Raw genomic sequence first — 57,213 nt, forward strand, 5'->3', positions numbered from 1 at the left:
ATAGTCGCGCTTGGCGCAGAAGTGGCGCCGATCTTCAGGCCACCTTGTTCAAATCGTTGTAGCGCGTTTCCTTCAAGCAGAAAATCGCAATCAGGCTCAACGCCGCCGCCCCTGATACATACCCGCCGACCCAACTCAAACCGCCCATCGCCACCAGCTTCTGGGCAAAGAACGGTGCCGCCGAGGCCCCGACGATGCCGCCCAGGTTATACGCCGCCGATGCGCCGGTATAACGCACGTGGGTCGGAAACAGCTCCGGCAGCAATGCCCCCATCGGCGCGAAAGTAATCCCCATCAGAAACAGCTCAAGGCACAGGAACAGGGCGACGCCCGCGGTCGAGCCATGGCCCAGCAACGGCTCCATGGTGAAACCGGACAACAGCGCCAGCACCCCGCCCAGGATCAGCACCGGCTTGCGTCCGAAACGGTCGCTGGCCCAGGCCGCCAGTGGCGTGGCCGCGGCCATGAACAGCACGGCAAAACACAGCAGTCCCAGGAACGTCTCTCGACTGTAGCCAAGGTTGGCCACGCCATAACTCAGGGAAAACACCGCCGAGATATAGAACAGTGCGTAACACACCACCATCGCCAGCGAACCGAGCAGCACCGGCGCCCAATAGCGGCTGAACAGCTCGACCAGGGGCATTTTCACCCGTTCCTGGCGGGCCATGGCATTGGCGAAGATCGGCGTCTCCTCAAGCTTGAGTCGCACATACAGGCCGACCATCACCAGCGCGGCGCTGAGCAGGAACGGAATGCGCCAGCCCCAGGAGCGGAACTGTTCATCGCTCAAGGTCATGGCCAGGATCAGGAACAAGCCGTTCGCGGCGAGAAAGCCGATGGACGGGCCCAGTTGCGGAAACATGCCGAACCAGGCGCGCTTGCCTGCGGGGGCGTTCTCGGTTGCCAGCAACGCGGCCCCGCCCCATTCCCCGCCAAGCCCCAGGCCCTGGCCGAAGCGCAACAGGCACAAGAGGATCGGCGCCCAGGCGCCAATGGTCGCATAGCCGGGCAGCACGCCGATCAGAGTGGTGCACACGCCCATCAGCAGCAGCGAAGCGACCAGCGTCGATTTACGCCCGATGCGGTCACCGAAGTGGCCGAACAGGATCGAGCCCAGCGGGCGGGCGAGGAAGGCGATGCCGAAGGTCAGGAAGGCCGAGAGCATCTGCGCGGTGCTGTCGGTCTGGGGGAAAAATACCGGGCCGATCACCAGGGCGGCGGCGGTGGCATAGACGTAGAAGTCGTAGAACTCGATGGCCGTGCCGATAAAGCTGGCGGTCGCCACTCTCGAGGTCGAATTCAGCGGTTTGCTCGGCGTGGCAGTGTCAAAGGTGCTGCTGGAGGTCATTGCGGGCGTCCCTGAAAGTCTTGCGCGTGCGAATTATTAGTATTGAAGGCCCAGGGATAAGGGCTGGTTCCGGTGCGACAGGCTGTGAGTGTCGGCGGCGGATTCATGACAAGGCATTGCTGGCCGGAGGAGGCCAGGTGCGGGTAAGCGGGCGTTCCGGCGGGGCTGGATAAGCCCGCCCGATTATAGGAATGCGTCTATCGATCAAACAAGGGGGCAGGCTGTATCAAGGCGCAACCGGGACCGAACTGGTGTGCCAGACCAGCACCCGGCTGACCCGATTGTCCTCGGTCTCGAGGATTTCCAGGCGGTAGCGGCCGATCTTCAGGCACACGGCGCTCTCCGGGATGGTTTCCAGGGCTTCGGTCACCAAACCGTTGAGGGTTTTCGGGCCGTCGCTGGGCAGGTGCCAGCCCAGGCTCTTGTTCAGTTCGCGAATCGACGCGGCCCCTTCGATCACCAGCCGGCCATCGGGCTGGGGATGGATGTGCGGGTTGTCGAGGCTGTGTTCGCTTTCGAATTCGCCAACGATTTCTTCCAGGATATCTTCCAGGGTGACGATGCCCAGCACTTCGCCGTATTCGTCCACCACCATGCCCAGGCGCCGTTGCTGCTTGTGGAAATTCAGCAGTTGCAGTTGCAGCGGCGTGCTTTCCGGGACGAAGTACGGTTCGTGGCAGGCGGCGAGCAGGGCGGCTTTGGTGAGGTTGGCATCGAACAGCAGATTGAGGATCTGGCGGGTATTGATCACCGCCTCGACCTGGTTGATATCGTTGTGGAACACCGGCAGGCGGGTACGGCGGTTCTTCAGCAACTGCGCGGTGATTTCCTCGATGGAGTCGTCGAGGTTGATCCCGTCCACTTCGCTGCGCGGTACCAGGATGTCGTTGACCGTGATGTTGTCCAGCGCCTTGATACTCGACAGCGACGGGCTGCGTGGCGGGTGCTCCGGTTCATCTTCCGGATCGAGGGGCGGCTGGTCTTCATCGCTCTGCTTGACCGTGCCGGCCTTGCTGATAAAGGGCCGCAGCAGCAACTGGGCGATGCCGTTGAGCAGCCAGGCCACGGGGTAGAGGATCTTCAGCGGAATGCCCAGGAGGGCATTGCCGGTGGCCAGGATCGGTTCGGGATAACGGACGGCGAGCAGGCGCGGCAGGTAGTCGGCGAAGACCAGCAGCAACACCGTGGCGCCGAGGCAGGCCAGCCAGGGCCCATGCTGGCCCCACTCCAGGATTGACAGCAGGGTGCCGATGATCACGACCACGACCCGGCACAGGGTATTGCACAGGATCAGGCTGTCGCGGGGGAACTTCATCCTGGCGGTGGGTTTTTCACCCGTGCGTAAAGCCGGGCGCAGGGCGGCGATTTGTTGCTGCGCGACTTCAATGGCGGTAAACAGCGCCGACCAGAGAATCAGCAGGGCCAATACGGCGAGCATTGGCCCGGCGGGCAAGTTGTCCATGGTCTTGTGTGCCCGTCAGATGTGCAGGATGTATTCGCGGACCAGCTTGCTGCCGAAATAGGCCAGCATCAGCAGGCAGAAACCGGCCAGGGTCCAGCGGATCGCCTTGTGCCCGCGCCAGCCGAGACGATTGCGCCCCCACAGCAGCACGCTGAACACCACCCAGGCCAGACAGGCCAGCAGGGTCTTGTGCACCAGGTGCTGGGCGAACAGGTTCTCGACGAACAGCCAGCCGGAGATCAGCGACAGCGACAACAGGCTCCAGCCGGCCCAGAGGAAGCCGAACAGCAGGCTTTCCATGGTTTGCAGCGGCGGGAAGTTGCGGATCAGCCCGGAAGGATGCTTGTTTTTCAACTGACGGTCCTGCAGCAGCAGGAGCAGCGCCTGGAACACCGCGATGGTGAACATGCCGTAGGCCAGGATCGACAGCAGGATATGGGCGAGGATCCCCGGTTCCTCGTCGATGATCTGCACCGTGCCCGAGGGCGCGAACTGCGCCAGCAGCACCGTCAGCAGGCCCAGCGGAAACAGCAGGAGCAGCAGGTTTTCCACCGGAATGCGCGAGCAGGCCACCAGGGTCAGGGCGATCACGGCGACGGCGATCAGGCTGGCGGCGTTGAAAAAGTCCAGGCCCAGGCCGATCGGGGTCATCAGGTGGGTGAGCAGGCTCACCGCGTGGGCGATCACGGCGACTACGCCGAGCCCGACCAGCAGGCGTTTGTTCGCCTTGGCGCCCTGGCGCAGGCGGGTGCCCTGATAGAGGGTCGCAGCGGCGTAGATGAAGGCGGCGGCGAGGCTGGTCAGCAAACTGGGTGACAAAGGGAGCATAAGTCCTGTTAGGCAAGCCCGAAAGACGCTGAGTTTGGCATAGAACCCCCGGTCCACGAAAGACCGTGGCGCTAGTGGCGGCATGCAGTCTCCGCTATAATCCGCGACCTGCCCACGCCGCAGGCTCGCCAGGCGCTGTTTTTCCTTGTTCCGGCAGCCATCACTTCGGTCTCCATAAGGGCCTCAAAGGATCGCGCATGTTTGAAAACCTGACCGACCGTCTCTCGCAGACGCTGCGCCATGTCACCGGCAAGGCCAAGCTGACCGAGGACAACATCAAAGACACCCTGCGTGAAGTGCGCATGGCGTTGCTCGAAGCCGACGTCGCCCTGCCGGTGGTGAAGGACTTCGTCAATTCGGTCAAGGACCGCGCGGTCGGCACCGAGGTGTCGCGCAGCCTGACCCCGGGCCAGGCGTTCGTGAAGATCGTCCAGGCCGAACTCGAAAGCCTGATGGGCGCCGCCAACGAAGACCTCAACCTCAGCGCCGTGCCGCCTGCGGTGGTGTTGATGGCCGGTCTGCAGGGCGCGGGTAAAACCACCACCGTCGGCAAGCTGGCGCGCTTCCTTAAAGAGCGCAAGAAGAAAACCGTGATGGTGGTCTCGGCCGACGTTTACCGTCCGGCGGCCATCAAGCAGCTGGAAACCCTGGCTGGCGACATCGGCGTGACCTTCTTCCCGTCCGATCTGAGCCAGAAGCCGGTGGACATCGCCGAGGCGGCGATCAAGGAAGCCCGTCTCAAGTTCATCGACGTGGTCATCGTCGACACGGCGGGTCGTCTGCACATCGACGACGAGATGATGGCCGAGATCAAGCAACTGCACGCGGCGATCAAGCCCGTGGAGACGCTGTTCGTGGTCGACGCCATGACCGGCCAGGATGCCGCCAACACCGCCAAGGCGTTTGGCGATGCGCTGCCGCTGACCGGGGTGATCCTGACCAAGGTCGACGGCGACGCCCGTGGCGGTGCCGCACTGTCGGTACGGGCCATCACCGGCAAACCGATCAAATTTATCGGTATGGGCGAGAAGAGCGAAGCGCTCGAGCCCTTCCACCCGGAGCGGATTGCCTCGCGCATCCTCGGCATGGGCGACGTGCTCAGTCTGATCGAGAAGGCCGAGCAGACCCTCGACAAGGACAAAGCCGACAAACTGGCTAAAAAGCTGAAGAAAGGCAAAGGCTTCGACCTCGAAGACTTCCGCGACCAGCTGCAACAGATGAAGAACATGGGCGGCCTCGGTGGCCTGATGGACAAGCTGCCGAATATCGGCGGGGTCAATCTGGCGCAGATGGGCAATGCCCAGGGCGCGGCCGAGAAGCAGTTCAAGCAGATGGAAGCCATCATCAACTCCATGACCCCGGCCGAGCGCCGCGACCCTGAGCTGATCAGCGGTTCGCGCAAACGTCGGATCGCCATGGGCTCCGGTACCCAGGTGCAGGACATCGGACGCTTGATCAAGCAGCACAAGCAGATGCAGAAGATGATGAAGAAATTCTCCGCCAAAGGCGGTATGGCCAAGATGATGCGCGGCATGGGCGGTATGTTGCCCGGCGGCGGCATGCCGAAAATGTAAAAGATTCGCGTCGACCTGACGGTCGGCGCTACCCCCGCAGGGATGCGGGGGGTCGCCAGTAAACCCGCGTTCAGCGGGAGCTGACCTGCCGTTTTAACGACGGCTCTATGGCAAATCCAGATTGCACGGCGCCGGGCGCCGGAAAAAGTCATTTGCAAAAGTCCGTATATTCCTTAGAATATGCGGCCTTTCGGGCACCCATGCCCGCTGTGCATTTAGATTTGCAGCACCGACTACAGGAACGATGTTCACATGCTAACAATCCGTCTTGCCCTTGGCGGCTCCAAAAAGCGCCCGTTTTACCACCTGACCGTAACCGACAGCCGCAACGCTCGTGACGGTTCGCACAAAGAACAAGTGGGTTTCTTCAACCCGGTTGCTCGTGGTCAGGAAGTTCGTCTGTCCGTGAACCAAGAGCGCGTAGCCTACTGGCTGAGCGTTGGTGCACAACCTTCTGAGCGTGTTGCTCAGTTGCTGAAGGAAAACGCTAAGGTTGCGGCCTGAGCAATATGAACGCGACGCCGGCCTCTACCGATGATTTGATCGTTATCGGCAAGATCTATTCCGTTCATGGCGTTCGCGGCGAAGTGAAGGTTTATTCCTTTACTGATCCAATTAAAAACCTGTTGGACTACAAAACCTGGACGCTTCGGCGCGAAGGCAGCGTGAAACAGGTGGAGCTGGTCAGCGGACGCGGGAACGACAAGTTCCTGGTCGCAAAGCTCAAGGATCTCGATGATCGTGAAGAAGCGCGTCTTCTGGCCGGTTATGAGATCTGCGTGCCGCGCAACCTGTTCCCAGACCTGACCGACGGCGAGTACTACTGGTACCAGCTGGAAGGTCTCAAGGTCATCGACACCCTCGGACAACTGTTCGGGAAAATCGATCACCTGCTGGAGACTGGCTCGAATGATGTCATGGTGGTCAAGCCTTGCCCGGGCAGCCTGGATGATCGCGAGCGCCTGTTGCCCTATACCGAGCAATGCGTGTTGGCTGTCGACCTGGTCGCTGGCGAGATGAAGGTGGATTGGGACGCGGACTTCTAAGCGATGGCTAGCCTACGCGTAGAAGTGATCAGTTTGTTTCCCGAAATGTTTTCCGCCATCAGCGACTACGGCATCACCAGTCGTGCGGTGAAACAGGGGCTCTTGCAGCTGACCTGTTGGAATCCGCGGGACTACACGACGGATCGACATCACACTGTGGATGATCGCCCATTTGGCGGTGGTCCGGGCATGGTGATGAAGATCAAGCCCCTTGAGGACGCCCTGGTTCAGGCCAAGGCAGCGGCAGGGGAGGCGGCGAAGGTGATTTACCTGTCGCCCCAAGGCCGGCAGCTGAATCAGTTGGCGGTACGCGACCTGGCGAAAGAGGAAGCCTTGATCCTCATTGCAGGTCGTTATGAAGGCATTGACGAGCGCTTTATAGATGCTCATGTCGATGAAGAGTGGTCGATTGGGGACTATGTTCTTTCCGGTGGCGAGCTGCCGGCGATGGTCCTGATAGATGCGGTTACACGGCTGCTGCCCGGAGCTTTAGGGCATGCGGACTCCGCGGAGGAAGATTCCTTCACGGATGGTTTGCTGGATTGCCCGCACTACACCCGTCCGGAGGTGTATGCGGATCAGCGTGTTCCCGACGTGTTGCTCAGTGGCAACCACGCACATATCCGGCGTTGGCGTCTGAAGCAGTCCCTTGGCAGGACCTCGGAACGACGCGCCGATCTTCTGGAAAGCCGCTCGCTTTCTGGAGAAGAGAAGAAGCTGCTCGAGGAATACATCCGCGAGCGGGACGATAGTTAACAACGTATCGATGGTAGATCGAACGATTTACCTTAGGAGCACAGCATGACTAACAAAATCATTCTGCAACTCGAAGCCGAGCAGATGACCAAAGAGATCCCTACCTTTGCCCCGGGCGACACCATTGTCGTTCAGGTGAAAGTGAAGGAAGGCGACCGTTCGCGTCTGCAAGCGTTCGAAGGCGTGGTAATTGCCAAGCGTAACCGCGGTGTGAACAGCGCGTTCACCGTACGTAAAATCTCCAACGGTGTTGGCGTAGAGCGTACTTTCCAGACCTACAGCCCGCAAATCGACAGCATGGCTGTCAAGCGTCGCGGTGATGTACGTAAGGCCAAGCTGTACTACCTGCGCGACCTGTCGGGTAAAGCAGCTCGCATCAAGGAAAAACTGGCTTAAGTCCAGCTTCCGATGCAGAAAAAAGCAGCCTACGGGCTGCTTTTTTGCATTTCGGGTTTTGAAAAAGCCGCTTGCCGCTGTCACAGTTGGGTTGCAGTGAACACCTTGTAGGAGCTGGCTTGCCAGCGAGAGGCCCTTGAGACGTGCAGCGCCTATCCGGACGCCATCGCCGGCAAGCCAGCTCCCACAATGCTCATCTGCTTATCGCCTTTTGCTTTTCGAGCCCTTATGCCCGCCATCGATCACCCGCTTATCGACCAGTTTCTCGACGCCCTGTGGCTGGAAAAAGGTCTGTCCGACAATACCCGTGACGCTTATCGCAGCGATCTGGCGCTGTTCAACGGCTGGTTGCAGGAAAAAGGCCTGGAGCTGGCCAATGCCGGTCGCGAGCTGATCCTCGATCATCTGGCCTGGCGCCTGGAGCAGGCCTATAAACCGCGCTCCACCGCGCGCTTTCTCTCCGGTGTGCGCGGCTTCTATCGTTACCTGTTACGTGAAAAGCTGATTGCCGTCGACCCGACCTTGCAGGTCGAGATGCCGCAATTGGGCCGGCCATTGCCCAAATCCCTGTCGGAAGCCGATGTGGAAGCGCTGCTGGCCGCCCCGGATCTGAGCGAGGCCATCGGCCAGCGTGACCGGGCCATGCTCGAAGTGCTCTACGCCTGCGGGCTGCGGGTCACCGAACTGATCAGCCTGACCCTGGAACAGGTCAACTTGCGCCAGGGCGTGTTGCGGGTCATGGGCAAGGGCAGCAAGGAGCGGCTGGTACCCATGGGCGAAGAGGCGATTGTCTGGGTTGAACGTTATATGCGCGATGCTCGCATCGAACTGCTCGGCGGACGCCCCAGCGATGTGCTGTTTCCCAGCCAGCGCGGCGAGCAGATGACCCGCCAGACCTTCTGGCACCGGATCAAGCACCAGGCCAAGGTCGCCGGGATCGGTAAATCGTTGTCGCCGCACACCTTGCGTCATGCCTTCGCCACCCACCTGCTCAACCACGGCGCCGACCTGCGGGTGGTGCAGATGTTGCTCGGCCACAGCGACCTGTCGACCACGCAGATCTACACCCATGTGGCCCGTGCGCGGTTGCAGGATATGCATGCCAAACATCACCCGCGCGGCTAAGCTACACAGGGGTTCGGCCCCGCCGGGCTTATGTGATAGGCTCTATCGGTTTGCAAAGCGGGCGCTTGAAACCGATCAGTTTCCCCGCGGTCGTATCAGCCTCGGCCCCTTTGCCCGCCTTCAGGAGTTCCCATGCGTTTGACCCAGATTTTCGCCGCTGCTGCCCTCGCCCTGGTCAGCTCCCTGGCCTTGGCCGACGACACCGCCGAGCAGGCGATTCGCAAGAGCCTCGAAAGCCTTCAACTGGAAACCCCGGTGGAGAGCATCAGCGCCAGCCCCCTGGCCGGTCTCTATGAAGTCCGGCTCAAGGGTAGCCGCGTGCTCTACGCCAGCGCCGACGGCCAGTTCGTCATGCAGGGCTACCTGTTCCAGCTCAAGGACGGCAAGCCGGTCAACCTCACCGAGAAAACCGAACGCCTGGGCGTGTCCAAGCTGATCAACGGTATTCCGGTGGCCGAAACCGTGGTCTACCCGGCCATCGGCGAAACCAAGTCGCATATCACCGTGTTCACCGACACCACCTGCCCGTACTGCCACAAGCTGCATGCCGAAGTGCCGGCGCTGAACAAGATGGGCATTGAGGTGCGCTACGTCGCGTTCCCGCGCCAGGGTCTCGGCTCGCCGGGCGACGAGCAGTTGCAGGCGGTCTGGTGCTCGGCCGACAAGAAAGCGGCGATGGACAAGATGGTCGAAGGCGATGAAATCAAGGCCGCCAAGTGCGCCAACCCGGTTTCCAAGCAATTCGCCCTCGGTCAATCCATTGGTGTCAATGGCACGCCGGCAATTGTTTTGGCCGATGGTCAGGTAATTCCGGGCTACCAGCCGGCGGCACAAGTTGCCAAACTGGCACTGTCCGCCAAGTAATTCAGCCTCGTCACGTTCAACCTGTGACGAGCATGGCCCGCGGGACAGGGTTTCCGGGTCATCAATAGCGAGCCGCTGGCAGTCCAGCGGCTGTTTTCCACGGCCGACCTCGTGTCGGCCGTTTCATGGGGAGTTCAGAGTGAAACCGGTCAAAGTAGGCATCTGTGGGTTAGGTACCGTCGGTGGCGGCACCTTCAACGTACTTCAGCGTAACGCCGAGGAGATTGCCCGCCGTGCCGGGCGTGGAATCGAAGTGGCTCAAATTGCCATGCGTACGCCAAAGCCTCAGTTCCAGACCACCGGTATTGCGATTACCCACGATGTCTTCGAAGTGGCGAGCAACCCAGAAATCGATATCGTCGTCGAACTGGTGGGCGGCTACACCGTTGCCCGCGAGCTGGTGCTCAGCGCCATCGAGAACGGCAAGCATGTGGTCACCGCGAACAAGGCGCTGATCGCCGTGCACGGCAATGAAATCTTCGCCAAGGCCCGCGAGAAGGGCGTGATCGTTGCGTTCGAAGCCGCGGTGGCCGGTGGTATCCCGGTGATCAAGGCGATTCGCGAAGGCCTCTCGGCCAACCGTATCAACTGGGTCGCCGGTATCATCAACGGCACCGGTAACTTCATCCTCACCGAAATGCGCGAGAAGGGCCGTACCTTCGAAGACGTGCTGGCCGAAGCCCAGGCCCTGGGTTACGCCGAAGCCGATCCGACCTTCGACGTCGAAGGCATCGATGCCGCGCACAAGCTGACGATCCTGGCGTCCATTGCTTTCGGTATCCCGCTGCAATTCGACAAGGCCTACACCGAAGGCATCACCAAGCTCACCACCGCCGACGTCAACTACGCCGAGGCCCTGGGCTACCGCATCAAGCACCTGGGCGTGGCCCGCAGCACCTCCGCCGGTATCGAGCTGCGAGTGCACCCGACGCTGATCCCGGCCGACCGCCTGCTGGCCAACGTCAATGGTGTGATGAACGCGGTGATGGTCAATGGCGACGCTTCCGGTTCGACCCTGTTCTACGGGGCCGGTGCCGGCATGGAACCGACCGCCTCGTCGGTCATCGCCGACCTGGTGGACGTGGTTCGCGCCATGACCAGCGACCCGGAAAACCGTGTACCGCACCTGGCCTTCCAGCCGGACTCGCTGTCGGCCCACCCGATCCTGCCGATCGAAGAGTGCGAAAGCGCCTACTACCTGCGCATCCAGGCCAAGGACCACCCGGGCGTGCTGGCCCAGGTCGCGAGCATCCTGTCGGAGCGCGGCATCAATATCGAATCGATCATGCAGAAGGAAGTCGAAGAACACGACGGCCTGGTGCCGATGATCCTGCTGACCCACCGCGTGCGCGAACAGCATATCAACGACGCCATCGCGGCGCTGGAGGCCCTGCAAGGCGTGGTCGGCCCTGTCGTGCGGATCCGTGTCGAGCACTTGAACTAAGCCGGCGCTGCCGATCAAGAGGAATTTTTCATGCGTTACATCAGTACCCGTGGCCAGGCACCGGCCCTGAACTTCGAAGACGTGCTGCTGGCGGGCCTCGCCAGCGACGGCGGCCTCTATGTGCCGGAAAACCTGCTGCGCTTCACCCAGGAGGAAATCTCTTCCTGGGCCGGCCTGCCGTATCACGAACTGGCGTTCCGGGTCATGCGCCCGTTCGTCACCGGCAGCATTCCGGATGCGGACTTCAAGAAGATCCTTGAGGAAACCTACGGCGCCTTCTCCCATGGCGCCGTGGCACCGCTGCGCCAACTGAACGGCAACGAATGGGTGCTGGAGCTGTTCCACGGCCCGACCCTGGCGTTCAAGGACTTCGCCCTGCAACTGCTCGGTCGCCTGCTCGACTACGTGCTGGCCAAACGTGGCGAGCGCGTGGTGATCGTCGGCGCGACTTCCGGTGATACCGGCTCGGCCGCCATCGAAGGCTGCAAGCACTGCGAGAACGTCGACATCTTCATCCTCCACCCGCACAACCGGGTGTCCGAGGTGCAGCGTCGGCAGATGACCACCCTGTTCGGCGACAACATCCACAACATCGCCATCGAAGGCAACTTCGACGACTGCCAGGAAATGGTCAAGAACAGCTTCGCCGACCAGAGCTTCCTCAAGGGCACACGCCTGGTCGCGGTGAACTCGATCAACTGGGCGCGGATCATGGCCCAGATCGTCTACTACTTCCACGCCGCCCTGCAACTGGGCGGCCCGGCCCGTTCGGTGGCGTTCTCGGTACCGACCGGCAACTTCGGCGATATCTTCGCCGGCTACCTGGCACGCAACATGGGCCTGCCGATCAGTCAACTGATCGTCGCGACCAACCGCAACGACATCCTGCATCGCTTCATGAGCGGCAACCAGTACGTCAAGGACACCCTGCACGCGACCCTGTCGCCGTCCATGGACATCATGGTCTCGTCGAACTTCGAACGCCTGCTGTTCGATCTGCACGGGCGCAACGGCGCGGCCATCGCCGGGCTGATGGACACCTTCAAGCAGGGTGGCGGTTTCAGTGTCGACCAGGACCGCTGGAGTGAAGCGCGCAAGCTGTTCGACTCCCTGGCCGTGGATGATGCCCAGACCTGCGAGACCATCGCCGAAGTCTTCGCCCAGAGCGGTGAAGTCCTCGATCCGCACACCGCCATCGGCGTGCGCGCGGCCCGTGAGTGCCGACGCAGCCTGGACATCCCGATGGTGATCCTGGGGACCGCGCATCCGGTCAAATTCCCTGAGGCTGTGGAGAAGGCTGGCGTAGGAAAAGCACTCGAGCTGCCTGCACACCTTTCCGATTTGTTTGAGCGAGATGAGCGTTGCACTGTCTTGGCCAATGACTTGAAAGTCGTCCAGGCCTTTGTCAGCCAGCATGGTAACCGTGGTAAGCCGCTCTGACAGACTAGAACGGTCACACATTAAAGCCCGCCCCTTGGCGGGCTTTATCGTTTTCGCATGTCAAACTTGCCTTGTTTTTTTGCCATTTCCTGAAATGGACCGAAGGGGGCAGGTAGTTCGTCATGGTGTTTTTGGGTCGATCCATACAATCCGTTCTGGCCAGTCTGTGCGGGTGGCTGTTGCTCTGCGTGCCCGTCAGTGCGATGGCGGCCCAGGGCCTGCCGTTCAGCTTGCCGCCATCGTTCGTCGAGGTCGACCGGCTGTCCCTGAGCCCGGAGGAGGAGCAATGGCTGGGGCCCGAACGGACCTTGCGGGTGGGGATTTCGGTTGCCGACTATGAACCCGTCGACATCACCAACGATCGCAACCGCTACCAGGGCATCAGTGCCGATTACGTCGGGCTGATCCGCGATCGCCTGGGGGTCGAAGTCCAGGTCCTCGGCTTCGGCGAGCGCGACCAGGCGGTCGAGGCCCTGCGCAGCGGGCAGATCGATATCCTCACCAGTGCCAACGGTTACGAGCGAGGCGTGCCCGGGTTGACGTTCTCCAGCGACTATATGCCGGACCGTTCGGTGATCGTCGGCCGCGTCGGCGGTCATGGCTTTCACGACCTGAACGGCAAGAAGGTGGTGCTGCTCGACGGTTACGCCGACGCCCAGGTGGTACACGCCACCTACCCGCAGAGCGAAATCATCCTCGCCCCGACCCTCTACAGTGCCCTGGAGGCGTTGTCCCAGGGCGAGGTCGAGGCGTTTATCGGTAACGAGGTGATTGTCCGCGCCTACAAGAGCCTGCGGCCCTACATGGGCGTGCACATCAAGGACAAGAGCGACTTGCCGCCGATTGGCTTCGCCTTTGCCACGCGTGAGTCCGATCATGTGCTCAGCGCTCTGGTGGAGCGGGTCCTGGACAATACCGACAACGCCACGCGGCGGGAGATCCTCGCCCGCTGGACCACCGGCTTCGGCTCGGACATCACCCAGCAGCGCATCAGTCTCACCGCCGCGGAGCGGGCCTGGATCGACCGTCACCCCAAGGTCACGGTGGTGGCCCAGCCGTATCCGCCGCATATCTACAAGGATGGTCACAACCGTTGGGTCGGCCTCAATCCGGACCTGCTGTCGCGCATTTCGCGCATGACCGGCCTGCAATTCGAGTTCCGCGAAACCGGCTCCACGGCTGAAAGCGTCGATCTGCTTCACGACGGCAAGGCGTTGATGAGCACCACGCTGGCCGAAAGTGTCGAGCGCAAGACCTTCCTGAACTTCACCTATGCCTTTGGCGGCAGCGCCTGGGTGTTCGTGGTGCGCGTGCACGACTCGCCCCTCGGCTCGCTCTCGCAGTTGTCCGGGCGGGTGCTGGTGATGCCGGAGAAACATGCGCTGGAGCCGATGATCCGCAAAAACTACCCGGATATCCAACTGATCACGGTGAAGACGCCGGAGGAGGCCAGGGCGATGGTCGAGCGCGGCGAGGCGACCGCGACGATCCAGAGCGATACGCGGGCCTACCTGTATCCACCCGGACGACTGAAGGTCGGGCGCAGTGTCGAGGGACTCTGGTCGGCGGACAGTTTCTCGGTGGTCAAGACCGAGCCGGAACTGCTCAGTATCCTGAACAAGGCCCTGGAGGCGTTTCCCGTGGCCGAGCTGCGCGCGTTGCGGATCAAATGGCATGGCGCGATCGGCGTGGCGCCGATGCGCCCGGTCTGGGAGCGGGTGCCGCGCTGGGTCTATGGCCTGACGGCGGTGATGATCCTGCTGGGGGGCGTGTCCCTGGCCTGGAACCGCCGACTGAACGTCCAGATTCGCCAGCGCCGCCGGGCCGAACAGGAGCTCAGCGATCAGCTGGCCTTCCAGCGCGCCTTGCTGGACGGTATCCCCAATCCCATCTTCGTGCGCGACCTGGACGGTCGCCTGATAACCTGCAACCGCAGTTACGAGGAACGTTTTGCCACCACCCTGGAGCAGGTACAGGGCCGACGGATCACCGAAGTGGATATTTTGCCCCAGGCCACCGCGGAGCAACTGCATGCCGAGTTTATCCAGTTGTTCGAGACCCAGCAGCCGCTGTTCCAGGACCGCCAGCTCGACTTCGCCAGCGGCCGGATCGATATCTATCAGTGGATGGTGCCGTTCTACTCGGCGGAGGCGCAGTTGCAGGGACTGCTCGGTGGTTGGATCGACATCACCGAACGCAAGCAGCTCGAGGCCCAGCTGATGGAAGCGCGCCAGCAGGCGGAGCAGGCCAACCAGGCCAAGAGCGCGTTCCTGGCCACCATGAGTCATGAGATCCGCACCCCCATGGTGGCCATCATCGGCCTGCTCGAACTCGAGCGCGAGCAGGCTCGGGCCAATGGACAGGAACTCTCCCAGGCGCTGCAGGTGGCGTATCAATCGGCGCAGGAACTGACGGCCTTGATCGGCGACAGCCTCGATCTGGCGAAGATCGAGGCCGGCGGCATGCACCTGGCGTTGCGTGCCGGTTCCCTGGTCGGGTTTCTGGAAAGCGTGCTGCAACTGTTCGAGGCCGCGGCGCGGGGCAAGGGCATTGAGCTGAGCCTGGAGGTGGAGCCAGGGCTGGAGGGGGATTACTGGTTCGACCCGCTGCGTTTGCGCCAGGTGTTGAACAACCTGATCGGCAATGCGCTGAAATTCACCGCCGAGGGCTTCGTGCACATTCACGTGTGCAGTGTGTCGTGCACCGCGGACCTGGAAACCCTGCGCATCAGCATCGAAGACAGCGGCAAGGGGATCGGCCTCGAACAGCAGAAGACGCTCTTCGCGCCCTTTGTCCAGATCCGTGGTCAGGCCGATGAAGAATATGGCGGCACGGGCCTGGGCTTGAGTATCTGCAAGCAACTGGTGGAGTTGATGGGCGGCAGTATCGTCTTGTTGAGCCGGCCGGGAGACGGCACGCGGGTGCGCATCGAGCTGGCGCTCAAGCCCGTGGAGCAGGCCCCGGCCGCGCCTGCCGCAGTGGAGGAGTCCAGGCCTCGGCTGCCGTCGCTCAAGGTGTTGATTGTCGACGACCTGTCCGCCAACTGCCTGGTGCTCAAGCAGCAGTTGAGCTTTCTCGGCCAGCAGGTCGTTGCCTGCCAGAGTGGCGAGGCGGCGTTACAGGCCTTGCAGCAGGAACCGTTCGATCTGGTGATCACCGATTGCAATATGCCGGACATGAGCGGCTATGCGCTGGCCGAGGCGATACGCCGGATCGAGGCCGAGGAGCGGCGTCCGCCGTGCCCGGTGGTCGGTTGCACGGCCAATGCCATGAGCGACGAACGCCAACGCTGCCTGCAGGCGGGCATGACCGAACTGCTGGTCAAGCCGGTTTCCCTGGACGAGCTGGCGCAACTGCTGGCGAGCATCGTGCCCGGGCGTTCCTTTGATATTCAGGCCCTGAGCGCCATGACCTGTGCCAATGCGGAGGTCATGCGCCGCATGTTGCTGGAGTTGCGCAAGAATCTCGAACAGGAGCGCGGGGCCCTGGAGGTCGCGGCCGAGTTGCACAACTGGGAAGGCCTGGCGGTAGCGGTCCATCGGCTCAAGGGCATCGCCTGTCTGATCGATGCCATCGCCCTGGCCCATGCCTGCGCCGACCTCGACAGCTGCGTGCGGCTCAAGTCCAACGAACGGGTGGCGGCGGACTGGCAGGCACTCAAGCAGGCCATCGAACGGGTGCTGGAGGATATCGAGCCGCATCTGCAGGCGGATATCCCGGCATTTTAGGACTTGTCCTATGGGGCGCGGGTGGGCGGTTGATTAAAGTCGAGGGTCATTGCGGACCACGACCGCCTTATTTTGTGGAGACCCTCGATGCGAGCACTCAAAGTCCTGATTCTCGAAGACAACTCTTTTCAACTGATGGCCCTGCACCAGATGCTCAATGCCACCGGCGTCTTTGATGTGCTGACGGCGGAAAACGTCGAGAGTGCCCGCCAGTCGTTGGCCAATCGCGGCCCTATCGATGTGGCCATCTGCGACCTGCAACTGGAGGCGGGTGACGGCCTGGAGTTGATTCGTTCCCTGGCCGAGGGGCGGGAAGCGCAGGCACTGATCATTCTCAGCAGTGCCGAGCAGGAGGTGCTCGAGGGGGCTGCGCATATGGCACGCCAGCAGGGGTTGCATGTCCTCGGCTGCCTGCGCAAACCGGCGTCGGCCCCGGCCCTGGCGGACTTGCTGGCGAGCTACCAGCAACGTTTCGCCCGGCAGCGCCCTGGCCTGCCGCTGGCCCAGGTCTGCGAGTTGCTGTCGCTGCACGAACTCCAGGCCTGCGCCGGGGCTTCGGCTATCGAAAAATACGCGACCGCGCACTTTCAGCCCAAGCTGACCCATGACGGTCGAGTCGCCGGGGTCGAGGTGTTGCCGCGCTGGCAGCATCCGGAGCAAGGCCTGTTGCTGCCTGGCAGTTTCATGCCGGTACTGGAGTACGCGGGGCTGGCGCAGCCGCTGATCTGGCAGGTGCTGGAGTTGGCGGTGAGTCTGTCGGCCGAGGTACGTTTCGCCACGGATGAGGCCTTGCCGCTGGCGGTGAGTATTCCGGGGAGCCTGCTGGAGCAACTGGACTTCGCCGAGCGGCTGAAGGCCTTGCTGGAGCGCTTCGAGTTACCCGCCGAGCGCTTGACCCTTGAGGTACTGGAAAGCGCCGAGTCCAGCAGCAGCGTTGCGCTGACTGAAGGCTTGCTGAGGTTGCGCATGCTGGGCTGCCAGCTGTCCGTCGGCGATTTCGGCATGGGCGGCGGCAGCCTGCAGCGCCTGCTCGAACTGCCTTTCACCGAACTGAAGATCACCGCGCCCTTCGTGGTCGGGATGGCCGCGGATTCACGCAAGTCGGCGATTGTCGCCGGAGCCTTGCGCATGGCGCGGGGCATGAACTTGCAGGTGGTGCTCAGCGGGATCGAGAGCGAAAGCGACTACCAGGCCGTCATGGCCCTGGGCGACTCGCTGGTTCAGGGGGACTTCGTCGCCGTGTCCATGAGCCGCGCCGAACTCTTGTCCTGGCTTGAAGTGGCGGGGTTCGGCCCGGTTTACCCCTTGGCCGGGCCTTTGAAACACGCCGCCCTGCACAGCGTCAATCTGTAGCGTCCGACCCACTCAGGCCAGGCCATGTTCCTGCAGGTAGAGAAACAACGCCGCATCGTTGGACAGGCCGAGCTTGCGCATGGCGCTGACCTTCTGCGCACTCACCGTCTGCTTGCTGCGACACAACTGCGTGGCGATTTCACCGACGGTGCGTCCGGCCGCCAGCAGGCGTGTCACCTCCAGCTCCCGGGGTGAAAGTTGCTCCTGGTCGCCCAGGCGGTGTTCGCCGACCTCGCCGGCCAGCGCCAGGGTCTGGCGAATCGAGTTGGCCACATAGGGCCGTCGGTGGCGGACCTGGGCGATGGCCTCCGGCAGCTCGGCGGCCAGGCTGGCCTTGCTCAGCAGTCCCATGACCCCGAGATCGAGAATGGAGCGGAACAGCCCGGCGTTGTTGAGCATGGTCACCACCACGACCGGCAGTTGCGGGTGTTGCCGAGTCACGCTTTCAAGCATGCGCAGGCCGTCGCTCTGCTGTTCGACCGGCATCATGAAGTCGGTGACCAGTACCTCGCAGGTACAACGTTGCAGAAGCTCCAGAAGATCCTCTGGCGAGCTGGCCTCGCCGACCACACTCAGTCCGGGATCGCGTTCGAGGACGGCGCGCAGGCCGATCAGGAAAATCGGATGATCGTCTGCCAGCATGATGCGCAAAGGCGGCGGGGACGCTGAATTTCGTTGTTTTCTCTCTGTCATCTTTCTCGTTCATGCTCGCAATGGAACGGTAGACGCAGCGTCTTGAGGCGCGGCTTCTACCGATATCAGGTTAGCTGGCTTGACGAACTTTCTTCTCTGACTGGCGGTCTTTGACTCCAGCCCCCTTGTTTTTGACCTGTCGGGTTTTGACTATTGAGTGGTGATCGAGATGGAAAGTATCAGTCTGTTGCTGAATGAAGCATTGAGTCCTTATCCCGTCACCCTGACGCCCTCGGGCAGTCACGGTGAGTGTCTGCTGACGGTGAACAGTCGCGCCGGCCTGATCCTGCTGACCCGTGAAATCAGCCAGGCGCAACTCAACGACAAGCGCTTGTTGACCGATGTGGTCGATGGGTTGCATCGCGACCTGCGCATTGCCGAAGGACGCCTGGAACCCTGCGTGATCGCGGCCTTGCGTCATGCGGCTGAGGACAAGATGTTCCGCTCGGCTCGAGTGTAGAATTTTTTGGGGAACCTTTTTTCCGAAAGGGGTGTCAGATTTATAACGGCAGGATCAGGCATTGTGCTCCGGTGCTTGTAGCTTGTCGTACTGGTCTTTGTGGGCCACGTTTAACCCCGAGTCGTTTCCCCACTTCTCGGGGTTTCTTTTGTCCGGCGTTTGTCACTGGTCCTCAGGCGCCAGGAAAAACTGCCTGGCGTCTTCCCGATAGCTGTCCCGTTGTTGCGGGTCGAGCCATTGCACATAGAAATCGAGCAACTGATGCTGGCGCACTTCACGCAGGATCTGGTTGATGTGCGCGACAGCCGTGCGCCCCTGCTCCGTGTCCGAGCAACCGACGCGAATGAACTGGTACTTGGCGGTGCCCTTGAGCCGATAGAACGCCAGGCTCTCGGTGGCGATACCTTGTTGCTGGGCCAGGTAGCGGACTTCCGGCCAGTAGCCGAGTAGCGCGGTCAAGCGTCCGAGACGCTGCATTTGCAACAGGTTGCCGAGGGCATCGTTGCCGAAATGCGGCGTCAGGTGGGTCGCGGCTGTCCGTTGCAACAGATCGTCGATCGACTGGCCGTAGCTGCGTCCAGCGACAATCCCCAGTTTGAGCTGGTCGCTGGCCAGCAGGGCGGCGAGGTCGACCTCACCGTCCTGGACAAACGGCTCGATCAGCCGACGGTCCTCCTGGCGTACCACCAGCCCGTTGCTGGCCAGGCCGAGGCTGGGAATCGAGAAGACAATTTTCTTGGTTCGCTCCGCGGTCCAGAGCAGGACCGGGTCGCAGGTGAACGAAGGCTCGGCGAGCATCTGCATGGCCCGTGCGCGGTTGACCCGGAAGGATGTGTACTCGTACTCGGGCATGGCGGCGGTCAACAGCTGGCGCAGTTGATCGATGGCGCCCAGGCCTTTTTGCGGGCCGTCGAAAATGGTCAGTGGCGGTAGGTCCCGCAGCAACCAGATCAGCGTGTCCTTGGCCTCGGCAACGCTCGGCAGGGCGCAGGCGAGCGCCGCCAGCAGGGCGAGGGCTGGTCGTCGACAGAGCACGTGTTGCCAGAGAAATCGAGGACTCATGAGGTCCATACCTTCTGCGCAGTCAGGTCAAAGTCTTGCCACCACGGCACCCTAGATAGCGCCGCTATCGCGCAAGCGGGCAATCTGCGCGGCGTCATAACCGAGGCTAGCCAATATCGGGGTGTTGTGCTCGCCCAGTTCCGGCCCGACCCATTCGCTGGAGCCCGGGGTCTCCGACAGTTTCGGCACAATCCCCGGCATCTTGAAAGCCTTGCCGTCGGGCAGCTTGGCCTGGATAAACATTTCCCGGGCGAGAAACTGCGGGTCGCTGAACATGTCTTCGGCGCTGTAGATCCGGCTGGCCGGCACCTCGGCCTGGTTCAAGGTGGTGAGCACCGCGTCCAGCGATTGGCTGTTCACCCAGCGATCGATCACGCCATAGAGTTCGTCACGCCGGCCGTCGCGGCCATCATTGCTGGTCAGTACCGGGTCGTCCGCCAGGTCGTTGCGGTCGATGGCCTGCATGAAGCGCTTGAAGATCGCATCGCCATTGGCGCCGATCTGCACATGCTTGCCATCGGCCGTGGTGTGGATCGAAGAGGGCGTGATCCCCGGCATGATGTTGCCGGTGCGCTCGCGGATAAAGCCGAACACATCGAACTCCGGGACCATGCTTTCCATCATGGCGAAGATCGCTTCGTACAAGGCCACGTCCACCACCTGGCCATTGCCGCCGTTGACTTCGCGATGACGCAGGGCCATGAGCGCGCCGATCACGCCCCAGAGCGCGGCAATCGAGTCACCGATGGAAATCCCGGTGCGCACCGGTGGGCGGTCCTCGAAGCCGGTGATGTAGCGCAAGCCGCCCATGGACTCACCGACCGCGCCGAAGCCTGGTTGATCCTTCATCGGTCCGGTCTGGCCGAAGCCCGACAGGCGCACCATCACCAGTTTCGGGTTCAGCGCATGCAAGGTTTCCCAGCCGAGACCGAGCTTTTCCAGCACGCCGGGGCGGAAGTTCTCGATCAGGATGTCCGCGTCGCTCAGCAACTGCTTGAGGATGGCCAGGCCGTCCGGGTGTTTCAGGTTCAGGGTCAGGGATTGTTTGTTGCGCGCCTGGACAAACCACCACAGCGAGGTGCCCTCGTAGAGCTTGCGCCATTTGCGCAGCGGGTCGCCGCCGTCCGGCGATTCGACCTTGATCACCTGGGCGCCGAATTCGGCGCAGATGCGGGAGGCGAAAGGGCCGGCGATCAGGGTACCGAGCTCAATGACCTTCAGGCCGGAAAGGGGTTTGGCGGTGAGCGGCATGGTAGATCCTGTAGGACAACACGGGGCAATAGAGCCTTTTATCATGGCTGGCGCCATCCGCATAACTGCGAGCAGTCGTTGCTTGCCCCGCGTATCGGTTAGACTGGCCGCCTTTCCTCGTCCTTAGAAGCCCTGTTCATGGCCCAGCCGTCCACGACCTACAAATTCAACCTGAACCTCACCGACCTGGATCGCGGGGTCTATGAGAGCGTCAACCAGACCATCGCCCGCCACCCGTCGGAAACCGAGGAACGCATGACCGTGCGTCTGCTGGCCTACGCCTTCTGGTACAACGAGCAGCTGTCCTTTGGTCGGGGTCTGTCGGAAGTGGATGAGCCGGCACTGTGGGAAAAGAGCCTGGATGATCGTGTACTGCATTGGATCGAAGTCGGCCAGCCGGACGCCGATCGCCTGACCTGGTGCTCCCGTCGTACCGAGCGTACCAGTCTGTTGGCCTACGGCAGCCTGCGGGTCTGGCAGACCAAGGTGGTCGACGCGGTGAAGAACCTGAAGAACGTGAATATCGCCGCCGTGCCCCAGGAAATCCTCGAGACCCTGGCCAAGGACATGCCGCGGGTGATCAAGTGGGACGTGATGATCAGCGAAGGCACGATCTTCGTCACCGACGATCGTGGCCAGCATGAAGTCCAGCTGGAATGGCTGATGGGCGAGCGCGGTTAATTATTCCCATGCGTATCGAACCCCGCCCGCTGCCCGCCACACTGCCGTTTCTCGGTGATCTGCCGCCGTTGTTGACCCGCCTGTACGCCGCGCGTGGCGTGGTGTCCGAGGACGAGTTGGACAAGAGCCTGGCGCGGCTGATTCCCTTCCAGCAACTCAAGGGCATCGACGCGGCAGTGGACCTGCTGGTGACGGCGCTGGAGCAGCGTCAGCGCATCCTTATCGTCGGCGACTTCGATGCCGACGGCGCCACCGCCAGCACGGTCGGGGTTCTGGGTCTGCGCCTGCTGGGGGCGGCCCATGTCGATTACCTGGTGCCGAACCGCTTTGAATACGGCTATGGCCTGACTCCGGAAATTGTCGCCGTGGCCTTGCAGCGCGAGCCGCAATTGCTGATCACCGTGGACAACGGCATTTCCAGCATCGAGGGTGTGCAGGCGGCGAAGGCGGCGGGGCTTCAGGTGCTGGTCACCGACCACCACTTGCCCGGCAGCGAATTGCCGGCGGCCGATGCCATCGTCAACCCCAACCAGCCGGGCTGCGAGTTTCCGAGCAAGGCCCTGGCCGGCGTCGGGGTGATTTTCTACGTGCTGATGGCCTTGCGTGCGCGTTTGCGCAGCCTGGGTTGGTACGCCAGCGCGCCGCAGCCAAATATCGGCGAACTGCTCGACCTGGTGGCGCTGGGCAGCGTCGCCGACGTGGTACCGTTGGATGCCAACAACCGCATCCTGGTGCACCAGGGCCTCGAGCGGATTCGCGCCGGGCGTGCGCGGCCGGGGCTCAAGGCGATCCTGGAGGTGGCCAAGCGCGACCATTCACGGCTGACCTCCACCGACCTGGGGTTTATCCTCGGCCCGCGTCTGAATGCGGCGGGGCGCCTGGACGACATGAGCCTGGGCATCGAATGCCTGCTCTGCGAGGACCCGGCCCTGGCCCTGGAAATGGCCAGCCAGCTCGATGAGATGAACAAGGACCGCAAGTCCATCGAACAGGGCATGCAGCGCGAAGCGCTGGCCCAGCTCAAGGACCTGCCGCTGGAGTCGATGCCGTTCGGCCTGTGCCTGTTCGAGCCGGACTGGCACCAGGGGGTGATCGGTATCCTCGCCTCGCGAATGAAAGAGCGTTATCACCGTCCGACCATCGCCTTTGCCGATGCGGGCGATGGCATGCTCAAGGGCTCCGGCCGTTCGGTGCCGGGATTCCATATTCGCGATGCCTTGAGCGTGGTGGCGGCGCAATACCCGGAGCTGATGGGCAAGTACGGCGGTCACGCCATGGCGGCGGGTCTGAGCCTGCCCCAGGAAAATTTCCCGTTGTTTGCCGAAGCCTTCGACGCCGAAGTGCGCCGTCAGCTGTCGGAAGACGACCTGACCGGACGCCTGCAGACCGATGGTTCGCTGGCCATCGAGGAGTTCAACCTGGAACTGGCCCGGGCGCTGCGCAATGCCGGTCCCTGGGGCCAGCATTTCCCCGAGCCGCTGTTCCATGGTGTGTTCCAACTGGTGGAAAAACGCATCGTCGGCGAGCGGCATCTGAAGGTGGTGCTGAAAAGCGAATGCGGTTCGCTGAAACTTGATGGTATTGCCTTCGGTATCGATCCGGAGCTGTGGACCAACGCGCGGGTCGACTGGGTGGAGCTGGCCTACAAGCTCGACCTCAACGAGTTCCGTGGCAAGGAAAGCGTACAGTTGATGATTGCCCATATCGAGCCGCGCTGAGACCTGTTGAGGGGATGCGGTCCGTCTTCCGTGGGAGCCGGCTTGCCGGCGATGAGGCCTTGGGGTCTTGCATCGCCTGCCCGGACGCCATCGCTGGCAAGCCGGCTCCTGCAGGGACCGTGTTGATCGATGTTATGAGGGCAGGTTACAGGCGATTCAGCCGGTTTAAATCCGCTGAACCCTCCCGCCTGTGCCGTTGTCGACTAGTCTGTAAGCACTGTCTGAATGGTCTTGTGACGTCGTCCTGTTTTTTACCCGCTGGGGGGCGGTTCTCCACCACTCTTGTCACTTGCCGACGTTCTAACAGAACCCTGGAGCCAGCCCACTTGATTTGAGAGGTGCCCCATGAGTCTGCTGCTCGAACCCTATACCCTTCGCCAATTGACCTTGCTCAACCGCATCGCGGTCTCGCCTATGTGCCAGTACTCCAGTGTCGACGGCCTCGCCAACGATTGGCATCTCGTCCACCTGGGCAGTCGGGCGGTGGGCGGGGCCGGGCTGATTTTCACCGAAGCCACCGCGGTCACCGCCGATGGCCGGATCACCGCCCAGGACCTGGGCCTGTGGAACGACGAACAGATCGAACCGCTGCAACGCATCACCCGGTTTATCACCGCCCAGGGCGCGGTGGCGGGGATCCAGCTGGCCCATGCCGGGCGCAAGGCCAGCACCCATCGACCCTGGCTGGGCAAGCATGGCAGCGTCAAGCCCGAGGACGGTGGCTGGACCCCGGTCGGCCCTTCGTCGATTGCCTTCGATCCGCAGCACACATCGCCCACCTCCCTGGACGAGAGCCAGATCGCCGAGGTGATCCAGGCGTTTGTCGCGGCCGCCAAGCGGGCACTGATTGCTGGTTTCAAAGTGGTCGAAGTGCATGCGGCCCATGGTTATCTGCTGCACCAGTTTCTATCGCCCTTGAGCAATCAGCGCCGTGACCAATACGGTGGTTCGTTCGAAAACCGGATTCGTCTGGTGTTGCAGGTAACCGAAGCGGTGCGGGCGGTCTGGCCTGACGAGTTGCCGCTGTTTGTGCGGGTGTCGGCGACCGATTGGGTGGAAGACGGCTGGAATCCGGACGAAACGGTGGAGTTGGCGCGGCGTCTGAAAGCCTTGGGTGTCGACCTGATCGACGTGTCTTCGGGCGGCACCGCTGCCAATGCGGAAATCCCCACGGGTCCCGGTTATCAGACCCGTTTTGCCGAGCGCGTACGCAAGGAGTCCGATATCGCCACCGGTACCGTCGGATTGATTACCGAACCGGCCCAGGCCGAGCATATCCTGCGCACCGGCCAGGCGGATATGATCCTGTTGGCCCGTGAGTTGTTGCGCGACCCTTACTGGCCGCTGCATGCCGATGATGACCTGGGAGGGCGCAAGGCGATCTGGCCGGCGCAGTATCAGCGTGCGACCCATCGCGATCAGCCGATTCATGAGTCGGATTTGCGTGATTGAGGGTTGGAAGCTTGCTGTAAGGCGTTTGAGCGAATAAGGTCGGTTTCATGAGCTCACATTTGAACATCTCGATTATTCCCACCCTCGATCCGAGGGTGGGCTGACGCGTGTTCTGAAAACACCCGAAACCCGCCCACCGAGGCGGGTTTTTTCTGACCGCTTCTCTGGGTTACTGGACGTCAAAAGGAGATTGAAATGTCGCAACCTGAAACCCCTGGCCCTGGCGATACTGTTCCGACCCTGCACCTGGTCTGTGGAAAGATCGGTGCAGGCAAATCGACGCTGGCGCAACATCTGGCAGCGGCACCCTCGACGGTGTTGATCAGCGAGGACGTCTGGCTTGCGCGGCTGTATCCGGGAGAAATCAGCGAGATCACCGACTACGTGCGTTGCGCCACCCGCTTGCGCGGGGCCTTGGCCGAGCATCTCGTTGCTCTATTGAAAGCGGGGATCTCGGTGGTGCTCGATTTTCCGTCCAATACCGTGGCCAGCCGGCTTTGGGCCCGGTCGGTCTTTGAGCGCGCGGGCGTTGCCCATCGGCTGCATTTTCTCGATGTGGGCGATGACGTGTGCAGGGCGCGCCTGAAGGTCCGCAATGAAATGGGCGATCACCCGTTCAAGACCACCGAGGCCGAGTTCGAGGTGATTTCCCGCTATTTCGAAGCGCCGGCAGTGGAGGAAGCATTTGAGGTGGTGCGGTATGAATGAGCCCGCTCGGAGGATATTCACCTGTCATCATCGGGATACCAGTGGGGCTGCCCTGCACAGTTAAGGAGATTTTCCTTCTGGAAATTTCGAAATGATCTTAGGTGAATTCGGATTGTTCCTACCCTTAGGCTAAGTCTGAGGCGGTTTTTCCAGGCGATTCCGGTCCTGTCACAGAGGGAAGGCGTCCATGTCAAAGCAGCGAAGTATCTTCGGTTTCATGCTGTTTCTCTGGACCTTCAGGGCCGCGCCCAGACCCAGGGTGCGCAAGCTCAGCGATGAGGAACTGCAACTGGTGGCGCGTTATCGCGCGTTGTCGGAAGAGGACCGCAATGCGCTGGGCTGCCTGTTGAATGTGATGGAGGGCGTTTCGCGGTTTTGAAGCCTGTACGACGGGGGCCTCAGACAAAATGATCCATATAAAGATCACGGATAGGCTTGATGATCTTTATATGGATCATTTTGCCTGTGGTGCTGGGTGTCCTCGTGCTGTAACGCTGGGCGGTCGAAGAGCAGCCGCCCAGCTCCTTTTTTCCTACCTTGCTACCTGCTCAAGCTCTGGTGGGCACTGCGTTGTTTGAAGCAGATCGGGCATATCCCGCCATTTGATCCACGGCTCGTCCTGCCAGTGCAGCAGCCGCACTGACATCCCAGCCCATTGCAAGGTACTGAGGCTGGGCATATTCGATGCCTGCGGCGGTTGCTCTCCACGTAGAGCCGGAACCACCTCATTGCTCAGCCATTGCCGCAAGCTGCGGTTTTCCGGGATGTAGTGCTGGATCAGCAGCGCGTACACAGCTGATTCACTGACCATCAGACTGCGAGTGAGCAGTCCGGCTTTGAGTAGCCAGATGTAGCGATGCTGGTCGGGGTCGAGTTTGCGCGTCATACGCTCGTCCAGGGGACGGCCCATTAAGCGGGCGAGATCTCGGATGCAGAACCATGCTTGGTTGCTCAGCATTAGCGCGTTGAGGAAGCGGTTGTGGCGTGGGAAAACGGTGGGTTTGAAAACGTTGTTCATGGGGTAGTCTCCAAGAAAAAGTTGAGCTACGCCATGTTGATGATCTTCCGGCTTCGACACCGGTTTGCTGAGTTGGCAACGATCATGTGAAGCCTATAGAGGTTGCGGGCTTGTGCAATTCTTCTTGGTCAGCAGTGGGCGCGAGATGTGTCTGGTAGGCTCGTAGGAAAACCTTAGGTGCGGTGATTTTTTACGAACTACAGAAAAACTGCACTTCCTGTGAAAATATGGCTATATTTAGTGCAATTTTTCGCGTGAAATGCGGGTTTTCTACATGCTTATCGAATTCTCAGTCTCCAATTTCCGCTCGTTTCGGGAGAAGAAAACTCTCTCGATGGTGGCTACACCACGCCTTAGCAAGAAGCGGAATGTGGTCAAGGCGCCTGTGACCGGCGAAAAATTCCCCGACCTGCTGAAAGTAGCGGCTATCTATGGACCCAATGCATCGGGTAAGTCATCTCTACTGGAGGCATTGGACGTTGTTCGTAAGTTAATAACGTCAGCGCCGAGTGCCACTGAAAGTCTTTTGCCCGTTAAACCATTTCGGTTCGACGCCTCTCTGAAGGAGGAACCTAGTCGATTTGAGTACAATTTCATCAAAGGTGGAAATCGTTATCAGTTTAATGTTGGGTTGACTGAAAAGCGTATTGTTGATGAAAAATTGGTTTTTTTTCCTAGGGGCAAGGAAACTTTGTTGTATGAGCGGAGGCTTGACAGTACTGGGGAGGTGTACATTTTTGGCGAAGGGCTTGAAGGCGGAAAAGATATACATCGGATATGGCAAAGGCTGACGAGTCCAAGGGTGTTGTTTATTGCCCAGGCTGTTGCAAATAGCAGTGAAGACTTGGTGCAGTTGAGAGCGCCTTTTGAGTGGTTTGCAAGAAATCTTACTGTCTTGGCGCAGGGCACCATGCCTGGATGGTCAAATATCTCTATGCGCATCTTGAAAAATAATGATGAACTGGCCAGCAATTTAGCCGGTTTTCTACAAGAAGTTGATGTGCCGATTTCAAAAATTCGGGTTGATGAGGGAGAGGCGGAACGAATGGAGTCGGTTGGAAAAAATGTATCTGAACATAGCGTAGCACCAGGTGGGGAAGTCCGTACAACTCTGACACACCGCAGCTTGTTAGGAGAGGCTGAGTTTGAGTTCTCCGAGGAGTCGGGTGGAACCAAAAATTTAATTGGCTTTTGGTTGCCGTGGACCAGCTTGAGTTTACCGTTGCAACATAGCAGCGGAGTTCTGGTGGTAGATGAACTTGATAGCAGTCTTCATCCAGATATCGTGGCCGACCTGATAGAAAAGCATTTGGATATTGGCTTGGAGACTCAATTGATTTTCACAACGCATGATACTCATCTCATGAACGCCAAAATCCTTCGTCGGGATCAATTCTGGATTACCGAGCGGGATGCCAACGGCGCCACGAATTTATTCTCCATTCACGATTTCGAGGGGCGCGAGGGCGAGGATGTCGAAAAGCGCTATTTTGAAGGCCGCTACCGTGGTCTGCCGCTGATCAGGAGGAAGTAACCATGGCGCGCTCGGCAAACTCATTCAAGCGAAAGGATTCGCGGTTCAAGCCGCAGCCGAAAGTGTTGATCCTGTGTGAAGACAGCAAGTCAGGGAAGCGTTATCTGGAGGATGCTGCTTTTCACTTTCGTGCTCATGCGCAGGTTGAAATTGCTCACTGCGGGGTGACTCATCCCAGTGGCATCGTGGAAAGAGCGATTGAACGCCAGAAGAGCTTTGATAAAGTGTTCTGTGCCCTGGATAGGGATACCCATCTCTGTTTCGATAGGGCGTTGGATTTAGCGAAGCCTCATCGAAAGATCAAGGTCATCAAATCATTCCCCTGCTTCGAATTCTGGCTGTTGCTCCATTTCGGCTACAACCGGCAGCCCTTTGCCGCAGCGGGCAAATATTCCCCAGCCGACCAGGTTTCCAGGAAACTGCGGGAAAAAGCGGAAATGGCTGCTTACGAGAAAGGCCGCGAAACCAGCTATTTTGGGAAACTGCTGGGGGCTCCTTTCACTCAGGCCAGAAAGCTCGCGCCCCGTATTCTTGATGAAGCAGCCAGGGATGGTGAGCTTAATCCCAGCACCGAAATTCATCTTCTGATGGATGAATTCGAAAGCCTGTCCAAGCCGCAACTGATCTAAAAAAGCCCCGCCTAATTCACAGGCGGGGCCATGCATTGCGCTATTCCATTTCAGTGCTTGCCGTTACCGACCGATTTTCCAGGCATCGCCCGCCGGCGCAGTGCCACGGTCATAAGGCTTGCCCAGCCACATATAGAGCAGGCCGAGACCGATGACGATGGCGGTGCTCAGGACCATGGCGTAGTTGATGTACCACGCCGCATCCGGGGTGCGCGGCCAGGCCATGTTGACGATGGCGCCGACGCCGTAGACCAGCGCACCGATATTCACCGGCAGGCCCCAGGCGCCCAAGGTGAACTTGCCGCTGGGTTTCCAGCCGCGCGCCCGGGCGAACAGGGCGGCCAGCACGATCATCTGGAAGGCCAGGTAGATGCCGATGGCGGCGAAGCTGACGATGGTCGCCACCGCGTCCTGCAGGAAGAAACCGAGAGCGATGATCAGCGCCGGCAGGACGCCGGAGACGAACAGTGCCGCCACCGGCACCTGGGTGGTCGGTGAAAGCCGCTTGAGCAGGCTGCTGCCGATGACCATTTCATCCCGGGCGTAGGAGTACAGCAGACGGCTGGCGGCTGCTTGCAGGCTGATGACGCAGGAAATGAAGGAAATCATCACCACGCCCATCACCACTTTCGAACCGACGCTGCCGAAGGCGTTGTTGAGGATGGTGGTCACCGGGTCCTTGTCGGTGCCGTTGATCACCGCCTGCATGTCCGGCACGGCGAGGATCAGCGCCAGGCAGGCGAACATCGCCGCGATACCGCCGATATAGATGGTCATGCGCATGGCCACCGGGATCTGCTTGCTCGGATTCGGGGTTTCCTCGGCCACATCGCCGCAGGCTTCGAAGCCGTAGTAGAGGAACATGCCCGCCAGGGACGCGGTGAGGAACGCCGGCAGGTAGGAGCCGTCGACGCGGATATCGAAGGTGTTGAACAGCACGCTGATCGGCTGGTGACGCTCGAACACCAGCAGGTAGACGCCGACGATCACCGCACCGACCAGTTCGCAGAGAAAGCCGAACATGGCGATGCGCGCCAGGACCTTGGTACCGCTGAGGTTGACCAGGGTGGCGAACAGTGTCAGCACCAGGGCGATGACGATATTGGTATTGTTGCTCGGTTCGAAACCGAGCATCGCCGCCAGGTAAGGGCCGGCACCCACGGCTACGGCGGCAATGGTCACACAGAGGGCGATGGAGTAGATCCAGCCGACCATCCACGCCCAGCGTTTACCCACCAGGCGCCGGGCCCACGGATAGACGCCACCGGAAATCGGGAATTGCGAGACCACTTCACCGAAGATCAGGCACACCAGCAGTTGTCCACAGCCCACCAGCAGATAGGCCCAGAACATCGGCGGGCCGCCGGCGGCCAGGCACAGGCCGAACAGGGTGTAGACGCCGACCACCGGCGAGAGGTAGGTAAAGCCCAGGGCGAAGTTTTCCCACAGGCTCATGCTGCGATTGAAGTTCGAGGTGTAGCCCAGTTTGCGCAGCTGTTCGGCATCGCTGTCGGCGGCTGCGCCGAGATGGGGTTGTGCAGTCATGACGGTATTGCTCCGGAAAATCGGCAGATTTCAGGTGTCCGAAACCGTGGCCGGGCCATGACGGCCCGTCCCGGTTCGGTATTGTTTTGGTGGGTTGGTACTTAGTGCTTGAACATCACATGGCGCACGGTGGTGTAGTCTTCCAGCCCGTACATGGACATGTCCTTGCCATAACCGGACAGTTTCTGCCCGCCATGGGGCATTTCGCTGACCAGCATGAAGTGGGTATTGACCCAGGTGCAGCCGTACTGCAAACGGGCCGCCAGACGGTGGGCGCGACCGACGTCGGCGGTCCATACCGACGATGCCAGGCCGTAATCCGAATCGTTGGCCCAACCCAGTACCTGGGCTTCATCGGAAAACTTCGTCACCGACACCACCGGCCCGAATACCTCTCGGCGGACGATTTCGTCATCCTGCTGGGCATCGGCGAGGACCGTTGGTTCGAAGAAGAAGCCATTGCCGGGCACCGTCTTGCCACCGGTGACCAGGCGGATATGCGACTGGGCCAGTGCGCGCTCGACAAAGCCGGCCACGCGGTCACGGTGCTGCGCGGTGATCAGCGGGCCCAGCTCGGTTTCCGGATCGTCCTGCAAGCCGTACTTGATGGTGCTGACCGCCGCGCCGAGTTTCTCGACAAACTTCTCGTAGATCCCCGCCTGGGCGTAGACCCGGCAGGCGGCGGTGCAGTCCTGGCCGGCATTGTAGAAACCGAAGGTGCGGATGCCCTCCACGGCGGCGTCGATATCGGCGTCGTCGAAGATGATCACCGGGGCCTTGCCACCCAGCTCCATATGCATGCGCTTGACGCTGTCGGCGGTGCTGGAAATGATGTGCGAGCCGGTGGCGATGGAACCGGTCAGCGAGACCATGCGCACTTGCGGATGGGTCACCAGCGGATTGCCCACGGTCGGGCCGCGGCCGAAGACCAGGTTGAGCACGCCGGCGGGGAAGATCTGCGCCGCCAGTTCGGCCAGGCGCAGGGCGGTCAGCGGGGTCTGTTCCGAGGGTTTGAGCACCACGGTATTGCCGGCGGCCAGGGCCGGGGCGATTTTCCAGGCGACCATCATCAGCGGGTAGTTCCACGGCGCGATGGAGGCGATCACGCCCACCGGGTCGCGGCGGATCATCGAGGTGTGGCCGGGCAGATATTCGCCCGCCGCCGAACCGCTCATGCAGCGGCTGGCACCGGCGAAGAAGCGGAACACGTCGGCGATGGCCGGGATCTCGTCGTTGAGGGCGGCGCTCAGGGGTTTGCCGCAGTTGTCCGATTCCAGTTTCGCCAGCTCCGGACCATGGGCCTCGATGGCGTCGGCCAGTTTCAGCAGCAGCAGGGAGCGGTCTTTCGGCGCGGTCTGCGACCAGCTTTCGAAAGCGCTGGCGGCGGCGCGCACGGCGGCGTCGACCTGGGCTTCGCTGGCTTCGTGGATATCCACCAGCACCCGGCCCAGGGACGGGTTGAATACGGATTGGGCCGGGCCTTCGCCGTTGACGAGTTGGCCGTTGATCAGCAGTTTGGTTTGCATATGGGTGTCCTCATGACGCAATCAGATATTTCGATAAACACCGAACCTTTGTAGGAGCAGGGCTTGCCCGCGAAGGGGCCCTTGAGCCCTGCATCGCCTATCAGGACGCCATCGCCGGCAAGCCCTGCTCCTACAGGTTCGGTGTTGATCCTTGGAAATGGGTTATTTGCCGCCACTGCCCGCCACGCTTTCGCCGCCACGGGTCAGGTAGTAGGCGCCGAGAATCGGCAGCATCGTGATCATCATCACCAGCATGGCGACCACGTTGGTCACGGGCACATCCCGTGGCCGGCTGAGCTGGTTGAGCAGCCAGATCGGCAAGGTGCGTTCATGGCCGGCGGTAAAGGTGGTGACGATGATCTCGTCGAATGACAGGGCAAACGCCAGCATGCCGCCGGCCAGCAACGCCGAGCCGAGGTTCGGCAGGACGATGTAGCGGAAGGTCTGCCAACCGTCGGCGCCCAGGTCCATCGAGGCCTCGATCAGGCTGTGGGAGGTGCGCCGCAAGCGGGCGATGACGTTGTTGTAGACGATCACCACGCAGAAGGTCGCGTGGCCGACAATGATGGTGAACATCCCCGGCTCGATCCCCAGGGTCTTGAAGGTTGCCAGCAAGGCGATCCCGGTGATGATCCCCGGCAGGGCGATGGGCAGGATCAGCATCAGCGAGATGCCCTGCTTGCCGAAGAAGTCCCGGCGATACAGGGCGGCCGAGGCCAGGGTGCCGAGCAGCATGGCGATCAGCGTGGCAATCGCGGCGATCTGCAACGACAGCTTGATGGCTTCCAGTACATCGGGCCGGGCGAAGGCCACGCTGAACCACTTCAGGGTGAAGCCCTGGGGCGGGAAGCTGAAGGCCGAGTCCTCGGTGTTGAAGGCGTAGAGGAAGATGATCAGGATCGGGAAATGCAGGAACACCAGCCCGCCCCAGGCGGCCAGGCGCAGACCCAGGGAGGCCTTGTCCCCATGTTGTGAATTAGAGCGCATCGAAGGCCCCCAGGCGTTTGACGATGGACAGGTACACAGCGATCAGCACGATCGGCACCAGGGTGAAGGCCGCGGCCATCGGCATATTGCCGATGGCGCCCTGCTGGGCGTAGACCATGCTGCCGACGAAGTAGCCGGGCGGGCCGATAAGCTGCGGCACGATAAAGTCGCCCAGGGTCAGCGAGAAGGTGAAGATCGACCCCGCCGCGATGCCCGGAATCGACAGCGGCAGGACCACCTGCATAAAGGTCTGGCGCGGCTTGGCGCCGAGGTCCGCGGATGCTTGCAACAGCGACGGCGGCAGGCGCTCCAGGGAGGCCTGGATCGGCAGGATCATGAACGGCAGCCAGATATAGACGAACACCAGGCAGCGTCCCAGGTGCGAGGTCGACAAGGTGCTACCGCCAACCCCGGGAATCCCCAGGACGAACTGCAACAGCGGCTCCAGCCCGAGGTGCTGGACGAACCACTGGGCGACGCCGCCCTTGGCCAGCAGCAGGGTCCAGGCGTAGGCCTTGACGATATAGCTGGCCCACATCGGCATCATCACCGCGATGTAGAAGAACGCCTTGGTCTTGCCGGTGGTGTAGCGCGCCATGTAGTAGGCGATGGGGAAAGCGATAAGGCCGGCGACGATGGACACCACCACCGCCATGCCCAGGGTGCGCAGGATGATGTCGAAGTTCGACGGTGCGAACAGGGCGGCGAAGTTGGCCAGGGTCAGGTCCGGGGTGACCGCCATCGTGAAGTCGTCGAAGGTGTAGAACCCCTGCCAGAGCAGGGTCAGCAGCGAGCCGAGGTAGATCGCGCCGAACCAGATCAGCGGCGGCACCAGCAGCAGCGCCAGGTAGACGTTGGGGCGGCGGTACAGCAGGTTGGCGAAGCGCCGCATCGGCGAGCCGGCCGCGGTCGCTTGGGGGAGGGCGAGGGTGTTCATCTCAGGCCTCGCTCGCCAGCACGGTCATGGCTTCCCGCGCCCAGCGCGCGGTGATGCGCTGGCCGGCCTGGTGCCCGGTATGGATGGCCTGCCATTGGCTGTTGGGCTGGCTGATATTCAGGGTCTGGCCGTTGTCCAGTTTCAGTTCGTAGCGGGTGGCGCTGCCCTGGTACTGGATATCGTGGAGCAGGCCACTGATCTCGACCTCATGGCCTTGCACCGGGCCGTCGGCGAAGCGCACATGCTCCGGGCGGATCGACAGCGGCAGGTCGCTGCCACAGAGCTGTTTTGCCAGGTCACCGCGAATCACGTTGGAGGTGCCGACGAACTCGGCGACAAACACGGTGGCTGGTTTCATATAGAGGTTGCGCGGGCTGTCGACCTGTTCGATGCGGCCTTTGTTGAACACGGCCACGCGGTCGGACATGGACAGGGCTTCGGTCTGGTCGTGGGTGACGAAGATGAAGGTGATGCCCAATTGCCGTTGCAGTTTTTTCAGCTCGCCCTGCATCTGTTCGCGCAGCTTGAGGTCGAGGGCGCCGAGGGGTTCGTCGAGCAGCAGCACGCGGGGGCGATTGACCAGGGCGCGGGCCAGGGCCACACGCTGGCGCTGGCCGCCGGAGAGTTGCACCGGCTTGCGCTCGCCGTAGCCGGCCAGGGCGACCATGCCCAGGGCTTCTTCGGCGCGGTTCAGGCGTTCGGTCTTGCCGACGCCTTTGACTTTCAAACCGTAGGCGACGTTGTCGCGCACGTTCATATGGGGGAACAGCGCGTAATCCTGGAACACCGTGTTCACGTCGCGCTGATAGGGCGGCAGACCGGCGGCTTCTTCACCATGGATGCGGATCGAGCCGGCGCTGGGTTGTTCGAAACCGGCGATCAGGCGCAGGCAGGTGGTCTTGCCCGAGCCGGAAGGGCCGAGCATGGAAAAGAACTCGCCGTCCTGGATATCGATGGAAACCCGGTCAACGGCTTTCACTTCGCCGAACTGACGGGAAACGTGGGTGAACTGGACTGCAAGTGTCATGATGCGGTGCTCCGAGAAGGCGTGGGTCGCCGCAGCGGCCCGGCCTGGACTTCTGAAAAAGCTGAAACGGTGGAGAGCGGTCTGACTCACAGCGCGCCGCCTGTTCGGACGCCATCGCCGGCAAGCCGGCTCCTACAGGATTTGTGTCGTGCGCAACCTCGGTGTGCGACACAGATCCCTTGTAGGAGCAGGGCTTGTCGGGACGCCGCATCGCCGCGAAGCTTTTAGCGGCCTCACGGGCCTCTTCGCGAGCAAGCTCTGCTCCTACAGGTTTCGGGTTGTGTTCAGGACCGCGTGGGACTCAACGACCTCCCATGATCGCGATGTAATCCTGGGTCCAGCGGCTGTACGGCACGAACTTGCCGCCCGCTGCCTGCGGAGTGGTCCAGAAGGCGATCTTGTCGAAGTGGTCGAAGCCGTTGGTCTTGCAACCTTCAGCCCCCAGCAACTCGCTTTCCTTGCACGCCGCCGGGACCGCCGGCAACGAGCCGAACCAGGCCGCGACATCACCCTGGACCTTGGGCTGCAACGACCAGTCCATCCACTTGTAGGCGCAGTTCGGGTGCTTGGCATCGGCGTGCAGCATGGTGGTGTCGGCCCAGCCGGTGACGCCTTCCTTCGGAATGGTCGACGCCACCGGCTGCTTGTCCGCCTGCAAGCCGTTGACCATATAACCCCAGGAACTGGAGGCGGCGACGCCCTCGTTCTTGAAGTCGCTCATCTGCACGGTCGCATCATGCCAGTAGCGATGGATCAACGGCTGTTGCGCGCGCAGCAGGTCGAGCACGGCCTTGTACTGGGTTTCGGTCAGTTCATAGGGGTTCTGGATGCCCAGTTCCGGCTTGGCCGACTTCAGGTACAGCGCCGCGTCGGCGATATAGATCGGGCCGTCATAGGCCTGCACGCGGCCCTTGTTCGGCTTGCCGTCCGGCAGGCTCTGCGGATCGAAGATCACGCCCCAACTGGTCGGTGCCTGCTTGAACACGTTGGTGTTGTACATCAGCACGTTCGGGCCCCACTGATAAGGCGTGCCGTAGGTCTGCTTGTTGACCACATACCACGGCGCATCCTTGAGACGCGGGTCGAGGTTCTTCCAGTTCGGGATCAACGCGGTGTTGATCGGTTGCACACGCTTGCCGACGATCAGCCGCAGGGAGGCGTCGCCGGAGGCGGTGACCAGGTCATAACCGCCCTTGGCCATCAGACTGACCATTTCATCGGAGGTGGCCGCGGTTTTCACGCTGACCTTGCAACCGGTTTCCTTCTCGAAACCCGTCACCCAGTCGTAGGCCTTGTCGCTTTCGCCGCGCTCGATGTAGCCGGGCCAGGCGACGATATCCAGTTGGCCTTCGCCCGCCCCGACGGCTTTCAGCGGCTCGGCGGCCTGGATCGAGACGCTGGCCAGCAGCGCGGTGGTCATTGCACTGAGCAGTGCGGTCTTGTGCACGAACATGGGGATTCCCTCTTCTTTAATTATGGTCGGGGCAGTTGAACGTGATGCAGCGTGCCGTTTGCGGGCTGGTTATTAGAGTAGAGCGTCTTACAAATGCTGGCCGTGGCGCGCCATGATGTGCCGCACCACGCTGTAGTCCTGAAGCGAATCGCTGGACAGATCCTTGCCGTAACCGGAGCGCTTCAGGCCGCCGTGGGGCATTTCGCTGACCAGCATGAAATGGCTGTTGATCCAGGTGCAGCCGTATTGCAGGCGCGAAGCCACCTGCATGGCCTTGTCCAGGTTCTGGGTCCAGACCGACGAGGCCAGGCCGTATTCCGAATCGTTGGCCCAGTCCACCGCCTGGCTCAGTTCGTCGAAGCGGGTCACGGTAACCACCGGGCCGAACACTTCGCGCTGGACGATTTCGTCGCTCTGCCTGCAACCGGCGAGCAGGGTCGGCTGGTAATAGAAGCCGGCCCCGGAATGTACGGCCGCGCCGGTGACCCGTTCGATATGCGGTTGCCCGAGGGCGCGTTCGACAAAGCTGGCGACGCGGTCGCGCTGGCGGGTGCTGATCAGCGGACCGATTTCATTGTCGGCGTCGCGCTTGCCGGCAAACCGCAGGCTGCTGACCGCCGCGCCGAGTTCGGCCACCAATTTGTCGTGAATCCCGGCCTGGGCGTAGATCCGGCAGGCGGCGGTGCAATCCTGCCCGGCGTTGTAGTAGCCGTAGCTGCGCACGCCTTCGACCACGGCCTGCAGGTCGGCGTCGTTGCAGACGATCACCGGGGCCTTGCCGCCCAGTTCCAGGTGGGTGCGCTTCACGCTTTTGGCGGCGGCCTGGAGGATTTTCTGGCCGGTGACGATATCGCCGGTCAGCGACACCATGCGCACTTTCGGGTGGCTGACCAGATGGCTGCCGACCCCTTCGCCACCGCCGCAGACGATATTGATCACCCCCGGCGGCAGTAGCTCGGCGAGGGCCGGCGCCAGGGCCAGGATCGACAGCGGTGTGTGTTCCGAGGGCTTGAACACCAAGGTGTTGCCGGCGGCCAGGGCCGGGGCGATTTTCCACGCGGCCATCATGATCGGGTAGTTCCACGGTGCAATGGAGGCCACCACGCCAATCGGGTCGCGGCGGACCATGCTGGTGTAGCCCGGCAGGTACTCGCCGGACAACTGACCGGTCTGGCAGCGCACGGCACCGGCGAAGAAGCGGAATACGTCGACGGTGGCGCTCAGGTCGTCCTGGCGGGCCAGGTGCAGGGGCTTGCCGCAGTTCAGCGATTCCAGGCGGGCCAGCAGGTCGGCGTTTTTTTCCACCGCATCGGCAATGGCCAGGAGGATATTGGCCCGTTGCTGCGGAGTGGTCCGCGACCAGCCGGCAAAGGCCCGGTGGGCGGCGAGGATGGCGCTTTCGACCTGTTCGCTGCTGGCTTCGGCGATATGGGTGAGCACCTCGCCCGTGGCCGGGTTGAGGATCGGCTCGACAAAACCCTGGCCGGCAACGAGCTCACCGTCGATCAGCAAGGCGGTGAACAGTGGGGTCGGGTGTGCGCCAGCCATTTTGCGAGTTCTCTTTTCTTGTGTGGCCATGGAGCTTCCCCTATCGCTGGAGTCCGGCCTTTCTCTAGATGGATGGCAAGAGACTAGTGGGCGGACGGGAGGTCGACAAATACTAAATACTGAATGCGGCGTTCGATTAAATAGATGGCTTGCGGCCGCCGTGGGGTTGTTCGCGGGCCACGGTCAGGAACGGGTCCACCAGCGGCGGTCGGGCGGTGCCCCGGCGCCAGGCCAGGCCGACGTCGAGGGTCTGGCTCAGGTCGGCCAGCGGCCGGGCTTCGATGATGTCGCCCTCCAGCGACCAGGGCCGGTAGGTCATGTCCGGCTGGATCGACACCCCCAGCCCGGCCGCCACCAGACTGCGCACCGCCTCGGTGGACGCGGTACGCAAGGTGATCCGCGGTTGCAGGCCGGCGCCGCGCCACATGCGCTGGGCATTGCGGTCCATTTCATCGACATTGAGCTGGATCAGCGGCTCGCGGGCGACGTCGGCCAGGTTGATGCTGTCGTGTTCCAGCAGCGGGTGCTGGGCCGGCAGCCACAGGCGATGGGGCGAGTGGGTCAGGACCTCGGTCTGCAGGGCGTGGCGGTCTTCGAGGTTGGAGAGGATCAGCACCCCGACATCGATCTCGCCGCTGACCAGCAAGTGCTCGATATAGGGCCGCTCGTCTTCCATCACGCGGATTTCCACATTGGGGTAGGCGCGCTGGAAACGGGTCAGCAGGTCGGCGAGGTAGTAGCCGGCCACCAGGCTGGTCACGCCGATGGTCAGTTGCCCGGCCACCTGGTCGGTGCTCTGTTGCAGGCTGCGCTTGGCGTTGTCGACGGTGGCCAGGATCAGGTGCGCCTGGCGCAGGAACTGGTGGCCCTGGTGGGTCAGGGTCATGCCCTTGGCATGGCGGTTGAACAGGCTGACGCCGATCTCCTGTTCCAGTTGCTGGATCGCCAGGGTCAGGGTCGACTGGGAAATGAACACCGCCTGGGCGGCGGCCGAGATCGAGCCGGTCTCGGCCACGGCGATAAAGTGACGGATCTGACGCAGGGTCATCATGGGGTGCGCACCGATGCCGGTTAGCCGGCGGGTTGTTTTTATGGATGCGACCCAGTGTATATCTTTTTAATCGATGGCCTTGCAGGTGGTGGGCGCCTCAGTGCGACCCGCCAGCCTCTGCTGCTTCATGAAAGTGCGCCTGGCCCTTGCCCGCATGCTTGGCGCGGTACAAGGCCTGGTCCGCCAGGCCGAGCACGTCGCTCAGGTCCGCAGCATCCAGGGGCCACAACGCGCCGCCGATGCTGCAACCGATCCAGGCCGGGACATCGTGCACCCGGAAGGATTGCCCCAGGCTGGCGAGCACGCGTTCGGCAATGCCGCGTGCCTGGTCAATGGCATCGTGGCGGGGCACTTGCAGCACCATCAGGAACTCGTCGCCGCCCAGGCGTGCCACCAGATCGCCTTCGCGCAGGCAGACGCGCAAGCGACTTGCCACTTCCCTGAGCAGCTCATCGCCGCCGGCGTGGCCGAACTGGTCGTTGATCGGCTTGAAACCGTCGAGGTCCAGGTACAGCAACGCCAGGTATTGGTTCTGTGCCTGGCTGCGCTGCTGGGCGCGCGGCAGGTATTTCTCCAGGGCGGCACGGTTCGGCAGGCCGGTCAGGGCGTCATGGTGGGCCAGGCTTTCCATCATCCCCAGGGCGGTCTGCTGATTGCTCAGGCTGTCCACCAGATGGCGGATCGACTGGCTCAACTGGGCGATTTCCCGGGTGCCCCTGACCTCGGGAATTTCCATGGATTCACCGAGGCTCAAGCGGTCGGCGGCCCGGGCGATAGCGTGCAGCGGTCGGGTAAACCAGGTGGCCAGCAACCAGCCGACAAAGGCGATCACCACCGCCAGGGCAATGCCCCAGGCCAGGATGTCACGCTGCAATTCCTTGGCCGGGGCGTAGGCTTCATCGAGCGTCTGGCGCGTGACCACGGTCCAGCCCAGCCCTGCATAGCTGCCATAACCGTGGCTCATGGCAATCCCCGTGAGATAGTCGTTGCCGTCCGGCCAGCGCTGGACGCCCCAGCGGGTCTGTTGTGGGTCGAGGTTGTCGAACAAGGGCAGGGGCAATGCCTGGCCGATCGACTCGCGGGGACCGAGGATGATCTGATGGTTGGCCGCGAGTACGAAAAACTCCACCTTGCGCCGGGCCTGCTGGGGTTCGAACAAGGATTGGCGCAGCTCTTCGGCCCAGCCCCAGGAGAGGTGCGCCGCGAGTACCCCTACTTTATTTTGTGACGATAGGTTGACGGACTCGTCGCTGAACACCGGCAGGCTGATGTCAACGAACTTCATGGCCTCGCCAGTGGGGTTGGGCAACAGTCTGGACAGTAGCTTGGCATCATGCACGTCCCCGACGAACAAGCGTTCCCGGCCCTGTTTGAACACGGGACGTTCGCTGATATCGGACTGTTCGAGAACGCCATGGGTCGCGGCCTTGACCACGCCGTCGGGCGCGACGAAACCCACCCAGGCGAAACTCGGGAATTCTTCCTGCAAATGATCGAGCAGGTGACGGATCTGTGGGGTATCCGAGGCTTGTTGCATCACCTGTAGCCGGCTGATGACGCTCAGCAGGTGAATCCGGCTGGCCATGTCGCGGTCCAGCCGATCCGCCATCTGGTAGGCGTTTTCGCCGAGATCCTGGCCGATTTCGTTGATCATCCGCGAATTGGAATCGTGGCTGATGAACGAACCCAGCAACCAGCTCAGCAGGCTGACCAGCACGGCGATCATCAACGCAAAACGACTGCGTAAGCTGGGCAGGACGGGCATGGCTTGGGTTCCTCGAACGGATTACTCAAGGATGACACACGCTCGGCTATACTGCCCTTCATTTGAATGGTTCCAGAGGACTGCGAGTGAAGAACTGGACGTTGCGCCAACGAATATTGGCAAGCTTTGCCGTCATCATCGCGATCATGCTGCTGATGGTCGTTGCTTCGTACTCCCGGTTGCTGTCGATCGAGTCCAGCGAGGAGAGTGTGCGCACCGACGCCATTCCCGGGGTCTACTACAGCACCATGATCCGCAGTGCCTGGGTCGACAGCTATGTGCTGACCCAGCAATTGCTGGGGTTCACCGCCGACGGCGATATCAGTGCCGCTGACCAGGCGCAGTTCAAGGACTTCGAAAACCGTCTGAACGTGCAGATCGAGAACTATCAGAAGACCATTTTCAGCCAGGAAGACCAAGCGGCCTTCGACGTATTCAAGCGTGAGCGGGTGGCTTACGACAAGTTGCTGACCAGCGTGCTCGATCTCTATCAGCACAAGCAGAACGACCAGGCTATCCGGATGTTCAACGAGCAATTGGCGCCTGCCTGGGCCGAAGGTCGCAAGCAACTCAATGACATCATCAACCAGAACAAGGACGTCGCCGACCAGGACACGGACTCGATTTCCGCCGCCGTGTCAGCGGCGAAACTCAGCATGGGTGTTTCCCTGCTGATCGCGGTGATCGCCGCCGGCCTCTGTGGCCTGCTGCTGATGCGAGCGATCATGGCGCCGATGCAGCGGATTGTCGAAATTCTTGAAATCATGCGTACCGGTGACCTGAGCAGCCGCCTGAACCTGGCGCGCAAGGACGAGTTCGGGGCGGTGGAGACCGGCTTCAACGACATGATGACCGAGCTCACGGCCCTGGTTTCCCAGGCCCAGCGCTCTTCGGTGCAGGTCACCACCTCGGTGACGGAAATCGCCGCCACCTCCAGGCAACAGCAGGCCACGGCCACCGAAACCGCCGCGACCACCACCGAGATCGGCGCGACCTCGCGGGAAATCGCCGCGACTTCCCGCGACCTGGTGCGGACCATGACCGAAGTCTCCACCGCCGCCGACCAGGCCTCTGTGCTCGCCGGTTCCGGCCAGCAAGGGCTGGCGCGCATGGAAGAAACCATGCACTCGGTGATGGGCGCCGCCGACCTGGTGAACGCCAAGCTGGCGATCCTCAACGAGAAGGCCGGCAACATCAATCAGGTGGTGGTGACCATCGTCAAGGTCGCCGACCAGACCAACCTGTTGTCCCTCAACGCCGCCATCGAGGCGGAAAAGGCCGGTGAGTACGGTCGCGGTTTTGCCGTGGTCGCCACCGAAGTGCGGCGCCTGGCGGACCAGACCGCCGTCGCCACCTACGACATCGAACAGATGGTCCGCGAGATCCAGTCGGCAGTGTCCGCCGGGGTCATGGGCATGGACAAGTTCTCCGAGGAAGTGCGCCGCGGCATGTTCGAAGTGCAGCAGGTCGGCGAGCAACTGTCGCAGATCATCCATCAGGTCCAGGCCCTGGCGCCGCGGGTGCTGATGGTCAACGAAGGCATGCAGGCCCAGGCCACCGGTGCCGAACAGATCAACCTCGCCCTGGTACAACTGGGCGATGCCAGCAGCCAGACCGTCGAATCCCTGCGCCAGGCCAGTTTCGCCATCGACGAGCTGAGCCAGGTCGCGGTGGGCCTGCGCAGCGGCGTCTCGCGTTTCAAAGTCTGATGAGCGAGTGGGGGGCGAAACGCGTCGCCAGCGCGCAGCCCAGGAACAGCCTGTTCCTGGTCTTTCGTATCCAGGGCGAACGCTTTGCCCTGGAGGCCGTGGAAGTGGTCGAGGTGCTGCCGCGCCTGCAACTCAAGCCGATTGCCCAGGCCCCGGCCTGGGTCGCGGGAGTGCTGGCCCATCGTGGCGCGATGGTCCCGGTGATCGACGTCAGCGCCATGACCTTCGGCGAACCGGCGGCGGCGCGTACCAGCACACGGTTGGTGCTGGTGCATTACCGTCCCGCCGACGAGGTGCCCGGGCAGTTGCTCGGGCTGATTCTCGAACAGGCCACCGATACCCTGCGTTGCAACCCGGCGGACTTCCAGCCCTATGGCCTGGACAACCGCGCGGCGCCCTACCTGGGGCCGGTGCGCGAAGATGCCCAGGGCCTGCTGCAACGTATTCGGGTCAACGACCTGCTCAATGCCGAGGTGCGCGCGCTGCTGTTTCCAACGGTGGATGAGGCGCGGCCATGAGTGACGACCAGCGCTTTTTCGATTTCCTCAAGCACCGCATCGGCCTCGACGTGGCTTCGGTCGGCCCGGCGATTATCGAGCGTGCCGTGCGCCAGCGTTGTACTCAGTTGCAGATGCCCTCGGCGGACCACTACTGGACCCGCTTGCAGACCAACGGCGAGGAACAGCAAGCGTTGATCGAGGCGGTGATTGTCCCGGAAACCTGGTTCTTCCGTTATCCGGAATCCTTTTCGACCCTGGCGCGCCTGGCCAGCGAGCGGCTGGCACAGATCAAGGGCATGCGTGCCTTGAAGATCCTCAGCCTGCCCTGTTCCACCGGCGAAGAGCCCTATTCGATTGCCATGGCCCTGCTTGATGCAGGCTTGGCGCCGCACCAGTTCAAGGTCGACGGCATCGATGTCAGCCCGTTGTCTGTGGATCGGGCCAAGCGCGCGGTGTACGGCAAGAACTCCTTCCGCGGCCAGGGTCTCGAGTTTCGCGAGCGGCATTTCACTGCCCTGGCGGACGGTTACCGGCTCAGCGAGCGAGTTCGCGAACAGGTGCGTTTGCAGAGCGGCAACCTGCTTGACCCCGAGTTGCGGGTCGGCGAGGTCTATGACTTCGTGTTCTGTCGCAACCTGCTGATCTATTTCGACCTGGCGACGCAACGCCAGGTCTTCGACATTCTCAAGCGCCTTACCCATGTTGATGGTGTGCTGTTTATCGGCCCGGCCGAGGGCAACCTGCTGGGGCGGATGGGCATGCGCTCCATCGGCGCGGCGCAGTCCTTTGCCTTTCGCCGCGCGACGGAAGTCGAGCCCCAACCCCTGCCGGTGATCGTCCCGCCGCCTTTGCCGGTGCGTGTGTCGCAACCCGTCAGCGCGCCGGTGTTGCCTCTGCGCCGACCGTTCGCCCCAAGCGCGGTGTTCACGCCCGCCGCGCCAGTGTCGCTGGTCTCGAACGACGCGGCCGGCCTGCTGGCGCGGATTGCCACCCTGGCCAACGAAGGCAACGGCGCCCAGGCGCGCCAGGCCTGCGAAACCTACCTGCGCCAACACGAGCCGGTGGCCCAGGTCTTCTACTGGCTGGGCCTGCTGAGCGACGTGGCCGGCAGTGCGCTGGAGGCCCAGGGGTTTTATCGCAAGGCTTTATACCTGGAACCGCAACATCCCGAGGCCCTCGTCCACCTGGCGGCCCTGCTGGCTTCCCAGGGGGATGTGGCAGGCGCCCGGCGATTGCAGGAACGCGCCGCCCGTAGCGAGCGCACCGCTGACAGTGAGCGTAAACGATGAGCGGTTTGACAGACCTGAACCTGACCCACCACGACGCCGAGAAAATCGACGATTGCTGGAACCGCATCGGCATCCACGGCGACAAGTCCTGCCCGCTGCTGATCGAACATATCCACTGTCGCAACTGTGCGGTGTATTCCGCCGCGGCCACGCGCCTGCTGGACCGTTACTCGTTGCAACAGGAGCGTCCCGAACAGGGCGCGGTGGTCGAGGCCGCCAGTGATGTGCTCACCCGTTCGCTGCTGATGTTCCGCCTCGGCGAGGAATGGCTGGGCCTGGCCACCCGCTGCCTGGTGGAAGTCGCGCCGCTGCAGACGATTCATTCCCTGCCGCACCAGCGCTCGCGGGCCTTGCTCGGTGTGGCCAATGTGCGCGGTGCCCTGGTGGCCTGTCTGTCACTGGTGGAGTTGCTCGGGCTGGACGCCTCGATCACGGCCACGCCAGGCGGTCGGATCATGCCGCGCATGCTGATTGTCGGCGCCCAGGGCGGTCCGGTGGTGCTGCCGGTGGATGAAGTGGACGGCATCCATGCCATCGACCAGCGCCTGCTCGACAATGCCAGCGCCGCCGGGCCCCAGGCCAGCGCGCGGTTTACCCGTGGTGTACTGCCGTTCAGGGGGCGCAGCCTGCGTTGGCTGGATGAAGAGCAATTGCTGTCGGCCGTGACCCGGAGCTTCACATGACCCCCGATCAAATGCGCGACTCGTCGCTGCTGGAACTGTTCAGTCTGGAGGCCGAGGCCCAGACCCAGGTGCTCAGCGCCGGCCTCCTGGCCCTGGAGCGTAATCCGACCCAGGCCGATCAGCTCGAAGCCTGCATGCGTGCAGCCCATTCCCTCAAGGGCGCGGCGCGGATTGTCGGCGTGGATGCCGGGGTCAGCGTCGCCCATGTGATGGAGGATTGCCTGGTCAGCGCCCAGGAAGGTCGGTTGTATCTGCAAGCGGAGCATATCGACGCCTTGCTGCACGGCACTGACTTGCTGATGCGCATCGCCACGCCCAGCGCCAATGTCGGGCCGGTGGAGATCGAAGCCTATGTCCTGCGGTTGCAGGCGTTGCTCGATCCGACGGCGGCCACTGCGCGGGTGGTGCCGGTGGCGCCCGAGCCGGCGCAAGTCGCGTTCGTGCCGTCGTCTGTGGCCGCCGATCTTGAAGCTCTGCCTCTTGATAGCGCGTTGGCGGAACCCCCGTCGCCGGAACTGACGCCCCCGGGCCGTCGGGTCGCCGAAGGTGGTGAACGGGTGTTGCGGGTCACCGCCGAACGTTTGAACAGCCTGCTCGACCTGTCGAGCAAGTCCCTGGTGGAAACCCAGCGCATCAAGCCTTATCTGGCGACGATGCAACGGATGCGGCGCATGCAGGACAAAGGCCTGCGCGCCTTGGACCAGCTCAGCGATCACTTGAAGACCGTCGGCCTGAGCCTGGAAGCCGAGGAGGCCCTGGGCGATGCCCGGCGTTTGCTGGCCGAGTCCCAGCAGATGCTGACGGCGCAAACCCTGGAACTGGACGAATTCGGCTGGCAGTCCAGCCAGCGCGCCCAGGTCCTGTATGACACCGCCCTGGCTTGTCGTATGCGGCCCTTTGCCGATGTGCTGAGCGGTCAGGTGCGGATGGTCCGCGACCTGGGCCGCAGCCTGGGCAAACAGGTGCGTCTGGAAATCGAAGGGGAGAAAACCCAGGTCGACCGCGACGTGCTGGAAAAGCTCGAAGCGCCGCTGACCCATCTGCTGCGCAATGCCGTGGACCATGGCATCGAAAGCCCGGAGTTGCGGGTGCTGGCCGGGAAACCGGCGGAAGGCCTGATTCGCCTGCGGGCCTCGCACCAGGCCGGGTTACTGGTGCTGCAACTGAGCGACGACGGCGCCGGGGTGGACCTGGAGCGGGTTCGTCGCAGCGTTGTCGACCGGCATTTGTCCCCGGTCGAGACCGCCGCGCAACTGAGCGAAGAGGAGTTGCTGAGCTTCCTCTTCCTGCCGGGGTTCAGCCTGCGGGACAAGGTCACCGAAGTCTCCGGGCGCGGGGTCGGCCTCGACGCCGTGCAGCATATGGTTCGCCAGTTGCACGGTGCCGTGGTGCTGGAGCAGGTGGCTGGGAAGGGCAGCCGTTTCCACCTCGAAGTACCGCTGACCTTGTCGGTTGTGCGCAGCCTGCTGGTGGAAGTCGGTGGCGAGGCCTATGCCTTTCCCCTGGCCCATATCGAACGCATGTGCGACCTGGCCCCCGAGGACATTGTGCAACTCGAGGGGCGCCAGCACTTCTGGCATGAAGGCCGGCATGTCGGGCTGGTGGCGGCCAGCCAGCTGTTGCAGCGCCCGGCCAGCGAACACCATGATGGCAACCTCAAGGTCGTGGTGATCCGCGAGCGTGATGCGGTCTATGGGGTCGAGGTGGAGCGCTTTATCGGCGAGCGCACCCTGGTGGTGTTGCCGCTGGACCCGCGCCTGGGCAAGGTCCAGGATATTTCCGCCGGGGCCTTGCTCGACGACGGTTCGGCGGTGCTGATCGTCGACGTCGAGGACATGCTGCGCTCGGTGGACAAGCTGCTCAACACTGGTCGCCTGGAACGTATCGACCGGCGCAATCGCCAGGCCAGCGAGGCCGTGCGCAAGCGCGTGCTGGTGGTCGACGACTCCCTGACCGTGCGCGAACTGCAACGCAAATTGCTGCTCAACCGGGGTTACGAGGTGGCGGTCGCGGTGGATGGCATGGACGGTTGGAACGCCCTGCGCGCCGAAGACTTTGACCTGTTGATCACCGATATCGATATGCCACGAATGGACGGGATTGAATTGGTCACACTCTTGCGTAAAGACACGCGCTTGCAGTCGCTGCCGGTCATGGTGGTGTCCTACAAGGACCGTGAAGAAGACCGTCGACGTGGACTGGACGCCGGAGCTGACTATTATCTGGCCAAGGCCAGTTTTCATGACGACGCCTTGCTGGATGCCGTGGTCGAGCTGATCGGGGGAGCCCAGGGATGAGGATCGCCATCGTCAACGATATGCCCATGGCGGTAGAAGCGTTGCGTCGAGCCCTGGCGTTCGAGCCGGCACACCAAGTGATCTGGGTCGCCGGCAATGGCGCCGAAGCGGTGAAATACTGCGCCGAGGACACCCCGGACCTGATCCTGATGGACCTGATCATGCCGGTGATGGATGGCGTCGAAGCTACCCGGCGGATCATGGCCGAGTCTCCGTGTGCCATTGTCATTGTCACTGTCGACCGGCAACAGAACGTGCACCGGGTGTTCGAGGCCATGGGCCACGGTGCCCTGGATGTGGTCGATACCCCGGCCATTGGTGGTGGCAACCCGAAGGAAGCCGCGGCGCCGCTGTTGCGCAAGATCCTCAATATCGGCTGGCTGATCGGCCAGCGCGGCAGCCAGGTGCGCAGCGTGCCCGGCCCGGCCCGGGACGACAGTCCGCGACAGAAGCTGGTGGCCATCGGCTCTTCGGCCGGGGGGCCGGCGGCCTTGGAAACCTTGCTGAAAGGTTTGCCTGCTAATTTTTCCGCCGCGATCGTTCTGGTCCAGCATGTCGACCAGGTATTTGCCGCCGGCATGGCCGAATGGTTGAGCAGCGCCTGCGGCCTGCCGGTGCGCCTGGCCCGCGACGGCGAGGCGCCGCAACGCGGCACCGTACTGCTGGCTGGGACGAACCACCATATCCGCTTGTTGAAAAACGGCACCCTGGCCTATACCGCCGAGCCCGTGAACGAGATCTACCGGCCTTCCATCGATGTGTTTTTCGAGAGTGTCGCCAGTTACTGGAATGGTGATGCGGTGGGTGTGCTGTTGACGGGCATGGGGCGCGACGGTGCCCAGGGATTGAAGCTGATGCGCGAGCGTGGCTACCTGACCATCGCCCAGGACCAATTGAGCAGTGCGGTGTACGGCATGCCCAAGGCAGCGGCGGCTATCGATGCGGCTGTTGAAATTCGTCCACTGAACAAGATCGCTCCACGTTTGCTGGAGATATTTCCGACATGAGTTCTATAGTCAGCAGTCCTGGCTTGAAAGCAGTACTTCAGGTGACCGCGTATGAATGATTTACAGATGTATGATTTCAAGACCACCGACGAAAACGCCGCGATGGTGTTGCTGGTTGACGACCAGGCCATGATCGGTGAGGCGGTGCGGCGCGGATTGGCCACTGAGAGCAATATCGATTTCCACTTTTGTGCTGATCCGCACCAGGCGATTGCCCAGGCGATCCGCATCAAACCGACGGTGATCCTGCAGGATCTGGTGATGCCCGGCCTCGATGGCCTGAGCCTGGTGCGCGAATACCGCAATCACCCGGCGACCAAGGACATTCCGATCATCGTGCTTTCGACCAAGGAAGACCCGTTGATCAAGAGCGCGGCCTTTGCCGCCGGGGCCAACGATTACCTGGTCAAGTTACCGGACAATATCGAACTGGTGGCGCGCATTCGTTATCACTCGCGCTCCTACATGACCTTGTTGCAGCGTGATGCGGCGTATCGGGCGTTGCGGGTCAGCCAGCAGCAATTGCTCGACACCAACCTGGTGCTGCAGCGTTTGATGAACTCTGACGGTTTGACCGGGTTGTCCAACCGTCGGCACTTCGACGAGTACCTGGAGTTGGAGTGGAGAAGGGCGCAGCGCGAGCAGACGCAGATGTCGTTGCTGATGATCGACGTGGACTATTTCAAAGCCTTCAATGACAGCTTTGGCCACCTGGACGGCGATGAAGCCTTGCGCAAGGTGGCGGAGACGATCCGTGAGTCCAGCAGCCGGCCGTCGGACCTGCCGGCGCGTTATGGTGGCGAAGAGTTTGCGTTGGTGCTGCCGAACACCTCCCAAGGCGGGGCGCGACTGGTGGCGGAAAAACTGCGCCAGACCGTGGCGGGGCTGAAGATCCCCCACAATATGCCGGGCGAGGGGGCGGTGCTGACGGTCAGCATTGGGGTGTCCACGGTGATACCGCAGCAGGGCAGCAACTGTCGCGATCTGATTTCGGCGGCGGACAAGGGGCTGTATTCGGCGAAGAACAGTGGGCGTAATCAGGTGGGGGTTGGTTGAGGCGGATAAATCGCCATTACTGGCATCCGCAGTGGCTCGTATTTCAAGGTGTAAAAGCGGCGACTATTGGGTGAGTGGCTGGACTATAGTTCGGTCGTCACCGATGTGTCGGTGATCGATCTTAGCCGGTCGAAAGGCATTTATGGACGCACAAGCGCCCTCGTATCATGATGTCGGCGCTTTTTGCTGCTTGGCATTTTGTGCAATGGCGGCTGTGCGCGGGACATCTTCGGATGTGCCGGGTTTTCCAAGAATGCCCCGGTCGGCTAACCCGCGTACAGCCGCCACCCTAGTGTTTAGCCGCAGTAGTCGGTGGTAGCTCCTTTGCATTCTTGGGAGAAACACCATGAGTAATTTTCGTCCGCTACAAAGCAACCTCACCGAAGTCCCCGTTCTCTACCTCAATCTCGATGCCCCGGTGCGTGACCTGTATGAGTGTGCCATCCAGCGCATCAAGGCCGCCCGCGACCTGAGCCACAGCCTGACTTGCATGAGCATCGGCAACACCTGCGACCGTGATCTTCAGCACTTCGCCAGTGCCTCTTACCTGCTGTTGCAGGATGGCTGCGACGCGCTGGACGCGATGCAGGGCCGCTTCACCGACCGAGCCCGCAGCGCCCCGGTTTCCTGACTAAACATCACTCGTGTGGGAGCCGGCTTGCTGGCGATGACGTCCGCAAGGGCAGTGCAAGGCTCAAGGGCCTCTTCGCGGGCAAGCTCCGCTCCCACAGGTTTTGTGTCGTACACAATATCCGGGGTCGACTCAAATACTGTGGGAGCGGAGCTTGCCCGCGAAGGCGTCAGTTCTGGCGATGCAAATCTTGAGAGTCTTATCACCAATAAAGCCGGCTCCGACACGAGCCGACGTTGGCCTGAAAGGTTGTGTGAGTTAAACGTCCAGCCCGCGCTCACGTTCCAAATCAATCAATCGGGTGGTTGGGCCATCGGGGCGCAGGCGCTCCAATACTATTTCTGGCCAGTGATTAGAGCTGCGACGCTTGGCTATTTTGTATATTCGATCCTCTATGAGGCTTGCCGGGTGGAGAAAGAAAAAACCTGCAAGAAGAATGATGTTTGTAGAGTTTGGGTAAGGTTTACCATTGGCTGCTTCTTTCTCTTCAGCTACCGTTTTCAGTTGATGCCCCAAAAAGGTTGAAGGGCGTGCATCAAAAGCCAGTTGCTCTTTGATGTATTCGTCTGACTCGCTATGGTTTCCATGTTCATTAAACCAGGGGCCATTATTCATATAAGATCGCAAGTACTCCCAAAGGCTTTTTTGCATGGTCAAATTTTTTCCCATTGGCAGTCCTAAGCTGAGCATTAGCGCATTTTCTGGTTCACCCAGTCTGCGAATGAGTATTTCCAGAGCGGCGCTTTGCAGGCTACCAGTATGGGGGGAGAAAATTTTGAACTCATAGGCGATGGCCTGAATGTCATCCCAAGGGGTATGAAATAACTCTCCTCTGTGATTGAAATAAACTTCCCTCGTGCGCCTGTTGAATAGAATGGGCGGTGGAAGGTGTTTGCGAGATTCCCATAAAAAGAAATCGGAAATACCGTGACGGCAACTGCAAAAGGTAAAAGTGCGTCCTCCCAATCCCCGCTCAGAAGAAAGAGCAGGGCCATGATCAGAAATGGAGGGGTGAAAATTAAAAAAACGATACCCGTTATTTTTCCCAGAAATGACTCTTCTCCTGTTTTGAACGAGAGGTAATGGGTTGTGTGGTCGTCAATAATGAATAGCTCCATCGGTGTTTCGCCTGTCGGCTCATCGGCTTTAAGTATCGTGGGCGTTGTTTCGGTGCACAAGCGTTTGGCCCGTTCGATGAATATTTTTAAATTCATGCAAGCTCCTCGATATCAATCGGAAGAAAGATCGGGATTTCCAACGGTCACAAGTTCAGTGCGTTGATCAACGGGTCTTGATACGATTCATCAATTTCTATACCCGCGGCTCGGGCTTTGGTTTCCTGCTCTTTGCGTTGTTTTTTAGCGGTCGCTAGCACATCTGGTAGTAACTCTTTCCAACGAAGCTTGTCTTCGCCTTGGAAGGGAGTTCGCCAAAATTCTACCTCTGTCGAGAACTCCAGGCTTATTAGATAGGTTCCTCTTTCATTAGGGTGTTTTTTTGAAAGTCGACGCCACGCTCTAAGGTGCAGATATGAGCCGTTGTTGTAAAAAACCAATTATAAAATGAACCTACTTTAAGCCAGCGATCTATGTCGACTCTATAGTTTGGGTCTAGCCAAGGATGGCTGGATGTGAATTTTCCAAGGACTTCCCGCGGCGTGTCGATTTTGTCCATCTCTTTGCCCGAAACTCTAGGGTCGCTCCTACGGTAGTAGTGAGTCCAACCAGCACGTTGGATACCGTCGATTAGGTGGTATATGGCATTTTGATGGTCCGTGTGTAGGCTGTTGTCGGGAAGGCCTCTCAAAACGATTTCTATGTTTTCGATTTGGCTGCCGAATCTGTCAAAGATGGCAGTGCTTATTCTTGAAACATTCTTTAATAGTAGTGTGTGAGCCCCCGTCTTTATACTGGCGATAGGGAGCTCTTTGCTATTGGGTGAACGAGATATTTCATGCCAGCATACACCCGCTGCCGCTAAGCAGTCAGATTTGAATGGTATTGGGCTGCGCGCTATGACATCATTTATATCTTCGTGAAGGTTGATTTTGATGATAGGGGGGCTGTCTTTCATTTTTTGCTTCTCTGGATTACTCGAGGTGTCGCAAGCAGTGAGTCCAAGTATTAGTGTTGCCACCAAGATTTTTTTCATGCGGCATTAGACCAGTTGGATATAGAGGTAATGCACTCCTCCATGTATTCGGTATTGTATTGCATTAGTAAATGATATGTGTTTGCAATTTTTGTAATGAAATTCATTCTGTGCGTTTCGTTGTACAGATCCCCTTCCGTCATTTGCTCTCGAAGCTTTTCTTCTTCTACATCACATGTCGTACTGAAAGCTGCAACCCTTAAGGGGAAGCCGGGAAACCCTTCTGTCAATGCTTGGAGGTCCAAAACTTTTTGGAAAATTTGATTCTCGTAGATAAGTGGCTGCAGGATTTCTAGCTGTTCATGGTTGGCTATGGCTAAAAGGGAGTCGAACTGCAGGTCTGGCTTGTTTTCCGTGGTGGCTTGCTCGCACTTCTTGATGATTTCAAAAGCTTCAAGAATATAAGAATTTACTTTGAAGTTATTCAAAGTTGCCAACGCCTCCTCCGCCCACGGCAAGATTTTTAGTCCCGCCAGTGCCAACTCAGGGCAGTTCAGCGCATTACGCTCCAACGCACATTCTTCGAATTGTTCGGGAAATTGGCTGTAAAACCAGTGCCAGACAAAAATGTCTTGGAACAACCAAAAGTTACCCTTACCCAGCCCGTCCTTGCCGATGGCCATTGGATTGGGCAGATAATCCCCTACTGAGACAGCCAGAGCGTCCGGTATGAAGTCCAACCCGCACTTGACTTGTTTACTGGCAAAGGCCGCCAGACCCATCCAGTAGAAACGTCCCTTCAGTTCGGGCTTTCCACCGTCTTCCAACTCCAGATAGAACCGCGCATAGGTCGCCGCGATACGCGCGGCACGGGCACTGAAACTGGCGACCAATTCGCTGCGTACGTGTTGCGAATAGGGATCGCGCCTCTCTACTGTCAGCCGACGTATCGCTTCCTGCTGACCCCAGGCCCAGAGTATTGCGCAGTCAAAAGTCTGCTGAGAGACCGAGCCGGGTCGGGTATTGGTGGTGCATGTGAGGATCGGATCTGCGCTCATTGCTTGCGACTCCTTTCGTAACTGTCAGCGCCTTCCGGGACATGGAATTTGTCCCAGCTCAGAAACGCCTTTAGGTCCTGGGCGGTTTGGGTCTTGATGCGAGGGAGAAGCCCGTCGGCATCGCTGGTGACAACCTGAGGGGCAGTTTCTCCAGGCACTGCAACGGTGACCTTGATCCCTTTCAGCGGCGTACCGGAGCGGCTGAGCAGTTGCATCTGCTCGTCGTGGGCTTCTTGGGACGAGCTGCCGGGTATGTGATGTGTAGTTCCGGCCTGTCCCTCGGCTGCGGGTTTGAGGGCTGTCAACACGGCAGCTCTCGCTGCCGTACCAGCGATCCCAGCGGCGTCGGGGCCTACACGACTGATGCCGTTGCCATCGAGTTTGATGAAGTGACCGCCTACCTTGATCGTCAATTCGGCACCGGCCTCGATAATGATTTTTTTGCCTGCATAGAAATGGATCTCCTGACCAGCCTCAACGAGGTAACCCAACCCCGCCTTCACCTGCTGGCTTCGACCCACCGTCAGATGATCATCACCCTTCACCTCGCAACGTCGATCCTGGTGAACCGTATGATGTTCTTCGGCCTTGAACTCGACGTAGCTGTTGGCACCGACGCTTTCATGCCGCTCATGACCGATCTGTACATGCTGGTCATGTTCGATGTGCTGCTCGAAATCCCGTTGGGCATGCACATAGATCTGTTCCTGGCCCTTGAGGTCTTCGATGCGGATCTCATTACTGCCGCCACCCCCGGGGCTGCTCTGGCTTTTGAACACACTGCGGGTCTTGTGCGCAGGCAGAGGGTAGGGCGCTTGCTGCAGCGCGTTGTTCAGGCAACCGACGATCAGTGGCTGATCGGGGTCGCCTTCGAGAAAGGTCACCAGCACCTCCATGCCGACACGGGGCAGGGTGACGGCGCCATGACTCGGCCCGGCCCAGCCGGACGCCACCCGCAACCAGCAACTGCTGTGGGCGCCGGTTTCGTCGGAACGATCCCAGTGAAACTTCACCTTCACCCGGCCATATTCGTCGCAGTGGATTTCTTCGCCGGGCGGGCCGGTGACGATAGCGGTCTGGGCATTCAGGCGACGGGATTCGCGCACCTGTAGCGGCGGCCGAAAGAACACATCCCACGGCGTGGCGAGAAAGCTGTTGCGGTAGCCCTGGCGGAAATCGCTGTCGGCAACGCTCGGGATCGGTGCCGACTCCTCCAGGACCTGCGGCTGTTTGCCTTCATGGGTCAGGTGGGTCAGCAGCCAGAGATCATTCCAGTCCGGCTGTGGATGGTCGCTCAGGGTCAGGAGATGACCGCTGGCCAGTTGTGGCGCATTGCTCTTGCCCGAAGCCTGTCGATAGTCGGCGCGATGGCGCTCCAACTGACGGCGATTGAGTCGTTTACCAGCGTCGTCATGCTTGAAGCGGCCAGGATAGCGATAGTCCTCCAACACGGGTTTCGGTAGTGAATCCGAGCAGTGGGTCGTCCGCTCCAGCAAGGTATGCGGCTTCTCGAAGTCGTAATCACGCAAGGCCGCATGACTGCTGCGGGTCTCCAGGCGCAGGTCAAAGGACTTGATGCTCGCGGTCGTAGCCACGGTGCCGCTGTCCGGCACATAGGGCACGGCATTGGACAGCCGGCGAAAGAAGGTCTGGTCATCGCCGAAGGCCAGGTGATGGTCGGCCGGGCTGTGCTGGAAGTGGTAGTGCAGGCCGTCTTCCTCACACAGCCGCTGGATGAAATCCAGATCGGATTCGTTGTACTGCACGCAGTACTCGCGGGCGGGCAGGGGTGTGGCGAGATTGAAGCTGAAGGCGTTGCCGAGGATGCCGTGGTCCTTGAGCACCCGGGCGATGATCTGCGGTACGGTCTGGTTCTGGAAGATGCGCTGGTTGAAGCGATGACCCAAGTAGGTCAGTTGCGGCACGAGGGTGAGGTGATAGTGGGTCCAGCGCTGACCGGTATCACCCTGGCCGATGCTGTAGACCTGGCCGTGAATACCCGCGCCGCTATCGTTGAAGGCGAGAAAGCCCTGCTGGTGCAACAGCTCGTCGAGGTTCAGGTCCGGGCGGCGGCTGACCAGTTCCAGCTCGAAACGATAGGGCTGGCTGATGGCTTCACTGCCTTTGAAGGCCAGTACCTGGAGTTCAGGGGCAAGGCCCGGGAGGGTCAGGGTAAAGCGGTTTAACGGCGCTGAAATGAACATTCGTAGTCCCTTACTCAAGCGGTAAGGGGGGAGTCTGCTTGTCCTCGGCGGCGCGTTGAATAGGTCTGTGAAAAAACAGAAATGCCTTACATTTCAAGGTTAAAAAGACTGACGCGGTAGCGGAATTTTTTGCCAGAAGAAGTGAAAGTGCTACTGCTGGGGGGCTTAAGCAGGTGGAGGGTTGCTGAAATATCACGATACGGTGTGATGCTGTACAATAATTGCACACCAAAATACTTTTGAGCAGACCGCTCCTTGAACGGGTATTTCAACATGAAGCCTGAATCACCACCCAGCATCCCCACCGCATCGCTGCTATTGGCTGCGCTCGCGTTGATCGGTGGGTATGGTGCTGCGGTATCGGTTCAGGCTGCTGCGGACCACGATAGCGGCTTCAGAAATGAGGCCAGCCAGAAGTCCAGTCAGCTCGCTATCGAGATTCACGGGCTGATAAAAAAGGCGAAGCAGGTAGAAAACGGGTTCGCAAGCATCATCAAAGACATGCTTGCCAGAGATCCGGCCCGTACTCCTGAAGGACTGGATGCTCAAGCAAAACTTGAAGATCTGGGGCGGAATCTGGACAGCTTTCGCGGCATGGAACTGACGCTACGCAGTGCGATTGTCCCGGAGGGGTTGGCCGAGGTCCATATGGATCTTCGTCGGTCCATGGCTCGTGCAAGGGAGAAAATGGCGATTACCCACAGCCTGCTCTCTCAAATGCTGACAGTGCCGGAATCCTTTGAAAGTACTGCTGATGGAGAAGGGCTGCGCGCATTGGCCGAGCATTCCACCCAGAGGCTGATTGAGTTGGCTAACGCCTGATGTCCAGGGCGTCAGCCATCTTTCATCCGGAGTCCTACCGCGAGCTTTTTCTGGATGTTCTAAAGGATTATCCAGGACTGGACACCGCTCTACTGAATGATTTCGTTACCTATAAGCAGACAGGCATTCCTTCAGATCGATTTGGGCGCGACGCTCCCTACGTCTGGCCGGCAGCTGCGTTTAATGCAAACCTCATGCATATCCACTTGAAGCTTCCGCCGGAAAAGTTTCCCAAGAACCTTCCTCAGATCGATCGAGTCTGTCGTAGAAGCGCTCCGGAAAAGGACGCCGCTCTTGTTTATGTGCGCGGAGAGCTGGAAGAACATCGTTACTGTCTTCTTGCGGTCCTGTATCCCGATGGGCATGCCAGGGCGCGGGAAGAGAAGCTGATGCGATACCTGGCCAGATTGGCGCAGAAGTTTCGCGGCGAAAACTGAAATCACCCCGCCAAGCGGGCTGCCGGGACGCGTGCAACTCGGTTATACTCGTCGGCTTTCAAAAGTTCACCGACGAGTGCTGCCCGCCATGGAAATCAACCCGATCCTTAACAGTATCAAGGACCTGTCCGAGCGCTCCGAAACCATTCGGGGGTATCTTTGACTACGATCAAAAGCATGAGCGCCTGACCGAGGTCAATCGCGAGCTTGAAGATCCGGCTGTCTGGAACAACCCCGAATACGCCCAGAACCTTGGCCGCGAGCGTTCCGCGCTGGCGCTGATCGTCGAGACCCTGGACGACATGTCCAGCGGCCTGAGCGATGCCCGCGACCTGCTGGAAATGGCCGCCGCCGAAGAAGACCAGGGTGCCGTCGACGACGTCGCCGCTGAAGTCGAACGCCTGCGCGCCGCCCTCGAGAAACTCGAATTCCGCCGGATGTTCAGCGGCGAAATGGACCCGAACAACGCCTACCTGGATATCCAGGCCGGTTCCGGCGGCACCGAAGCCCAGGACTGGGCCAATATCCTGCTGCGCATGTACCTGCGCTGGGCCGACAAACGCGGTTTCGACGCCACCATCATGGAACTGTCCGCCGGCGAAGTCGCCGGGATCAAGGGCGCCACCGTGCATATCAAGGGCGAGTACGCCTTCGGTTGGCTGCGCACCGAGATCGGCGTGCACCGTCTGGTGCGCAAGAGCCCGTTCGACTCCGGCAACCGTCGTCACACCTCGTTCTCGGCGGTGTTCGTCTCCCCGGAAATCGACGACAACATCGAAATCGAGATCAACCCGGCAGACCTGCGGATCGATACCTATCGTTCTTCCGGTGCCGGTGGTCAGCACGTCAACACCACCGACTCGGCCGTACGGATCACTCACGTACCGTCCAACACCGTGGTCAGCTGCCAGAACGAACGTTCCCAGCACGCGAACAAAGACACCGCGATGAAAATGTTGCGGGCGCGCTTGTACGAACAGGAAGTGCAGAAGCGCAATGCCGCTTCCCAGGCCCTGG

General features: G+C 61.0%; 51 protein-coding genes (1 of these 51 only partly in view). 30 read left to right on the forward strand and 21 right to left on the reverse strand.

Translation table 11 applies throughout. The features are described from left to right. Nucleotides 1-34 precede the first annotated feature (34 nt). The 3 genes from M5C71_RS23725 to ccsA form a co-directional block, all read right to left on the reverse strand. Nucleotides 35-1,351 (reverse strand): MFS transporter, encoded by a 1,317-nt coding sequence (locus tag M5C71_RS23725; RefSeq protein WP_248768861.1) that lies wholly within the window; start codon nt 1,349-1,351, stop codon nt 35-37. A 226-nt stretch (nt 1,352-1,577) separates the two neighbouring features. Next, entirely contained in the window at nt 1,578-2,813 is a 1,236-nt protein-coding gene (locus M5C71_RS23730; RefSeq protein ID WP_152740178.1) for a transporter associated domain-containing protein, read from the reverse strand. A gap of 15 nt (nt 2,814-2,828) precedes the next feature. Next, nucleotides 2,829-3,641 carry a cytochrome c biogenesis protein CcsA gene (gene ccsA, locus M5C71_RS23735; protein ID WP_152740179.1) on the reverse strand — a complete coding sequence of 271 codons (813 nt, stop codon included), beginning with the start codon at nt 3,639-3,641 and terminating at the stop codon, nt 2,829-2,831. 197 nt (nt 3,642-3,838) lie between these two features. Here ccsA and ffh point away from each other — a divergent pair, with 197 nt between their 5' ends. The 11 genes from ffh (at nt 3,839) to M5C71_RS23790 (ending at nt 17,367) form a co-directional block, all read left to right on the forward strand. Then, nucleotides 3,839-5,215 (forward strand): signal recognition particle protein, encoded by a 1,377-nt coding sequence (gene ffh / locus M5C71_RS23740; RefSeq protein WP_100944700.1) that lies wholly within the window; start codon nt 3,839-3,841, stop codon nt 5,213-5,215. Nucleotides 5,216-5,467: 252 nt separating this feature from the next. Further along, a complete protein-coding gene (gene rpsP / locus M5C71_RS23745) occupies nt 5,468-5,719 on the forward strand; it encodes a 30S ribosomal protein S16 (RefSeq protein ID WP_017124058.1) in 252 nt (83 codons plus the stop codon). Between the two features lie 5 nt (nt 5,720-5,724). After that, entirely contained in the window at nt 5,725-6,261 is a 537-nt protein-coding gene (gene rimM, locus M5C71_RS23750; protein WP_103494908.1) for a ribosome maturation factor RimM, read from the forward strand. A 3-nt stretch (nt 6,262-6,264) separates the two neighbouring features. After that, complete coding sequence (gene trmD, locus M5C71_RS23755; RefSeq protein ID WP_100944698.1) at nt 6,265-7,017, forward strand: tRNA (guanosine(37)-N1)-methyltransferase TrmD; 753 nt, start codon at nt 6,265-6,267, stop codon at nt 7,015-7,017. Nucleotides 7,018-7,062: 45 nt separating this feature from the next. Further along, entirely contained in the window at nt 7,063-7,413 is a 351-nt protein-coding gene (rplS, locus tag M5C71_RS23760; protein WP_100944697.1) for a 50S ribosomal protein L19, read from the forward strand. A gap of 228 nt (nt 7,414-7,641) precedes the next feature. Further along, nucleotides 7,642-8,538 (forward strand): site-specific tyrosine recombinase XerD, encoded by an 897-nt coding sequence (xerD, locus tag M5C71_RS23765; protein ID WP_248768862.1) that lies wholly within the window; start codon nt 7,642-7,644, stop codon nt 8,536-8,538. Nucleotides 8,539-8,670: 132 nt separating this feature from the next. Continuing rightward, nucleotides 8,671-9,402, forward strand: a complete 732-nt coding sequence (locus M5C71_RS23770) for a DsbC family protein (protein WP_177099710.1) — start codon at nt 8,671-8,673, stop codon at nt 9,400-9,402. Between the two features lie 139 nt (nt 9,403-9,541). After that, nucleotides 9,542-10,846, forward strand: coding sequence for a homoserine dehydrogenase (locus M5C71_RS23775; protein WP_248768863.1), 1,305 nt, complete (start codon nt 9,542-9,544; stop codon nt 10,844-10,846). A 30-nt stretch (nt 10,847-10,876) separates the two neighbouring features. Continuing rightward, a complete protein-coding gene (gene thrC, locus M5C71_RS23780) occupies nt 10,877-12,286 on the forward strand; it encodes a threonine synthase (RefSeq protein ID WP_248768864.1) in 1,410 nt (469 codons plus the stop codon). 203 nt (nt 12,287-12,489) lie between these two features. After that, complete coding sequence (locus tag M5C71_RS23785) at nt 12,490-16,014, forward strand: transporter substrate-binding domain-containing protein (protein ID WP_248768903.1); 3,525 nt, start codon at nt 12,490-12,492, stop codon at nt 16,012-16,014. 87 nt (nt 16,015-16,101) lie between these two features. Continuing rightward, nucleotides 16,102-17,367, forward strand: a complete 1,266-nt coding sequence (locus tag M5C71_RS23790; protein WP_248768865.1) for an EAL domain-containing response regulator — start codon at nt 16,102-16,104, stop codon at nt 17,365-17,367. Between the two features lie 12 nt (nt 17,368-17,379). Here the strand turns inward: M5C71_RS23790 and M5C71_RS23795 are convergent, their stop codons facing one another. Beyond that, complete coding sequence (locus tag M5C71_RS23795) at nt 17,380-18,009, reverse strand: response regulator transcription factor (RefSeq protein ID WP_248768866.1); 630 nt, start codon at nt 18,007-18,009, stop codon at nt 17,380-17,382. A gap of 220 nt (nt 18,010-18,229) precedes the next feature. On the opposite strand from M5C71_RS23795, the gene M5C71_RS23800 reads away from it, so the two are divergent. Beyond that, the gene (locus tag M5C71_RS23800) at nt 18,230-18,520 is read left to right on the forward strand and encodes a DUF3509 domain-containing protein (protein WP_248745219.1); all 291 of its coding nucleotides are present in this window, start codon (nt 18,230-18,232) and stop codon (nt 18,518-18,520) included. Between the two features lie 162 nt (nt 18,521-18,682). Here M5C71_RS23800 and M5C71_RS23805 read toward each other — a convergent pair whose 3' ends face one another. Both M5C71_RS23805 and M5C71_RS23810 read right to left on the reverse strand, forming a co-directional pair. After that, on the reverse strand, nt 18,683-19,582 hold the full coding sequence (locus tag M5C71_RS23805) for a TIGR02285 family protein (protein ID WP_103494916.1): 900 nt from the start codon (nt 19,580-19,582) through the stop codon (nt 18,683-18,685). A gap of 51 nt (nt 19,583-19,633) precedes the next feature. Next, a complete protein-coding gene (locus tag M5C71_RS23810) occupies nt 19,634-20,833 on the reverse strand; it encodes a CaiB/BaiF CoA-transferase family protein (protein ID WP_248768867.1) in 1,200 nt (399 codons plus the stop codon). 138 nt (nt 20,834-20,971) lie between these two features. Between M5C71_RS23810 and M5C71_RS23815 the strand changes: the two genes are divergently transcribed. The 5 genes from M5C71_RS23815 (at nt 20,972) to M5C71_RS23835 (ending at nt 25,771) form a co-directional block, all read left to right on the forward strand. Then, nucleotides 20,972-21,514 (forward strand): YaeQ family protein, encoded by a 543-nt coding sequence (locus M5C71_RS23815; protein ID WP_100944687.1) that lies wholly within the window; start codon nt 20,972-20,974, stop codon nt 21,512-21,514. 8 nt (nt 21,515-21,522) lie between these two features. Further along, on the forward strand, nt 21,523-23,232 hold the full coding sequence (recJ, locus tag M5C71_RS23820; RefSeq protein ID WP_103494918.1) for a single-stranded-DNA-specific exonuclease RecJ: 1,710 nt from the start codon (nt 21,523-21,525) through the stop codon (nt 23,230-23,232). A 345-nt stretch (nt 23,233-23,577) separates the two neighbouring features. Next, complete coding sequence (locus tag M5C71_RS23825) at nt 23,578-24,684, forward strand: NADH:flavin oxidoreductase/NADH oxidase (RefSeq protein ID WP_103494919.1); 1,107 nt, start codon at nt 23,578-23,580, stop codon at nt 24,682-24,684. A 195-nt stretch (nt 24,685-24,879) separates the two neighbouring features. Beyond that, nucleotides 24,880-25,392 (forward strand): ATP-binding protein, encoded by a 513-nt coding sequence (locus M5C71_RS23830; protein WP_248768868.1) that lies wholly within the window; start codon nt 24,880-24,882, stop codon nt 25,390-25,392. A 187-nt stretch (nt 25,393-25,579) separates the two neighbouring features. After that, nucleotides 25,580-25,771, forward strand: a complete 192-nt coding sequence (locus tag M5C71_RS23835; protein WP_103494921.1) for a hypothetical protein — start codon at nt 25,580-25,582, stop codon at nt 25,769-25,771. Between the two features lie 153 nt (nt 25,772-25,924). Here M5C71_RS23835 and M5C71_RS23840 read toward each other — a convergent pair whose 3' ends face one another. Further along, nucleotides 25,925-26,410 (reverse strand): Bro-N domain-containing protein, encoded by a 486-nt coding sequence (locus M5C71_RS23840; protein WP_248768869.1) that lies wholly within the window; start codon nt 26,408-26,410, stop codon nt 25,925-25,927. A gap of 274 nt (nt 26,411-26,684) precedes the next feature. Between M5C71_RS23840 and M5C71_RS23845 the strand changes: the two genes are divergently transcribed. Both M5C71_RS23845 and M5C71_RS23850 read left to right on the forward strand, forming a co-directional pair. Beyond that, complete coding sequence (locus M5C71_RS23845) at nt 26,685-27,944, forward strand: ATP-binding protein (RefSeq protein WP_248768870.1); 1,260 nt, start codon at nt 26,685-26,687, stop codon at nt 27,942-27,944. A gap of 2 nt (nt 27,945-27,946) precedes the next feature. Then, complete coding sequence (locus M5C71_RS23850; RefSeq protein WP_248768871.1) at nt 27,947-28,573, forward strand: RloB family protein; 627 nt, start codon at nt 27,947-27,949, stop codon at nt 28,571-28,573. Between the two features lie 63 nt (nt 28,574-28,636). On the opposite strand, the gene M5C71_RS23855 is transcribed toward M5C71_RS23850, so the two are convergent. The 9 genes from M5C71_RS23855 to M5C71_RS23895 form a co-directional block, all read right to left on the reverse strand. Next, complete coding sequence (locus M5C71_RS23855) at nt 28,637-30,118, reverse strand: amino acid permease (RefSeq protein ID WP_103494924.1); 1,482 nt, start codon at nt 30,116-30,118, stop codon at nt 28,637-28,639. A 101-nt stretch (nt 30,119-30,219) separates the two neighbouring features. After that, the gene (locus tag M5C71_RS23860) at nt 30,220-31,644 is read right to left on the reverse strand and encodes a gamma-aminobutyraldehyde dehydrogenase (protein ID WP_152740187.1); all 1,425 of its coding nucleotides are present in this window, start codon (nt 31,642-31,644) and stop codon (nt 30,220-30,222) included. Between the two features lie 162 nt (nt 31,645-31,806). After that, entirely contained in the window at nt 31,807-32,631 is an 825-nt protein-coding gene (locus tag M5C71_RS23865; protein WP_248768872.1) for an ABC transporter permease, read from the reverse strand. Then, nucleotides 32,621-33,568 (reverse strand): ABC transporter permease, encoded by a 948-nt coding sequence (locus tag M5C71_RS23870; RefSeq protein ID WP_248768873.1) that lies wholly within the window; start codon nt 33,566-33,568, stop codon nt 32,621-32,623. Before M5C71_RS23870 ends, M5C71_RS23865 begins: the two co-directional genes overlap by 11 nt. A gap of 1 nt (nt 33,569) precedes the next feature. After that, nucleotides 33,570-34,595 (reverse strand): ABC transporter ATP-binding protein, encoded by a 1,026-nt coding sequence (locus M5C71_RS23875; RefSeq protein WP_248768874.1) that lies wholly within the window; start codon nt 34,593-34,595, stop codon nt 33,570-33,572. Between the two features lie 301 nt (nt 34,596-34,896). Continuing rightward, nucleotides 34,897-36,048 carry a putative ABC transporter substrate-binding protein YdcS gene (ydcS, locus tag M5C71_RS23880; RefSeq protein WP_103495179.1) on the reverse strand — a complete coding sequence of 384 codons (1,152 nt, stop codon included), beginning with the start codon at nt 36,046-36,048 and terminating at the stop codon, nt 34,897-34,899. 87 nt (nt 36,049-36,135) lie between these two features. Continuing rightward, nucleotides 36,136-37,626, reverse strand: coding sequence for a gamma-aminobutyraldehyde dehydrogenase (locus M5C71_RS23885; RefSeq protein WP_248768875.1), 1,491 nt, complete (start codon nt 37,624-37,626; stop codon nt 36,136-36,138). Nucleotides 37,627-37,732: 106 nt separating this feature from the next. Further along, on the reverse strand, nt 37,733-38,647 hold the full coding sequence (locus M5C71_RS23890) for a LysR family transcriptional regulator (protein ID WP_100942371.1): 915 nt from the start codon (nt 38,645-38,647) through the stop codon (nt 37,733-37,735). 97 nt (nt 38,648-38,744) lie between these two features. Beyond that, nucleotides 38,745-40,412: a diguanylate cyclase gene (locus tag M5C71_RS23895; protein ID WP_152740192.1), complete on the reverse strand. Its 1,668-nt coding sequence runs from the start codon at nt 40,410-40,412 to the stop codon at nt 38,745-38,747. Between the two features lie 86 nt (nt 40,413-40,498). On the opposite strand from M5C71_RS23895, the gene M5C71_RS23900 reads away from it, so the two are divergent. From M5C71_RS23900 to M5C71_RS23935, 8 genes are all read left to right on the forward strand, one after another. Next, complete coding sequence (locus M5C71_RS23900; protein ID WP_248768876.1) at nt 40,499-42,121, forward strand: methyl-accepting chemotaxis protein; 1,623 nt, start codon at nt 40,499-40,501, stop codon at nt 42,119-42,121. Further along, on the forward strand, nt 42,121-42,639 hold the full coding sequence (locus M5C71_RS23905; protein ID WP_103495183.1) for a chemotaxis protein CheW: 519 nt from the start codon (nt 42,121-42,123) through the stop codon (nt 42,637-42,639). The genes M5C71_RS23900 and M5C71_RS23905 overlap by 1 nt, the downstream gene beginning before the upstream one ends. After that, the gene (locus M5C71_RS23910) at nt 42,636-43,910 is read left to right on the forward strand and encodes a protein-glutamate O-methyltransferase CheR (RefSeq protein WP_103495184.1); all 1,275 of its coding nucleotides are present in this window, start codon (nt 42,636-42,638) and stop codon (nt 43,908-43,910) included. The genes M5C71_RS23905 and M5C71_RS23910 overlap by 4 nt, the downstream gene beginning before the upstream one ends. Beyond that, entirely contained in the window at nt 43,907-44,593 is a 687-nt protein-coding gene (locus tag M5C71_RS23915) for a chemotaxis protein CheW (protein WP_248768877.1), read from the forward strand. Before M5C71_RS23910 ends, M5C71_RS23915 begins: the two co-directional genes overlap by 4 nt. Further along, nucleotides 44,590-46,890 (forward strand): hybrid sensor histidine kinase/response regulator, encoded by a 2,301-nt coding sequence (locus tag M5C71_RS23920; protein WP_248768878.1) that lies wholly within the window; start codon nt 44,590-44,592, stop codon nt 46,888-46,890. Before M5C71_RS23915 ends, M5C71_RS23920 begins: the two co-directional genes overlap by 4 nt. After that, nucleotides 46,887-47,897 carry a chemotaxis response regulator protein-glutamate methylesterase gene (locus M5C71_RS23925; protein WP_103495187.1) on the forward strand — a complete coding sequence of 337 codons (1,011 nt, stop codon included), beginning with the start codon at nt 46,887-46,889 and terminating at the stop codon, nt 47,895-47,897. The genes M5C71_RS23920 and M5C71_RS23925 overlap by 4 nt, the downstream gene beginning before the upstream one ends. Nucleotides 47,898-47,948: 51 nt before the next feature. Continuing rightward, nucleotides 47,949-48,953 (forward strand): PleD family two-component system response regulator, encoded by a 1,005-nt coding sequence (locus tag M5C71_RS23930; protein ID WP_103495188.1) that lies wholly within the window; start codon nt 47,949-47,951, stop codon nt 48,951-48,953. Between the two features lie 346 nt (nt 48,954-49,299). Then, nucleotides 49,300-49,584: a hypothetical protein gene (locus M5C71_RS23935; RefSeq protein WP_103495189.1), complete on the forward strand. Its 285-nt coding sequence runs from the start codon at nt 49,300-49,302 to the stop codon at nt 49,582-49,584. A gap of 258 nt (nt 49,585-49,842) precedes the next feature. Here the strand turns inward: M5C71_RS23935 and M5C71_RS23940 are convergent, their stop codons facing one another. The 5 genes from M5C71_RS23940 to M5C71_RS23960 all read right to left on the reverse strand — a co-directional run bounded on the left by M5C71_RS23940 (nt 49,843) and on the right by M5C71_RS23960 (nt 54,937). Further along, nucleotides 49,843-50,253: a hypothetical protein gene (locus tag M5C71_RS23940; protein WP_248768879.1), complete on the reverse strand. Its 411-nt coding sequence runs from the start codon at nt 50,251-50,253 to the stop codon at nt 49,843-49,845. A 20-nt stretch (nt 50,254-50,273) separates the two neighbouring features. Continuing rightward, nucleotides 50,274-50,798 carry a hypothetical protein gene (locus M5C71_RS23945; RefSeq protein WP_248768880.1) on the reverse strand — a complete coding sequence of 175 codons (525 nt, stop codon included), beginning with the start codon at nt 50,796-50,798 and terminating at the stop codon, nt 50,274-50,276. Between the two features lie 250 nt (nt 50,799-51,048). Next, nucleotides 51,049-51,735, reverse strand: a complete 687-nt coding sequence (locus tag M5C71_RS23950; protein ID WP_248768881.1) for a hypothetical protein — start codon at nt 51,733-51,735, stop codon at nt 51,049-51,051. Continuing rightward, entirely contained in the window at nt 51,732-52,733 is a 1,002-nt protein-coding gene (locus tag M5C71_RS23955) for a hypothetical protein (protein WP_248768882.1), read from the reverse strand. The genes M5C71_RS23950 and M5C71_RS23955 overlap by 4 nt, the downstream gene beginning before the upstream one ends. Next, a complete protein-coding gene (locus M5C71_RS23960) occupies nt 52,730-54,937 on the reverse strand; it encodes a type VI secretion system tip protein VgrG (RefSeq protein WP_247263341.1) in 2,208 nt (735 codons plus the stop codon). The genes M5C71_RS23955 and M5C71_RS23960 overlap by 4 nt, the downstream gene beginning before the upstream one ends. Nucleotides 54,938-55,210: 273 nt before the next feature. Here M5C71_RS23960 and M5C71_RS23965 point away from each other — a divergent pair, with 273 nt between their 5' ends. The 3 genes from M5C71_RS23965 to prfB all read left to right on the forward strand — a co-directional run. After that, entirely contained in the window at nt 55,211-55,759 is a 549-nt protein-coding gene (locus M5C71_RS23965) for a hypothetical protein (protein ID WP_103498380.1), read from the forward strand. Then, the gene (locus M5C71_RS23970; protein WP_248768883.1) at nt 55,759-56,196 is read left to right on the forward strand and encodes a type II toxin-antitoxin system YafO family toxin; all 438 of its coding nucleotides are present in this window, start codon (nt 55,759-55,761) and stop codon (nt 56,194-56,196) included. The genes M5C71_RS23965 and M5C71_RS23970 overlap by 1 nt, the downstream gene beginning before the upstream one ends. A gap of 88 nt (nt 56,197-56,284) precedes the next feature. Then, nucleotides 56,285-57,213 (forward strand): peptide chain release factor 2 gene (gene prfB / locus M5C71_RS23975; protein ID WP_103498378.1). Its coding sequence is split into 2 segments (ribosomal slippage): nt 56,285-56,356 and nt 56,358-57,213, totalling 1,095 coding nucleotides (it continues 167 nt past the right edge of the window); the frame shifts between segments, so codons are not numbered across the junction.

Origin of the sequence: Pseudomonas sp. MWU12-2345, from assembly GCF_023242385.1 — a bacterium.
Classification (GTDB): Bacteria; Pseudomonadota; Gammaproteobacteria; order Pseudomonadales; family Pseudomonadaceae; genus Aquipseudomonas; species Aquipseudomonas gingeri_D.

Coding starts and splice junctions, on each gene's coding strand:
- M5C71_RS23945 (WP_248768880.1), bottom strand. CDS start 50,798: ATGAATTTAAAAATATTCATCGAACGGGCCAAACGCTTGTGCACCGAA.
- ccsA (WP_152740179.1), bottom strand. CDS start 3,641: ATGCTCCCTTTGTCACCCAGTTTGCTGACCAGCCTCGCCGCCGCCTTC.
- M5C71_RS23770 (WP_177099710.1), top strand. CDS start 8,671: ATGCGTTTGACCCAGATTTTCGCCGCTGCTGCCCTCGCCCTGGTCAGC.
- M5C71_RS23865 (WP_248768872.1), bottom strand. CDS start 32,631: ATGCGCTCTAATTCACAACATGGGGACAAGGCCTCCCTGGGTCTGCGC.
- M5C71_RS23785 (WP_248768903.1), top strand. CDS start 12,490: ATGGCGGCCCAGGGCCTGCCGTTCAGCTTGCCGCCATCGTTCGTCGAG.
- M5C71_RS23805 (WP_103494916.1), bottom strand. CDS start 19,582: ATGAGTCCTCGATTTCTCTGGCAACACGTGCTCTGTCGACGACCAGCC.
- M5C71_RS23905 (WP_103495183.1), top strand. CDS start 42,121: ATGAGCGAGTGGGGGGCGAAACGCGTCGCCAGCGCGCAGCCCAGGAAC.
- M5C71_RS23730 (WP_152740178.1), bottom strand. CDS start 2,813: ATGGACAACTTGCCCGCCGGGCCAATGCTCGCCGTATTGGCCCTGCTG.
- rpsP (WP_017124058.1), top strand. CDS start 5,468: ATGCTAACAATCCGTCTTGCCCTTGGCGGCTCCAAAAAGCGCCCGTTT.
- M5C71_RS23795 (WP_248768866.1), bottom strand. CDS start 18,009: ATGCTGGCAGACGATCATCCGATTTTCCTGATCGGCCTGCGCGCCGTC.
- M5C71_RS23965 (WP_103498380.1), top strand. CDS start 55,211: ATGAAGCCTGAATCACCACCCAGCATCCCCACCGCATCGCTGCTATTG.
- recJ (WP_103494918.1), top strand. CDS start 21,523: ATGCGTATCGAACCCCGCCCGCTGCCCGCCACACTGCCGTTTCTCGGT.
- M5C71_RS23870 (WP_248768873.1), bottom strand. CDS start 33,568: ATGAACACCCTCGCCCTCCCCCAAGCGACCGCGGCCGGCTCGCCGATG.
- M5C71_RS23830 (WP_248768868.1), top strand. CDS start 24,880: ATGTCGCAACCTGAAACCCCTGGCCCTGGCGATACTGTTCCGACCCTG.
- M5C71_RS23960 (WP_247263341.1), bottom strand. CDS start 54,937: ATGTTCATTTCAGCGCCGTTAAACCGCTTTACCCTGACCCTCCCGGGC.
- M5C71_RS23895 (WP_152740192.1), bottom strand. CDS start 40,412: ATGCCCGTCCTGCCCAGCTTACGCAGTCGTTTTGCGTTGATGATCGCC.
- M5C71_RS23875 (WP_248768874.1), bottom strand. CDS start 34,595: ATGACACTTGCAGTCCAGTTCACCCACGTTTCCCGTCAGTTCGGCGAA.
- M5C71_RS23915 (WP_248768877.1), top strand. CDS start 43,907: ATGAGCGGTTTGACAGACCTGAACCTGACCCACCACGACGCCGAGAAA.
- M5C71_RS23955 (WP_248768882.1), bottom strand. CDS start 52,733: ATGAGCGCAGATCCGATCCTCACATGCACCACCAATACCCGACCCGGC.
- xerD (WP_248768862.1), top strand. CDS start 7,642: ATGCCCGCCATCGATCACCCGCTTATCGACCAGTTTCTCGACGCCCTG.
- ydcS (WP_103495179.1), bottom strand. CDS start 36,048: ATGTTCGTGCACAAGACCGCACTGCTCAGTGCAATGACCACCGCGCTG.
- rimM (WP_103494908.1), top strand. CDS start 5,725: ATGAACGCGACGCCGGCCTCTACCGATGATTTGATCGTTATCGGCAAG.
- M5C71_RS23940 (WP_248768879.1), bottom strand. CDS start 50,253: ATGGGAAAAAATTTGACCATGCAAAAAAGCCTTTGGGAGTACTTGCGA.
- M5C71_RS23910 (WP_103495184.1), top strand. CDS start 42,636: ATGAGTGACGACCAGCGCTTTTTCGATTTCCTCAAGCACCGCATCGGC.
- trmD (WP_100944698.1), top strand. CDS start 6,265: ATGGCTAGCCTACGCGTAGAAGTGATCAGTTTGTTTCCCGAAATGTTT.
- M5C71_RS23790 (WP_248768865.1), top strand. CDS start 16,102: ATGCGAGCACTCAAAGTCCTGATTCTCGAAGACAACTCTTTTCAACTG.
- M5C71_RS23835 (WP_103494921.1), top strand. CDS start 25,580: ATGTCAAAGCAGCGAAGTATCTTCGGTTTCATGCTGTTTCTCTGGACC.
- M5C71_RS23925 (WP_103495187.1), top strand. CDS start 46,887: ATGAGGATCGCCATCGTCAACGATATGCCCATGGCGGTAGAAGCGTTG.
- M5C71_RS23725 (WP_248768861.1), bottom strand. CDS start 1,351: ATGACCTCCAGCAGCACCTTTGACACTGCCACGCCGAGCAAACCGCTG.
- thrC (WP_248768864.1), top strand. CDS start 10,877: ATGCGTTACATCAGTACCCGTGGCCAGGCACCGGCCCTGAACTTCGAA.
- M5C71_RS23890 (WP_100942371.1), bottom strand. CDS start 38,647: ATGATGACCCTGCGTCAGATCCGTCACTTTATCGCCGTGGCCGAGACC.
- M5C71_RS23845 (WP_248768870.1), top strand. CDS start 26,685: ATGCTTATCGAATTCTCAGTCTCCAATTTCCGCTCGTTTCGGGAGAAG.
- M5C71_RS23850 (WP_248768871.1), top strand. CDS start 27,947: ATGGCGCGCTCGGCAAACTCATTCAAGCGAAAGGATTCGCGGTTCAAG.
- M5C71_RS23970 (WP_248768883.1), top strand. CDS start 55,759: ATGTCCAGGGCGTCAGCCATCTTTCATCCGGAGTCCTACCGCGAGCTT.
- M5C71_RS23950 (WP_248768881.1), bottom strand. CDS start 51,735: ATGAAAAAAATCTTGGTGGCAACACTAATACTTGGACTCACTGCTTGC.
- M5C71_RS23800 (WP_248745219.1), top strand. CDS start 18,230: ATGGAAAGTATCAGTCTGTTGCTGAATGAAGCATTGAGTCCTTATCCC.
- M5C71_RS23860 (WP_152740187.1), bottom strand. CDS start 31,644: ATGCAAACCAAACTGCTGATCAACGGCCAACTCGTCAACGGCGAAGGC.
- M5C71_RS23810 (WP_248768867.1), bottom strand. CDS start 20,833: ATGCCGCTCACCGCCAAACCCCTTTCCGGCCTGAAGGTCATTGAGCTC.
- M5C71_RS23920 (WP_248768878.1), top strand. CDS start 44,590: ATGACCCCCGATCAAATGCGCGACTCGTCGCTGCTGGAACTGTTCAGT.
- M5C71_RS23815 (WP_100944687.1), top strand. CDS start 20,972: ATGGCCCAGCCGTCCACGACCTACAAATTCAACCTGAACCTCACCGAC.
- M5C71_RS23825 (WP_103494919.1), top strand. CDS start 23,578: ATGAGTCTGCTGCTCGAACCCTATACCCTTCGCCAATTGACCTTGCTC.
- rplS (WP_100944697.1), top strand. CDS start 7,063: ATGACTAACAAAATCATTCTGCAACTCGAAGCCGAGCAGATGACCAAA.
- M5C71_RS23855 (WP_103494924.1), bottom strand. CDS start 30,118: ATGACTGCACAACCCCATCTCGGCGCAGCCGCCGACAGCGATGCCGAA.
- M5C71_RS23930 (WP_103495188.1), top strand. CDS start 47,949: ATGAATGATTTACAGATGTATGATTTCAAGACCACCGACGAAAACGCC.
- M5C71_RS23840 (WP_248768869.1), bottom strand. CDS start 26,410: ATGAACAACGTTTTCAAACCCACCGTTTTCCCACGCCACAACCGCTTC.
- ffh (WP_100944700.1), top strand. CDS start 3,839: ATGTTTGAAAACCTGACCGACCGTCTCTCGCAGACGCTGCGCCATGTC.
- M5C71_RS23935 (WP_103495189.1), top strand. CDS start 49,300: ATGAGTAATTTTCGTCCGCTACAAAGCAACCTCACCGAAGTCCCCGTT.
- M5C71_RS23885 (WP_248768875.1), bottom strand. CDS start 37,626: ATGGCCACACAAGAAAAGAGAACTCGCAAAATGGCTGGCGCACACCCG.